This is a genomic window from Ideonella sp. BN130291, from assembly GCF_036231905.1.
Lineage (GTDB): Bacteria > Pseudomonadota > Gammaproteobacteria > Burkholderiales > Burkholderiaceae_C > CAMLIZ01.
The window spans coordinates 115,344-173,014 of record NZ_JAZARE010000010.1; the positions used below are offsets into that span (position 1 = coordinate 115,344).

Genomic DNA, 57,671 nt, shown 5'->3' on the forward strand with positions numbered 1-57,671 from the left:
GTCCATCGCCACCACCAGGCTCCACAGATAGCCGTAGTAGCCAGCCGCATAACCGCCCGCCACGTGGCCAAAACCCGCGGGGAACTTGGTGCCGGTGACATGGCCCAGCGGCGTGGCGCCTTCCATGCGGGCCCACAACGCCATCGGCTCCGGTGCGTCGGCCGCGTGCAAGGCGATGTCGTAGCTGCCGTAGAGGTGCTGGCGCGCGAACTGGACACCCTTGCCGTAGTCCTTGGCGGCGCGGGCTTTCACCAGCAACGCCTCGGGCACCGGCTTGCAGGTCTTGCAGACCTCGGCAAAGGTTTTCATCACCTGGGGGTCGTAGACCCAGTCCTCCAGCATCTGCGAGGGCGCTTCCACGAAGTCACGTTTGACCGTGGTGCCTGCCTGCGACGAATAGCGGGTGGCCGACAGGTTGTTGTGCACCGCATGGCCCAGCTCATGCAGCAGCGTCTCCAGCTCCTGCAGGGTCAGGCCCTTGCGATCGAAGTTGACCACCAGCGCCGCCTGGGGCACGCGCTGCAGCAAGGTGGAGCCATTGCGATAGCTCCAGACCGCCGCGTGGTTGAACTTGCCTTCGCGCGGGTACAGGTCCACCAGCAGGGTGGCCATCGGCTTGCCGGTGGCCACGTCGCTCACCGCATACGCCTGCACATCTTCCTGCCACAGCTTGGCCGGCACGCGGGTGTAGCGCACGCCGGTCATCTTCTCGATCACGCGCAGCGCGAACTGCAGGCTCTGCTGGGGCGGAAAGTAGGCGCGGAACGCCTCCTGGTCCACGGTGTAGCGCTCCTTGCGCACACGTTCGGTGTAGAAGGCCACGTCCCAGCGGTTGATCTGCGTGCTCTCCACCGGCTGGCCCAGGTGTTTGGCCTTGGCTTCGCGCAGCTCCTGCAGCTCGCGCACCTCCGCCTGCGATACCGCCGCTTTCACGTCGCCCAGGAAGGCCTGCACCTTGGCGGTGTTCTGCGCCATGCGGCGGCGCAGCTGGAAGTCGTCATAGCTGGCTTGGCCAAAGAGTTGGGCGTATTCGCGCCGCAGCTGGGTGATCTCGGCCAGCAGCTTGAGGTTGTTGTCCCCGCCCTCGCTGCTCTTGGCGCGCCACATGCGCTCGCGCGCGGCCGGGTTCTCACCCGTCTGCATGACCGGGAAATAGTTCGGGTAGGCCAGGCTCAGCAGCACACGGCCTTCGGCGTCGCGCTTGGCACCCTTCCACACCGCCTCGGGCACGCCGCGCAGCTCACTTTCAGTGAAGGCCACCTGCGTATTGTCGTCGCGCACGTTCTTGGAGAACTGCTGCGCCAGGTCGGTGATGCGGTCGCTGATCGCCTTGGCGCGCGCCCGCTTGTCGGCCGGCAGGCTGACGCCCGAATCCTCGAAGCCTTCGAGCGTGACACGCAGGAACTCGCGGTCGATGTCGTCGGCCGGTTTCACCTGGGTGGCCGCCTGGTACAGCCGCTCGTTCTGCCCCAGGGTGGACTGGAACTCCGACCAGCGCAGGGCGCAGGCCTGGGCGGCATCGCGCACCGCCTTGTCGGGGTGCACGTTGCTCAGGAAGTCGATCGGGTTGGCCGCGTCTTCCATGTACGCGTTCAGCTCGTCGCTGGCGCGCAGCCAGCCGCCGTCGGGTGCATGCTGCTCCAGGGTGACCACGCGCTGCTGGGCACCGGCCAGGCCCTTGTCGCAATCGGCCTGCACCTGTTGCGCCGAGGTGTAGATGGGGAACGCCGGGCCGGGCAAGGTGGGCAGTGGCGGGGCCGCCTTGGCCGCTTTCGCCGCCTTGGGGTGCGGGTGCTTGGGCGGCTTGGCCGGGGCAGCGGCCGCGGCCACCGACAGGGCGGCAGCCAGCAGGATGGTCTTCATCGGAATGTGTCTCCTCTGCGGTCACCGCCTCGTGGGCGGCGCGGGCGGCCATTGTGCCGGGCGGCAGGCCCGGATGAGCCGCGCCCGGACGAAGCGCGGTTCCGTGAGGACAGACGACAGGAATCGAGGTGCGGACCGCGCAGGCGGTGTCCTCAGCCCTCGACGAGGGTGCGGATCTGCTGCAGCGCGGACGGGTCCTCGATGGTGGTGAGGTCGCCCGGATCACGGCGCTCGCACACCGCCTGGATGGCGCGGCGCAGCAACTTGCCCGACCGTGTCTTGGGCAGCACGCTGACAAAGCGCACCCGCGCCGGCCTGGCCACAGCGCCCAGTTGCTCGTCCACCCGCTTCATGACCTCGCCCTCCAGGGCGAGCTGCGCTTGCGGATCGTCCAGCACCGAAGCGTCCTTGGGCACCGCAAAGGCCACCGCCACCTGGCCCTTGAGCGCATCGGCCACACCCACCACCGCCACTTCCGCCACGCCGGGGTGGCTGGACACGCTTTCCTCGATCTCGCGGGTGCCCAGGCGATGGCCCGCCACGTTGATCACGTCGTCCGTGCGCCCGAGGATGAAGTAGTAGCCGTCCTCATCCCGCAGCGCGTAGTCGAAGGTGTTGTAGACCTGCCGGCCCGGGATGCTGCTCCAGTAGGTCTTCACGAAGCGCTCGTCGTCGCGCCACACCGTCTGCATGCAGCCCGGTGGCAGCGGCCCCTCGATGGCCAGCACCCCGCGCTGGTGGGCACCGGCCAGGGGCTCGCCGGTGTTTTCGTCGAGGATTTGCACGTTGAAGCCGTACATCGGCACGCCGGGGCTGCCCAGCCGCGGCGCTTGCGGCTCCACCCCGTGCGCCAGTGTGAGGATGGGCCAGCCGGTTTCGGTCTGCCAGTAGTTGTCGATGATGGGTTTGTTCAGGGCCTCGCCAATCCAGCGCGCGGTGGGTTCGTCCAGCGGCTCGCCGGCCAGGAACAAGGCTTTCAGCGATGACACGTCGTGCTGCGCCATGTACGCCGGATCGTGTTTCTTCAGCACCCGCACCGCCGTGGGCGCGGTGAACATCACGTTCACCCGGTACTGGGCCACCAGCTTCCACCAGATGCCAGCGTCCGGGCGGATCGGCAGGCCTTCGTACATCAGCGTGGCCATGCCGGCGATCAGCGGCCCGTAGATGATGTAGCTGTGGCCCACCACCCAGCCGATGTCGCTGGTGGAAAAGAAGGTCTCGCCCGGCTGGCCGCAGAAGATGTGCTTCATGCTGGCGGCCAGCGCCACCGCATAACCGCCGGTGTCGCGCTGCACGCCCTTGGGTTTGCCGGTGGTGCCGCTGGTGTAGAGCGTGTAGCTCGGCTGGGTGGATTCCACCCAGGTGCAGGGCACCTGCGCATCGATGTGGGCCTGGCGCTCCTGCGCATAGTCGACGTCGCGCCCGGGCGTGCGCTCCACCGGCGCCAGCCCACGGTCCACCAGCAGCACCCGGGCCGGCTTGTGGCTGGACAGCCGGATGGCTTCGTCCAGCAGCGGCTTGTAGGCCGTGATTTTGCCCACCCGGCTGCCCGCATCCGCGCTCACCACGCACACCGGTTGCGCATCCTCGATGCGGCTGGCCAGGCTGACGCTCGCGAAGCCACCGAACACCACTGAATGGATCGCCCCGATGCGCGCACAGGCCAGCATCGCAAACGCCGCCTCGGGAATCATCGGCATGTACACCAGCACCCGGTCGCCCGGCCCCACGCCCTGGGCCAGCAGGATGGCCGCCATGCGCTGCACCTCGGCGTGCAACTCGCGGAAGGTGTAGGTGCGCTCCTGTCCGGTTTCGGTGGAGACGTAGATCAGGGCCGGCTGGTCGGCACGCGCGGCCAGATGCCGGTCCACCGCGTTGTGGCAGAGGTTGGTGGTGCCGCCGACGAACCACTTGGCGAAAGGCGGGCGGCTGTGGTCGCAGACCTGGGCGAACGGCTGCTGCCAGTCGATCAGCGCGGCCTGCTCAGCCCAGAAGGCGTCGCGGTCCTCAATGGACCGGCGATAGAACTCGGCGTAGTGCCCCATGGTTGTCTCCTCTTTTCTTCAGTGTGCGGCCCATTTCATGGATGCGCACTGACGGCAACCTGACGAGATGCGTCACTTCGGCCGCGGCGTCTCGGCGATTGACCTGGCACAAGTGACGCTCCCCGCCAGCCCGCTGTAACTCGTTGCAAGCCATTGAATTACATGCGCTTTTGCGCATCTCATGGCGCACCCCCTTTGTTATCCTGCGCCCGTGCCCCGTTTTGCCCCCTCCTCCACCCTGCGCCGCATCGGCGTTGCTGCGGCCTTGTCGGCCTCGCTGGTGGCTTTTGCATCGCCCGACGCCGCGCCGGCCGACCCGGTGAGCCGCTTCCTCACCGAACGCGGCCTGCTGGACACCAACGCGCTGAAGAATTCGGCGCTGGTGCAGCAGGTGCGCGACCGGGCGTCGGATCTGGTGATGTCGGCAATGAACTTCCTCGGCGTGCCCTACCGCCGGGGCGGCAACTCGGCCGAGGACGGTTTCGACTGCAGCGGCTTCACCCGCCATGTGTTCGACCGCAGCCTGGGCCTGCTGCTGCCGCGCCGCGCCGACGAACAAGCCCGCGCGCCCGGGCTGTTCACGGTCAAGCGGGAGGAGCTCAAGCCCGGCGACCTGGTGTTCTTCAACACCCTGAAGCGCACCTTCTCCCACGTGGGCATCTATGTCGGCGAGGGCAAGTTCATCCATGCACCGCGCTCCGGCAGCGAGGTGCGCATCGAGGACATGCGCGATTCCTACTGGGCCAAGCGCTTCACCGGCGCCCGCCGTGCGCCCGGCGCCAGCGACGCGGCGGCCAACCTGGCGGCGCCACCGCCGATGAGCACCGGTGCCGGCGCCGACGCGGTGCGCCCCGCCACCACCCTGCTGAGCCCTCGGCCGGAGTAAGGGCGGCACAATGCCGCCATGGCCGACACCGTCATTCCGCTGACTGACCTGCGCGCTCGCACGCGGGTGCCTGCCATCCCGGGTGAGCTGCAAGCCCCCACCGGCGAAGTGATCGACCGGCGTGGCCGTGCGCTGCGCGACCTGCGCATCTCGGTCACCGACCGCTGCAACTTCCGTTGCAGCTACTGCATGCCCAAAGAGGTGTTCGACAGCCACTACAAGTTCCTGCCGCAGGCAGAGCTGTTGAGCTTCGAGGAGATCACCCGCCTAGCCCGCCTGTTCGTGGCGCATGGCGTACAGAAGCTGCGCCTGACCGGTGGCGAACCGCTGCTGCGGCGGCACCTGGAAACCCTGATCGAGATGCTGGCGGCCCTGCGCACGCCCCAGGGCGAGGCGCTCGACCTCACGCTCACCACCAATGCCTCATTGCTTGCGCGCAAGGCGCAGGCGCTCAAGGACGCCGGCCTGCAACGCGTGACCGTGAGCCTGGACGCGCTGGACGATGCGGTGTTCCGGCGCATGAACGACGTCGATTTCCCTGTGGCCGACGTGCTGGCCGGCATCGAGACCGCGCTGAAGGTCGGCCTGGGGCCGATCAAGGTCAACATGGTCGTCAAGCGCGGCGTGAACGAGCAGGAAATCGTGCCCATGGTGCGCCACTTCCGCGAGCACTACGGCGGCCAGGTGACGCTGCGCTTCATCGAGTACATGGACGTGGGCGCCACCAACGGCTGGCGCATGGACGAGGTGCTGCCGTCGGCACAGGTGCTGCAGCGGCTGCAGGCGCTGTCCCCGCTGGACGCGCTGGAACATTCCCAAACCGGCGAGACCGCCGAGCGCTGGGCTTGGCGCGACGGCCGCGGCCAGATCGGGCTCATCTCCAGCGTGACCCGCGCGTTCTGCAGCGATTGCAACCGCGCCCGGCTGTCGACCGAAGGGCAGCTCTACCACTGCCTGTTCGCCCACAGCGGCCACGATCTGCGCAGCCTGCTGCGCGGAGGGGCCAGCGACGAGCAACTCTCCACCGTGATCGGCGCGCTCTGGCGCGGGCGCGACGACCGCTACTCCGAGCTGCGCGCCGCCGCCCCGCCGGACGATGCACCGCAGCAGCGGCGCGTCGAGATGCACTACATCGGGGGCTGATGCTGGCCATCCCGCGCGAGGCGATCACCGGGCTGGTGCTGGCCGGTGGGCGGGGCCAGCGTATGCAGGGGCAGGACAAGGGGCTGCTGCTGCATCGGGGCCGCCCCCTGGTGCAGCACGCGCTGGACCGCCTGGCGCCGCAGGTCGGGCCGATGCTGATCTCGGCCAATCGGCACCTGCCCGCGTACCGGTCCTTCGGCACGCCGGTGTGCAGCGACACCATGCCCGGTTTTCCAGGCCCGCTGGCCGGCTGGCTCAGCGCCTTGCAGGCTTGCCGCACGCCCTACCTGGCCAGCGTGCCTTGCGACGTTCCCGGCCTTCCGCTCGATCTGGTCGCCCGGCTGGCGCGCGCCTTGCATCAGGCCGATGCAGACATCGCGATGGCCCGCACACCGGAGCGCGAACAGCCGGTGTTCGCGCTGCTGCGCCATGAGCTCGCGCCTTCGCTCGAACAAGCGCTGGCGCGCGGCGAGCGCCGGGTCCTGGGCTGGGCCCTGGAGCAGCGGATGGCGGTGGTGGCGTTCGCAGACGCGGCCGCATTCCGCAACTTGAACACGCCTGCCGATCTGGATCCTTCGCCGGCAGACACAAACGGTTAACACACCCTCTTACAATGGACATTTAGCTTCTCTAACTGTCCACCGATGCCGACTGCCCGGGGTGCCCCCTCGCTGGACTGTGCGCGCCAGGTGCTGGCCGTGGTACCACCGCTGATGCAGGAGATCCGTACCGAAATGCGCGGTGCGGCGCCGGCCGGCATGAGCGTGCCGCAGTTCCGCATGCTGATCTTTGCGCGCAACCGGCCTGGGGCCAGCGTCACCGAAGTGGCCTCGCACCTCGGTGTCACCGTGCCCACGGCCTCGGTGGCGGTGGACCGGCTGGTGCGCCAGGGCCTGCTGGACGCACCGCAGACCCCGGACAACCGGCGCCGCCGCTCGATCGCACTCACACCGGTGGGCGCACGCGCGGTGGACCGCGCGCTGGCCAGCACCACCGACGCATTCGCACAGCGCCTGGCCACCCTGACCACCACCGAACTGCAACTGGTGCAGCAGGCCCTGTCGCTGCTGCACCGTGAGCTGGCGCCCCAGTTGCCGGGCCCTGACGCCTGAGAGACCTCGATGACCAAGAAGACCCTGTCATTCACCCTCCTGGCGCTGGCCTTGCTGGCAGGCAGCGCCTGGTGGTGGCGCTCGAGCGGCGGACTCGAACCCGCAGCAGCCGCCACGCCGCCCAAGCCGGCACCCCAGGCGGTGAGCCTGGCCGCGGCGCAGCGGCGTGACATGCCGGTGGTGCTGGAGGCCACCGGCACGGTGGTGTCGCTGAACTCGGTGGAAATCCGGCCGCAGGTGTCGTCCACCGTGCGCAGCGTGGCCATCAAGGAAGGCCAGTTCGTCAAGAAGGGCGACCTGCTGTTCAGCTTCGACGATCGCACCGACCGCGCCAACCTGGACAAGGCGCGCGCGCAGCTGCTGCGAGACCGCGCCACTCTGAACGACCTGGAGCGGCAGTGGCAGCGGGCGCAGGAGCTGCGGGCGCAGAACTTCATCGCCCAGAACGCGGCCGACACGGTGCTGTCGCAGCTGGAAGCGCAGCGGGCGCTGCTGCGCGCCGATGAAGCCGCCGTCAATGCGAGCCAGGTGGCACTGGGCTTCAACGCCATCCGCTCGCCGCTGGCCGGCCGTGCTGGTGCGGTGGCGATGTATCCCGGCAGCCTGGTCCAGCCCAGCGGTGCGCCGCTGGTCACCATCAGCCAGATCGACCCGATCGGCGTGAGCTTCACCGTGCCCGAGGCCCAGCTCGGCTCGCTGCTGCGCAGCGACCGCGCGGCCAGCGTGCAGGTGCGGCTGCCAGGCGCGCTCGCGCAGGAGCCGCTGCTGCAAGGCCAGCTGAGCTTCGTGGACAACAGCGTCGATCCCGCCACGGGCACCATCCGCGTGAAGGGCGCCCTGCCCAACGAGCGCCACCAGCTCTGGCCGGGGCAATTCGTCACCGTGCGCATGGTGCTGCGCATGATCAAGGACGCCACCGTGGTGCCCCAGGCCGCGCTCATCCTGCGCGGCAACGAGCGCTCGGTGTACGTGGTGGACAGCGCCGGCAATGCACAGCTGCGGCCGGTGCAGCTGCGCTACGCAGCCGGTGAAGCCGCCGTCATCGAGGGCGTTCAGCCCGGCGAACGCGTGGTGCTGGAAGGCAAGCAGAACCTGCGGCCCGGCACGCCGGTGCGTGATGCCGCCGCCACCAGGCCGGGCGCCGGCAGCGCGCCCTCGCCCGCTTCGGGAGCATCACGCCCATGACCACCAACCTGGCCGAGCTGTTCATCCGCCGTCCGGTGATGACGGTGCTGCTCAACCTGGCTATCGTGCTGGCCGGCGTGGTGGCGCTGGGCAAGATCCCGGTGGCCGCGCTGCCCAGCTACAACACGCCGGTGATCCAGGTGAGCGCCACCTTGCCCGGCGCTTCGCCGGACACCATGGCCAGCTCGGTGGCGCTGCCGCTGGAAAAGCAGTTCTCCACCATCGCGGGGCTGTCCACCATCAGCTCGGTCAACACGCTGGGCACCACCTCGCTCACGCTGGAGTTCGATGCCGCCCGCGACATCGACGCCGCCGCATTGGACGTGCAGGCGGCGCTGTTCCGCGCCCAGCGTGCGCTGCCCTCGGAGATGACCGCGCCGCCGTCGTACCGCAAGCTCAACCCGGCCGATGCACCGGTGCTGATCGTCGCGCTCACCTCGCCCTCGATCAACCTCTACGAGCTGAACGACTTTGCCGAGAACCTGATGGCGCCCACGCTGTCCACCATCGACGGCGTGGCGCAGGTGTTCATCTTCGGCCAGAAGCGTTACGCGGTGCGCATCCAGGTGCGGCCAGACGCGCTGGCCGAACGCAACATGACACTGGACGAACTGCGCCAGGCGATCAGCGGTGCCAATGCCAACACGCCGGTCGGCGTGCTCGACGGCCCGCGCCAGACGCTCACCGTGCAGGCCAACAAGCAGATGCTCACCGCACGCGAGTTCGGCGACCTGATCGTCACCTCGCGCAATGGCGCGCCGGTGCGGCTGCGCGACGTGGCGGATGTGCTGGACAGCGTGGAAACCGCCAAGAACTCCGCCAGCTTCAATGGCGAAAGCTCGATCCAGCTGGCCATCCAGCGCCAGCCCAATGCCAACACGGTGGAGGTGGTGGACCGGGTGAAGGCCACCCTGCCGCGGCTGCAGGCGCAGCTGCCCGCCTCGGTGCAGATCCACCAGCTCAACGACCGCTCGGTGTCGGTGCGCGATTCGCTGCACGACGTGAACCTGACGCTCGCGCTCACCGTGGTGCTGGTGGTACTGGTGATCTTCCTGTTCCTGCGCCGGCTGTCGGCCACCATCATCCCGACCCTGTCGCTGCCGGTGTCGCTGATCGGCGCGCTGTCGCTGCTGTACGCCGGCGGCTACAGCCTGGACAACATCTCGCTCTTGGGCATCACGCTGGCCGTGGGCCTGGTGGTGGACGACGCGATCGTGATGCTGGAGAACATCGTGCGCCATGTGGAGGACGGCATGCCGCCCTTCGAAGCCGCCATCCGCGGCGCGCGCGAGATGACCTTCACCATCCTGTCCATCTCGGTCTCGCTGGTGGCGGTGCTGATTCCGATCTTCTTCATGCCGGGTGTCATCGGCCTGCTGTTCCATGAGTTCGCGGTGGTGGTGGGCCTGGCGATCCTGGTGTCGGCGCTGGTGTCGCTGACCCTGGTGCCCATGCTGTGCAGCCGCTTCCTCAAGCACCATGAGCCGCAGGACGAAGGCCGGCTGGGCCGCGCGTTCGAACGCGGCTTCAGCGCGCTGCAGCGTGGATATGGCCGGTCGCTGGACTGGGCGCTGGCGCACCGCTGGGTGGTGCTGGCGGTGGCTGCGGCCAGCCTGGCGCTGACGGTGCTGCTCTTCATCGTGATCCCCAAGGGCTTCTTCCCGGAAGAAGACATCGGCCAGATCCAGGTGACCACCGAAGCGGCGGAGGACATCTCCTTTCCCGCGATGCAGGCCCTGCAGGCCCAGGTGGCCGAGGTGTTCCGCAAGAACCCGTCGGTGCTGAGCGTGGCCTCCTTCCTGGGCGCCGGTGGCCAGGCGTCCACGGCCAACACCGGGCGCATGTTCATCAACCTCAAGCCGCGCAAGGAGCGCCCGCCGATGCCCCAGGTGCTGGAGAGCCTGCGCAAGGAGCTGCGCGGCGTGCCCGGCATCGCCGTGTTCATGCGCCCGGTGCAGAACCTGCAGCTCGGTGGCCGTGCCAGCAAGAGCCGCTACCAGTTCATCCTGCAGAGCGTGAGCGCGGGCGCGCTCAACGAGTGGGCCGGCAAGCTGCAGGACAGGATGCGGGGCGACCCGATGTTCCGCGACGTCACCACCGACTCGCAGCTGCGCGGCCTGCAGGCCACCCTGAACATCGACCGCGACAAGGCCAACCTGCTGGGCGTGCAGATGAGTGACCTGCGCAATGCGCTGTACAGCGCATTCGGCGAGCGCCAGGTGTCCACCATCTACGCACCGAGCAACAGCTACCAGGTGATCATGGAGGCCTCCGACGCCAACCGCCAGTCGGAGGACGCCTTCAACAAGATCTACCTGCGCGGCAAGGACGGCGCGCTGGTGCCCCTGACCGCGTTTGCCACCGTGGAGCGCACGCTGGGGCCCACGGCCGTGAACCACCAAGGGCAGCTGCAGGCGATCACCATCTCCTTCAACCTGGCACCCGAGGTGGCGCTGGGTGCGGCCACCAGCCGCCTGGAGGGCTATGCACGCGAACTCAAGCTGCCGTCCACCGTGATCACCAGCTACGGCGGCGACGCCGCAGTGTTCCAGGATTCACAAGGCGGGCAGGCGGTGCTGCTGATCGTGGCGGTGCTGGTGATCTACCTGCTGCTGGGTGTGCTCTACGAGAGCTACATCCATCCGCTGACCATCCTGGCCGGGCTGCCCTCGGCCGCCGTGGGCGCGCTGCTCACGCTGTGGCTGTTCAAGATGGACCTCACGCTCATCGCCACCATCGGCATCCTGATGCTGATCGGCATCGTGAAGAAGAACGCGATCATGATGATCGACTTTGCGCTCGATGCACAACGCAACCAGGGCCTGCCACCGGAAGAGGCGATCCGCCAGGCCTGCCTGCTGCGTTTGCGGCCGATCATGATGACCACGCTGGCGGCGCTGATGGGCGCGCTGCCGATCGCGCTGGGCCTGGGTGCCGGTGCCGAGCTGCGCCAGCCGCTCGGTCTGGCCGTGGTGGGCGGGCTGCTGATGTCGCAGGCGGTGACGCTGTACATCACGCCGGTGATCTATCTGGCGCTGGACAAGTACAGCGGCAAGGGGCCGATAGTGACGGCGGTTTCGGCGGTTCGGGCTACGCCGGCTGAGTAACTCTGGGTCTGTTGTTGGGCCTTCGGCCTGGATGGGATTCTGGCCACTTGCGTGCAGCCCGCCGGGCGCGACCGGCGGGCTCTCGCGAGCAGCGCAAACCCCAGCCAGCGCCGCAGGCGCAAGAACCCAATCCCGCGCGATCAGCGCAAAACCGAATCCACCCCCCGGTTGGCCAACATGTCAGCACGCTCGTTGCCAGGGTCCCCCGCATGCCCCTTCACCCAACGCCAGTCCACGTCGTGCTTCAAGGACTGCGCCTCCAGCTCCTGCCACAGCTCCGCGTTTTTCACCGGCTTGTTGTCCGCCGTCTTCCAGCCGCGCTTCTTCCAGCCGTGGATCCAGCTGGTGATGCCGTTGCGCACATATTCGCTGTCGGTATAGATCACCACCTTGCAGCGGCGCTTGAGCGCCAGCAGCGCCTGTATCACGGCGGTGAGCTCCATGCGGTTGTTGGTGGTGAGCTTTTCGCCGCCCCACAGCTCCTTTTCGTGCCCGCCCCATTGCATCCAGGCGCCCCAGCCGCCGGGGCCGGGGTTGCCCTTGCAGGCGCCATCGGTGTAGATCGTGATCGTGCTGTCGTCTTGGCTCATGAATCGCTTTTTGAAGAGTGGCGGTTGGCTACCACCGCAGGCGCGGCCTTGGTTTTCACCGCCTCCTTGCGCTTGAGGCCCACCAGCCGCATGCCGCGCACGCGCTTGACCGCCACCAGGAAATACACGGAACCGAACACCGGCCACCAGCGCTCGCCGGTGCCCTCCAGCCAGCTGAAGCGGTCCAGCCAATGCTGTGTGCGCACGCCGGGGCGATAGCAGCCGAAGCGCCCGCGCTCGACCTCGAAGCTCAGCAGGCGCAGCCAGTCGCGCAGCCGCCAGTAGCCGATGAAGTCACCGGTGCGCGGCAGGAACAGCGCGCCTTTGCCACCGAGGCGGCGGCGCAGCCGGCCCAGGCGCTGGCGCAGCCCCCACAGGCTCGCCGGGTTGAAGCCCAGGATCACCACGCGGCCTTCGGGCACCAGCACCCGCTCCACTTCGCGCAGGGTCTGGTGCGGGTCGCCGGCCAGCTCCAGCGCATGCGGCAACACCACCAGGTCCAGGCTGTGGCTGGGAAAGGGCAAGGCGTCGAAGTCGCAATGCACGGCGATCGCGCGTGGCCCCTGCACCGGCAACTGCGCTGCGCCGTCCAGGCCCTCGCCATCGCCGGCCAGCCAGCGATGCGGCATGCGATTGGTGCGCAGCGCGTCCAGTTGGGGCAGGCCCAGCTGCAACGCGTGAAAGCCGAACAGGTCCACCACCGCATGGTCGAGCTGCTGCTGCTCCCAATCGAGCATGTAGCGGCCGGGTGGTGTGTCCAGCCAGGCGGCCAGCTCGGTGAAAAACGACGACTCGGACACTCGGGAGGGGCTTTCTATAATCACGCGTTCATTCGCACATGATGCAACTCATTGCCCTGCCCGCATTCGCCGACAACTACATCTGGATGCTGCACGATGGAGAACACGCCATCGTGGTCGACCCGGGTGACGATCAACCGGTGAAGGCTGCGCTCTCGGCGCGAGGCCTGCAGTTGAGCGGCATTCTAGTGACGCACCATCACGCCGATCACGTCGGCGGCCTGGCAGCGCTGCAAGGCGCGCTCCAGGGCCCGATCTATGGCCCCGCGAACGAAGCCATGCCGCTGGACGTGATCCGCCTGCGCGACGGCGACACCGCCGAGCTGCTGGGGCTGCGTTTCGACGTGATCGATGTGCCGGGCCACACTGCCGGCCACATCGCCTACTTCCACACGCCCGAAGCGGACGACCCCATCCTCTTCTGCGGCGACACGCTGTTTTCCGCCGGCTGCGGCCGCCTGTTCGAAGGCACGCCACGGCAGATGCATGCGTCGCTGGCCCGCCTGGCGGCGTTACCCGATGCAACGCGGGTCTGTTGTGCGCATGAATACACGCTGTCGAACCTGCGCTTCGCCCATGCGGTGGAACCGATGAACGACGATGTCGTCCGTCATACCGCGTGGTGCGAAACCGAACGTGCGGCAGGCCGACCCACCCTGCCCTCGCGCATGGCGCGCGAGCGGCGCATCAATCCGTTCCTGCGTTGCGACGCGCCCGCCGTGGTGGCCGCCGCCCAGGCCCAAGGGGCGGCCGACCGCAGCGGCCCCGAGGTGTTCACGGCGTTGCGCCGATGGAAGGACCATTTCAGATGACACCACCCCACCGACGTTTCCCGCGCCTGGCGCTCGCGCCTGCGCTGGCCGCCCTGCTGTGGCTGGCGGCTTGCGCCACGCCGGCCGATGCGCCTGGCGGCGAGGACGCCGCGCTGCCGGCCCAGGCCGCCGCCTCCGCGCCCGCCGATGCCGCATCCGCACCGGCCACCGACCCGGTGGCCGTGCTGCCTGCTGAAAGGACCCCAGCCGACCAGCACGATGGCCCGGCGGTGGCCGCACCGATCGACCCCCTGCGCCCGGAAGTGCGGGTGGACCTGGACGACCGCAGCGCGCAGCTGGACCTGTGGGGCCGTGTGCGCCGCGGTTTCGGCATGTCCGACCTGGACACCGACCTGGTGCGCAAGAACGAGCAGTGGTACGCCACCCGACCGGACTACGTGCAGCGCATGACCGAGCGCGGCGGGCGCTACCTCTATCACATCGTTGAAGAGGTGGAAAAGCGCGGCCTGCCCAGCGAACTGGCGCTGCTCCCTTTCATCGAGAGCGCGTTCAACCCGCAGGCCAACTCGGTGGCCAACGCGTCCGGCATGTGGCAGTTCGTGCCGGCCACCGGCCGCGACTTCTCGCTCAAGCAGAACATCTTCCGCGACGACCGGCGCGATGTGCTGGCCTCCACGCGGGCCGCGCTGGACTACCTGACCCGCCTGAACGCGGAGTTCAACGACTGGCACCTCACGCTGGCCGCCTACAACTGGGGCGTGGGCAATGTGCGCAAGGCGATTGCCCGCAACCAGCGCGCCGGCCTGCCCACCGACTACCTCAGCCTGCGCATGCCGGACGAAACCCGCAACTACGTGCCCAAGCTGCAGGCGGTGAAGAACATCGTGCTGCGGCCGGAAACGTTCAGCCTCAGCCTGCCGGTGCTGGCCAACCACCCGTACTTCCTGAGCGTGCCGATCGAGCGCGACATGGACGTGGACCTGGCCGCCCGCCTGGCCGGTTTGTCGACCGACGAGTTCAAGCTGCTCAACCCGCAGATGAACAAGCCGGTGATCCTGGCCGCCGGCACGCCGCAGGTGCTGCTGCCCTACGACAACGCCAACAGCTTCGTGCGCAACATCGACCAGCACCGCGGGCCGCTGGCCACCTGGACCGCCTGGGTCGCCAACAAGACGCTGCGCCCGGCGGAGGCCGCCAAGCAGCTCGGCGTGAGCGAGGATCTGTTGCGCGAGGTGAACCGCATTCCCCCGCGCATGCTGGTGAAAGCAGGTTCCACCCTGCTGGTGCCGCGCAACGAACGCCGCAAGGACGACGTGCCCGAGCATCTGGCCGACAACGCCACCCTCGCCTTCGCGCCCGACGCACCGCCGCCGCGCCGTGTGAGCATCAAGGCCGGCAAGAAGGGCGACTCGGTGGCCGCCGTCGCCAAGCGCTACGGCGTGAGCGCCACGCAGGTGGCGCAATGGAACAAGGTGGCCCCGCACGCGAGCTTCAAGCCCGGCCAGGTGATCGCACTGTTCCTGCCGGCGGGCCGTGCAGCGGCCGTGGACGGCAGCCATGCGGCCACCCGGCGCACCGCCAAGCCGGCCGCCACCGCACGCAAGGCTGCGAGCAAACCGGCCCGCGTGCGCGTCGCCAAGGACTGAGCTGCGGTGCGGCCCCGGCGGCGCGGCTTCAGCGCCGGTCGACCAGCGCGTGCGCGATGGTGCTCAGGTCCACATACTCCAGCTCGCTGCCGGCCGGCACACCGCGCGCGAGGCGCGTGACCTTCAGGCCGCGGGAGCGCAGCGCCTCGGCCAGCACGTGGGAAGTGGCCTCGCCTTCGGCGGTGAAGCTGGTCGCCAGGATCACCTCTTCCAACGCTTCATCGGCGGCGCGCTGCATCAGCGCCTCCGCGCCAATCTCGCGCGCGCCCACGCCGTCCAGCGGGCTCAGGCGCCCCATCAGCACGAAATACAGCCCGCGATAGCTGCCGGTGCGCTCCAGTGCCGCCTGGTCCGCGGGCGTCTCCACCACGCACAGTTGGCGCGCATCACGCTGCGGGTCGGCGCAGATGCGGCACAGCGGCGCTTCCGCGAAGGTATGGCAGCGCTCGCAATGGCGCACCTGCGCCACCGCAGCCTGCAGCGCCGAAGCGAGCTGCAGCGCGCCGTCACGGTCATGCTGCAGCAGGTGGAAGGCCATGCGCTGGGCCGACTTCACCCCCACGCCAGGCAGGCGGCGCAGCCCCTCGATCAGCGCCTCGAGCGCGCCGTGCGTGGCCACCGGACTAGAACGGGAACTTCATCCCCGGCGGCAGCGGCATGCCGGCGGTGAGCTTGCCCATCTTTTCGGTGCTCACTTCTTCAGCGCGCCGGATGGCGTCGTTGAAGGCGGCGGCCACCAGGTCCTCCAGCATGTCCTTGTCGTCGGCCAGCAGGCTGGGGTCGATCGCCACGCGCTTCACGTCGTGCTTGCAGGTCATGGTCACCTTCACCAGGCCGGCGCCCGACTGGCCCTCGACCTCGATGTGGGCCAGTTCCTCCTGCGCCTTCTTCAGGTTGTCCTGCATGGCTTGGGCCTGCTTCATCAGGCCGGCCAGTTGGCCTTTCATCATGGGGTGTGTCCTTTCAAACGGGTTTGATCGATCCGGGCACCAGGCGCGCGGTCTTGAATTGGGCCATCAGCTCGCGCACCAGCGGGTCGTTGCGGATGGTGTCTTCGGCCGCACGCTGGCGGCGCTCGCGCTCCACGGCGTCGCGGCGCGCGGGGCTGTCCTGCGCCACCCCGGCCACGAGCTCCAGCCGCGGCGCCGGCTGCTGCACGCCAGCCAGTGCGGCCTGCAGCTTGTCGCGCAAGCTGGCAGCACGCAGTGATTCGCGCTCCACGCGCAGTTGCCAGAGCTCTCCGTCGGCCAGCGGCGTCACGGCCACCAGCTCGGCCTGCATCGCCAGCTCGCGCACCAGGGCCGTGATGGCGCCACGCTCGGCCAGCGCGGTGGTGACGCCGGCCCAGCGATCGCCCAAGGCGGTGCGCTGAACGTCCGCCACGGCGGGAGGGGCGGCCGGCGCCGGCAAGGCGGCGGCCACCGGCTCGCGGGCCACGACCGCGCTGGTTTGCACCGGCGCTGGCGCGGGGCTTGCCGCCGCCGGCCGCGCCAGCGTGGCCACGGGGCCGTCCTCGTCCATCGGCGGCATGTCGTCCACCCAGGGCGGCGGCTGCTGGCGGTCGCTTGCCATGGCGGGCCGGCCTGCCGCGGCAGCCGGGCGCGCCGGCACCGCGGGTGCGGGCGTTGCCGCGGGGGCCGACACCGGCGCTGCGGGCCGGGCGGCTGCAGGCTCGCGCACTGCAAGTGGCACCGGCCGCGGCACCATGCTGGACCGCGCTTCACGCGTCGCCTGCAGTGCAGAAGCAGGCATGGGGGCAGGCACCGGGGCCGCCACGGCGGCTGCCGGCACGCTGGCCGCGGGCCGGTCACCGGCGGCCGGAAACGCCAGCAGGCGCAGCAAGGCCATGGTGAGCGCGCCGTATTCGTCCGACGCGAGGCTCAGTTCGTTGCGAGCGTGCAGCACAATGCTGTAGAGCAGCTGGGTCTCGTCGCGCGGCAGCAACCCGGCCAGCTCACGTGCCTGGGCCGTGTCGGGGTCGCGCTCATCGAGCGCGCCGGGCACGGCCTGCTCGATCGCCATCTGCTGCAGCAGGGACGCCATTTCCTCCAGCGTGCCGGCTGCCGACAAGCCGCGCGCACGCAGCGCGTCCACACCCGCCAGCACGGCCCGGCCATCGCGCTGGGCCAGGGCACGCACCAGGCCGCTGGCATGGCTGCGGTCCACCGTGCCCAGCATGGTGCGCACCACGCTCTCGGTGAGCTCGCCGCCACCGTAGGCGATGGCCTGGTCGGTGAGCGAGAGCGCGTCGCGCATGGAGCCGCGTGCCGCGCGCGACAGCAGGCGCAGCGAGCCGGCATCGGCCGGCACGTTTTCGGCCTGCAGCACGGTCTGCAGGTAGTCGTGCACCACTTCCGGCGGCATCGGCCGCAGGTTGAACTGCAGGCAGCGGCTCAGCACCGTGGGCAGCATCTTGTCCGGGTCGGTGGTGGCCAGCACGAACTTCAGGTACTCGGGCGGCTCCTCCAGCGTCTTCAGCAGCGCGTTGAAGCTTTCCTTGGTGAGCTGGTGCGCCTCGTCGATCATGAAGACCTTGAAGCGGCCGATGCTGGGCTTGTAGGCCGCCCGCTCCAGCAGGTCGCGCACCTCGTCGATGCCGCGGTTGGAGGCGGCATCGAGCTCGATGTAGTCGATGTAGCGGTCGGCATCGATCTCGGTGCAGGCGCTGCACTGGCCGCAGGGCTGGTGCGTGATGCCGCCGCTGCCATCCGCGCCGGTGCAGTTGAGGCTCTTGGCCAGGATGCGCGAGACCGTGGTCTTGCCGATGCCGCGCGTGCCGGTGAACAGGTAGGCGTGGTGCAGGCGCTGCTGCTGCAGCGCATTCGTCAGCGCCTGCACCACATGCTCCTGCCCCACCATCTGCGCGAAGCTGCGGGGCCGGTACTTGCGGGCAAGGACGACGTAACTCATCCGCGGATTCTACGGGCGCGGGTCGTGCCGGATAATTCGCGGATGAACGCGAACGACACCCGCCATCCCGCCACGCTCAGCTATGAACAGGCGGGCGTCAACTACGACCTGATCGACCCGCTGAAGGTCGCCGCCCAGCGCGCCGCGGCAGCCACCGGCGCGCATCTTGCGGCCCATGGCTTCAGCGAGGTGGCGGCCTCGCGCGGCGAGTCGGCCTACGTGGTGGACGTGGGGCCGTTCTACATCGCCTCCATCGTCGAATGCCTGGGCTCCAAGGCCCTGGTGGCCGACGAGATGAGCCAGCTCACCGGCAAGAGCTACTACGACGGCATTGCGCAGGACACGATCGCGATGGCGATCAACGACCTGATCACCGTGGGCGCCACGCCGCTGGTGGTACAGGCCTACTGGGCCGCGGGCGGCTCCGACTGGTTTGGCGACGCGCAGCGCGCGCAGGCGCTGGTGGCCGGCTGGAAGCGCGCCTGCGACGTCTGCAATGTAGCCTGGGGCGGCGGCGAGACGCCCGCATTGGCGGGCATCGTGGAAGCCGGCCGCATCGACCTCGCTGCTTCTTGCACCGGCCTGATCAACCCGAAGGAGCGCCTGTCGGTGGGCGACCAACTGGCCCCCGGCGACGCCATCGTGCTGCTGGCTTCCAGCGGCATCCACGCCAACGGCCTGAGCCTGGCGCGCAAGCTGGTGGAGCGCCTGCCGCAGGGTTACCTCACCGAAGTGCAGCCCGGCCTGACGTATGGCGACGCCCTGCTGGCGCCCACGGTGCTCTATTCACCGGTGACCGAAGCCCTCTACCAGGCGGGCATCACGCCGCGCTACTGCGCCAACATCACCGGCCACGGCTGGCGCAAGCTGCTGCGCCACCCGGGCGCGTTCACCTACCGCATCCACAGCGTGCCGGAAGTGACACCGGTGCTGCGCTTCATCCAGCAGCACGCCCGCCAGGACGACCGCGAGGCCTACAGCACGCTCAACATGGGCGCCGGCTTCGCCCTCTTCGTGAAGGCCGAGGATGCCGCACGCACCGTGCAGGTGGCGCAGGCCCAGGGCGTGGCCGCGCTGGTGGCCGGCACGGTGGAAGCCGGCGCCAAGCAGCTGGTGATCGAGCCGCTGGGCATCACCTTCGGCACCGACGACCTGCAACTGCGCTGACCGACGCGCAATGCGCCTGATCACGCGCCTGTTCTTGCTGGCGCTGCTGCTCGCCACGATGGTGGGCTGTGCGTCGCTGCCCGACGATGTGCAGCGCACGCCTTCGCACACGCTGGTGGCGCCAGCCACTGCACCGCTGTCGCAGGTGGCCGCGGATGCCCGCATCCCGGACGACAAGTCGGGCTTCTGGCCGATGCCGGCGTCCAACTTTGCGCTGGACGCGCGCCTGACGCTGATCCGCCAGGCGCGCAGCTCGCTGGACCTGCAGACCTACCTGATCGGCAACGACACCATCGGCCGCCTGATCCTGCGCGAGCTGCGCGACGCGGCCGCACGCGGCGTGCGCGTGCGTGTGCTGGTGGACGACCTCTACACCCAGGGGCTGGACCCGTTGTTGCTGGGCCTGGCCGCGCACGACAACGTGGAAGTGCGGCTGTTCAACCCCTTCGCGAGCGGCCGCGACTGGTCGCTCGGCCGCTTCTGGGGGTTTGCGACCGATTTCCGTCGCCTGAACCACCGCATGCACAACAAGCTGTTCATCGCGGACGGCGCCATGGCGATCGTGGGCGGGCGCAACCTGGCGGACGAGTACTTCTTCCGCAGCCGCGATGCCAACTTCCTGGACATGGAGCTGCTGATCGCCGGCGCCCTGGTGCCCAAGCTCGGTGTCTTCTTCGACAGCTACTGGAACAGCGAGCAGGTGTTCCCGCTGCACAGCATCGTGCGCAGCCTGCAGCCACGCCTGGCGCTGCAGGACGACTTCGAGGACAGGACCTCCGGGCCCACCGACCCGGCCACCCTGCCGCCCGCAGGCAAGGATTCCTACGGTGCGCCCGCGTTCAGCACGGCACTGCACACGCACCAACACCACTTCGTGATCGCCGAGGCCGGCGCCCATGCCGACGCGCCGGACAAGGGGCGCGCCGTTGCGGATGCCGGGCAGAAGCCCGACACGGTGACCGTGCGTTTCATGGGCTTCATGGGCGAGGCCAAGGAGGAGACGCTGCTGTTCTCGCCCTACTTCATCCCGGGCAGGGAAGGCCTGAAGCGCATGAAGGCCGTGCGCGATCGCGGCGTGAAGGTGCGTGTGGTCACCAATGCCATGGGCACCAGCGACGAGCCGCTGGTGAACCTGGGCTATGAGCGCTACCGGCGCGAGATGCTGGGCATGGGCGTTCAGCTGTACGAGATCAGCTCCTCGCGGCTGACACGCGACGCGACGCTCAAAAGCGTGCTGGGCAGCTCGCGCGGGCGCCTGCACGCGAAGATGGCCTTCATCGACCGGCGGCTGGTGCTGGTGGGCTCGATGAACCTGGACCCGCGCTCCACCTACACCAACACCGAGATCGGCATCGGCATCCGCAGCCCCGAGCTGGCGAAGATGATCCTGGACGTCTACCGGGCCGACGACTTCAACGGGGTCTACCAGGTGCAGCTCAAGCCGGACGGCTCCGGCGTTCAGTGGGTGGGCCGCGACAAGGACGGCGAGGAAGTGCTGCTCGACGAGCCGGACATCGGCCCATGGCAGCGCTTCAAGCTCTGGCTCCTGTACAAGTTTGTCCCGGAAGACCTGCTCTGAACCGCGGCGCCTGCGGGCCGTTCAGCGCACGGCCGCCTCGGCCGGCGGCCCGGGCTCGCGTGAGCGGGCCTTGGCCGCACCGCCCAGCGCCATGCGGTGGTAGTCGTCCAGCGCCTGCTGCAGCTCCTGCGCATAGCCCGGCCGCGTGAAGTAGGCACCGATCTCCTGCACCCGGGACGCGAGGGGCGACTTCTGGGAGACCGACAGCCACAGGTCGCCCACCAGCGCCGGCCGCTCCAGCGGCACCACCTGGTCCGACAGCCCGGCGCGGGCGATCTCGATCAGCCCGGCCTCCCAACCGAAGGGCAGGATGTCCACCCGGTTCAGCGACAGCATGCCCAGCGCCTGCCGCACCGTGCCCACGCGCTCGATGTGGGTGTGCTGGGCCAGGAAGTCGTCGAACTCCGGGCCCATGCTCACGCCCAGCACCAGTCCCGTGCGGGCACCTTCGAGGTCCGCCCACCGATTGAAACGCTGGTTGCCGGCACGTTGCTTCTGCATGAAGACCGCAATGCGGTTCTGGGCCATGCGCGGCTCCGCGAACACGGAATACGCCTCGCGCTCCGGGTTGCGGAACGCGCAGATGTTCACGTCCACCTCGCCGCTGGCCACCATGGCCTGGCAGCGCTTCCACGGGCCGACGAACCCCAGGTCCACCCGGTAGCCCAGGCGCTCGATCGCCCGCTGCGCGATGACGGCGCAGGCGCCAACGATCTCGTTGCCACGTTGCCAGTTCCAGGGCGGGTAGTCGTGGTGGCCGCAGGCCTTGATCACCGGCCGCTCCGCCGCGCTGGCCAGGCCGGTTGCAGCGGCCAGCAACCATGCGGCCGCATGCGCCAGCCCGCCGAGACGGCGAGGCGACTTCGGTTCACGGATGGGGGTGACCACGCAAGTCCCTCCTGGCGAGGACTGGGGACAAAAGTTTAGTCCCCGGATGCCGTTGCGGCATGCCTATTTGTTCGGCAGGAAGGGTGACGAGCCTTACCCTCGGCACTGGTCGCAACGGTTAGGGCTGCTTGGTTCCCCACCTGACCCGGTTGGCCGCGCTTCCATGCGAGGAGGCCCGTCACCGGCGATTGTAGGCGAGCTCTTTCAGCTCGCCTGGCGGAACGCCATCACCGCCTGGTTGCGCAGGGTGCGCAGCAGCGACAGCTCCTTCTCGCCCAGCTCGATGCCGCCTGCTCGCGCCTTGTCGGCGTAGATGAGCGCAAAAGGCGCGTTTTTCATCAGCAGCGGCAGCAGCAGGAAAGCTGGTGCATTCACCTTCTCGCGGTACCACGCTGGCAGGCGCGCCGCGATGTTGCTTGCGCTGGTGTCGGCGATGAGCGTGTCGGCGCCCTTCAGGCACACCGCGGTGAACAGGTCCGCGCCGGTGCCGGCCTGCAGTTTCAGCGCCACCTTGAACACCGGGCTCACCGCTTCAACGCCCTGCCCCAGCCCGAAGCGGCCGGTCAGCATCTCGGTCCTGGGGTCGCGCAGGCAGAACACCACGCGATGAAAGTCCAGCGCGCGGAACATGGTCTCCAGGATCATGCGCAGCACTTCGTTGAGCTTGAAGTTGTCCGCCACCATGTGGTTGGTGATGTCCTGGATGCCCGCGGCCAGCAGCTCCGCCACCTTCTCCGGCCGGGGCGCGAGCACGATGGTCTTGTCCTCGCCCGGGCCCGGCACGTAGACATTCGCCGTCTTGTCGGCACCCATCGGCAAGGTGGCCTGCAGCGCCATCGGCGACAGGGTGTCGTGGTCCGGCGCCAGCTCGGGCTGCACCATGGACATGAGGCGCCGCGCGGGCGATGCGGGCGCCACCTGGATGTTCATGGCCTGGGCCAGCTGGGTGAGCTTGTCACGGGCCTGGTCGGCCGCGTCGCGCATCTCCTTCTCGCTCACGCCCAGCGACTTGGCATACCGTGCGGCAATCTGCCCCAGCTTGTCGGCCAGCTGGTCCGGCGGCGTCTGCAGCATGGCATCGGCCACCGCGTTGGCGGCATGCCCGATCCAGCGCAGGCGCTCGGTGCCGCGCTCCACCGGCTTCGGCGGCGGCTCGCCCACCGGCCGGCGCATGGTCTTCTGCAGGCTGTCCGGCAGGCCCCAGGACTTGGCGACGCCGATGCCCAGCTCCTCGAAGCTGATGCCCAGCACCTTGGTGGACACCCGGTCCTCCGAGGGCGCTTCGGTGCGGCCGGGCGCGGGCTTGAGCTGCTGGCGGATCTGCTGCGCTTCTTCGGCAAAGTAGTACTCGGTGAGCAGCCGCCCCAGGTTCTGGAACATGGAGCCGATGAACGCCTCTTCGCCGTCGCGCGCGGTGGGGCAGAGTTCGTTGGCCAGGGAACCGGCCATCAGCGCGCGCAGGAACTCCTCTTTCAGCTGGCTGGCGTGGCCCTTGTCCTGCATGTGCTCCAGCAGCACCAGCGACAGCGCCATGTTGCGGATGCCCGCAAAGCCCACCAGCGCCACTGCCCGCGACACCGTGCTGATGGTGCCGCCCCCCGCGCTGCTGAAGTGCGCGGTGTTCACCATGCGCAGCAGCTTGTTGGTGAGCGCCACGTCCTTGAGGATCTCGTTGGACAGGTTGCTCAGCGATTCCTTCTCCGAATTGGCCACGCGCTGGATGCGCGAGACCGAATCGGACATGGCCGGAAAGTCCGACTTGTGCCGCATGCGCCGCAGCAGGAACTCCAGCGTGCCGGCACCGCCGCCGTTGCCCGCAGCCCCGGGATCGGCCAGCGTGATCGTGTCCGGGTCCATCCACTTGCACAGCGCCTGGTGCAAAGCATCGACGCTGGGGTAGCGCTGCTGCGGGTCGCGGGCCACGGCGCGCATCACGATCGCCCGCAGGCCGTCGTCCACCCGCGATCCCATGTCGGGCAGCACCACGTCCTCGTCCTGCACGCGCTGGATGGTGCGGTAGGGGTCGCTGTCGCGCAGCAGCGGTTTGCCGGCCAGCATCTCGCCCAGCATCATGCCGGCGGCAAACACGTCCATCGACGGCGACGGTGCCCCGCCGCGCGCGGCCTCGGGCGACATGTAGCCGGGCGTGCCGACGATGCCGCCGTCGCCCACGTCGGTGATGCGCGCGGCGATGCCGAAGTCCATCACGCGGGCGCGGCCGTCGGCATCCACCAGGATGTTCGACGGCTTGAGGTCCCGGTGCACGATGCCCATGCCATGCGCGGCGCGCAGCGCCTCCAGCACGCCCAGCAGCATCTGGACCGCGTCGCGCGCGGGCAGGCTGCCCTTGCTGCGCAGGTGCTCCGACAGCGTAGCGCCCTTCACGTACTCGAAAACCAGGTAGGCGCGGCCCTGCTGCTCGTCCGCCTCGAACAGCGGCACGATGTGCGGATGCGCCATGCGGCTGACCGCGCGCGCCTCGTGCAGCCATTGGCTGAGTGCCGCCGAATCGGCGTCCATGCGCAGCAGCTTGACGGCCACCTCGCGCTCCAGCCGCGGGTCGAAGGCCAGCCACACGGTGGCCTGCGCGCCCTTGCCGAGCACGCGGCGGAGTTCAAAACGGCCAAGGCGGCCTGGAGCCGCCTTGGAAGATGCCGTCGTGGCCGTGTTCATCGCTCGTCTCCCGTGAGCGTTTCCACATCCGGTGCGGGTGCCTCCATGGGCATGGGCAGCGTGTCAGGCACGGCCGCCTCTTCCTCTGTCACCAGCTCGTCGCCGCTGCCCATGTGGGCCGCCACCTGCACCGCTTCCTGCAGATCCTTCAGGGTCAGGTTGAGCGCACGCCCGTAACGCTGCGCGATGCGCGTGAGCGCCGGTGTGACCTGCGCCGCCGGCAGGCCGATCGCGTCGGTCACCTCGTTGCCCAGGCTGCCCACCGCGCGCAGCACCTCGCCATCACCTTCCAGCGTGCGCACCGGCTTGTCGGTGGGCAGGCGGCGGATCATGTGCATCACCTCGTCGTCCATGCCCCACTGGCGCGCCACGGCCGCACCCAGGGTCTCGATGTCGGCACCCAGCACCGCAAAGGCCGCGGTCTCTTCCGTCATGCCCGGCTCATCGGGCTCCCCCGGCTTGGCCGAGGGCGCCGGCTGCATCAGGCGCCGGATCTGCGCCGCTTCGTCCGGGAAGTGGTACTGCACCACCAGCCGGCCCAGGCTCTGCATCAGCGTGACGAGGTAGACCACCTCGGCGTCATAGCCCGCCGGCCGCAGAGACTGCGCCACCCGGCCGGCGCGCTTGACGCGCTCGATCAATGCATGCAGGTCGCGCGCGCCTTGTTCGTCCAGCGGCCCCGGCCAGGGGCGCAGGGTCTGCGCGGCACGCTGCACGCCCTGCAGGCCGATCATCGCGATCGCGCGCCGCACGGTCAGCACCGGGCCGTTGCCGGCCACCTGGGTGCCGCGCACCTTGGCGGTGTTCACCACGCGCAGCAGCTCGAACGCCAGCGCGAGGTCGCGCAGCACCAGGTCGGCCAGTTCGTTGGTGCGCTCGCGCTCCATGCGCATCAGGCGCGCCGCCCGCAAGGTGCCGCCAGGCAGCGCGGGCAATGCACCCACGGTGCGCACGCGGTCCAGCAGCAGCGCGAGCGGGCCGCCGCCCTGGTTGCTTTCCGCGTCCAGCCAGCCGGCGAGGGCATGCGCGAAGGTGCGCGCTGTGCGATAGCGTTGGCGCTCCTGGCGGTCGGTGCTGCGGTTGACGATCGCACGCAAGGGTTCTGGCACCGGCCGCGCCATGCTCCAGGGCAGGCGCACGAATTCAGGGCCCAGTGGCGGCAGGCGTTCCATCACCCGGCCGACGTCGGCCTCCTCCAGCGCCGGCGTACCGACCAGCAGGTGATGCATCACCAGGCCGATGGCCAGCACGTCGCGCTGGGCGGCGTCGCGCTGCGCGCGCAGCTGGTTCGGGTCCACCGACAGGCTGCGTGCGATGGTGGGCGTGTCGCCGCCGTCCACCTGGTCGAGCGCCACCTCCAGGCCCATGACGCGCAGGTTGCCCTGGTCGCTGAGCAGCAGCATGTGCGGCTGCACGTCGCGGTGGACGATGCCGCCTTCGTGGACAAAGGCCAGCCCGTCGAGCGCCTGCGCCATCCAGCGCGCCACGTCGGTGGCGGCCAGGCCCTGGGGTGACAGCTTTTCGGCCAAGGTGAGGCCGTTGGCGCGGTCGTAGGCCACGAAAGGCCAACGATCCTGCTCGCCCACTTCCACCACGTGGGCCAGATGCGGGTGGTTGAGCCGCGCCGCCTTGCGCACGGCCTGCATCCAGCGCTCCAGCGCGGGGGCATCGGCGGGCTGGTTGCGGGGGATCGCGAGGATCAGCTCCTGCTGGGCGCGCGGGTCATGGACCAGCCACACCATGCTGCGCACGCTCTTGCCGAGCAGCTTGAGCAGCTCGAAGCGTCCGAGCCGGCGTACTGCTGCGGCAGGCGTTTTGGATGAAGGTGGGACCGGAGAGGCGGCCATGGTGCGATCGTGGCAATACTGATCCGATTGGACCGCGCCCGCCACGCTCGCGAAGGGCCGAAGTGGCCGCCAAAGGCGGAGTAATTAACGCTACCCCGCGCGGCCACCCCGAAGCAGGCGGGCTACGGCTCGATCACCTCGCCAGCCGCGGTGATGAAGGCCGCGCGCACCCTGTCGGCCGGCTGCAGCGCCTGCACCAGCGTGCGGTAGTGCCGCAACTGCTCCAGGTACGCCGGCACGGTGTGGGGCGCGGATTGCAGCTTGTAGTCCAGCACCCACCAGGTCCGAATGTCACCATCGGCGAGCGCCACCAGCCGGTCCAGCCGCACCACCGCGTCGCCATCGGCCAGGCTGACCTCGTTGCCGGCCCAGGCGAGCCCGGCCGGGTCGAAAAACTGCCTGGCCGCCGGGCTGTCCAGCACCGCGCGCGCATGGCGCAGCAACTGGGCTTGCGCCGGCTCCACCAACCCGTAGGCCGACGCCGCAGCGGCCGCCAGCGGGGCCAGCGGTGCGCCCGGTGTGGCCGTGGCCCATTCAAGCACCCGGTGCAAGGCCTCGCCCAGCCGCGCCTCCTCGCTGCGGGCCTCGGGGGCGGCCACAGCCGGTGCCCGCGATGGTGCATCGGGCTGCCATGCCGGCAGCCCGCGGTAGACGACGGCACCCGGCTGGAGGTGCACCGGGGCCGCAGTCGGGGGCCAGGGCCACGGCGGCAGCCAGGGCGACAGCAGGGCCCACCACGACACCTCGTTGGCGCGCTGGTGCGGCGCCACGGACGACAGCAGCAGCTGCTCGCGCGCCCGCGTGAGCGCGACGTACAGGCCATTGAGCTCCTCGCGCTCGCGCGCCGCCTGCTCGCGCGCCAGCAGGGCCTGAAGCGTCGGGGCGCAGCGGGCCTCGCTGGCGACGAAGGCACAACGCACCGGCGCTTCCCGGTCCACCGGCCAGTCGACCAGCAAGGTCACCGTGTCGGCCCGGGTGCCGGGCGCGTCGCAGTCCATCAGCAGCACCGCCCGCGCCTCCAGCCCCTTGGCGCCGTGCACGGTGAGCAGCTGTACCGCATCGGGCACCGCGCCGGCGGACACCGTGAGCGCACGCCGCTTCAGCGCCCGCACAAAACCGTAGACGCTGGCATAACGCGCGCCGTCGAGTTGCAGCGCCAGGTTCAACAAGGCCTGCACCGACTGGCGTGCCGCCTGACGCCGCGCCGCGGGCACGCTGGCCAGCAGGCGGGGCATCAGCTCGCCCTCGTGCACGATGCGGTCCAGCAGGTCGTGCGGCGGCAGGCGCTGCATCTGCGCGGCCCAACGTGCCAGCAGCGTTGCGGCGCGCTGCAGCGCGGGTGGTGCCTCGTGCACCGCGCGCCGCAGCGCGGGCAGCCAGCGGCCGCCCTCGGCGCGCTGCGCCAGCCACAGCAGGTGCTCGTCGGTGGCGCCGAAGAGCGGGCTCTTCAAGGCATGGGCCAGCGACAGGTCATGCGCCGGCGAGGCCAGCACGTCCAGCACCGCCACCAGGTCGCGCACTTCGGCCGAGGCCATCAAGGCGTTGTCCTCCGGCGCCACATGGGCGATGCCATGGGCCTGCAGCGCCAGCGCCGCCTGGCGCAGCACCGCGCGCTTGCGCGCCAGCACAAAGATGTCGCCCGCCGCCACGCCTTGCGCCAACAGGCCCTTCACCGCCAGGGCCACCTGCTCGGCCTCCCGCTGGCGCATGCCCTCCTCCGGCTCATGGCGCGGCATGGTCAGGCTGTCGCGCCATTCGCTGATCGCCAGCGGCGCGGCCACTTCCCGCCCCGGCCGCTCCACCCGGGGCAGCAACGCCGCGCCCGGCGCACCGGGCGGCGCGCCGGTGGTGTGCGGGCGAAAGCCCTCGAAGTGGCCGGCCGCCTGCAGGCGCATGAACACCGTGTTGATGACCTGCAGCACCTCGGTTGCATTGCGCCGGGTGTGGTCGCACTCCAGCACCGCGCCGCCCAGCGCCTCCGCCACGAAGGCGCGCGCCGCCAGGAACACACGGGGCTCGGCACCCCGGAAGCGGTAGATGCTCTGCTTGGGATCACCCACGATGAACACCGACGGCGGACGCTGGCCGCTGGCGCCGCCGCCTGCGCCGGCATAGGCCGACAGCCAGCCGTGCAGCGCCCGCCACTGCAGCGGGCTCGTGTCCTGGAACTCGTCGATCAGCACATGGCGCACACGCTGGTCCAGCCGCTCCTGCACCCAGCCGGACAGCGCCGAGTCGCGCAGCAGGTGCAGCGCGCAATGTTCCAGGTCGGCCATGTCCGCCAGGCCGCGCTGGCGCTTGAGCGTCGCGTATTGCGCCAGCAGCACACGCGCCAGGCGCACCATGCGGCCGTGCTCCACGTGGGCGTGCTGCTGCTCCACCGCCCTGCGGATGTCCTCCAGCCAGGCCACGGCCTCCGCCAAGCCCGGCGCATCGAGCTTCTTGCGCAGCTCGCCGTCCTTGGTGAGCAGGGCCGCCCGCGCGGCCTGCAGGGCTTGCAGAGGGTCGCCCGATGCCAGCGCCTGCTCCAGTGCCGCACCCTGCTTGCGCGCAATGGCGCCGGGTTGCGAACCCAGCGCTGCGGCCACACAGAGCATGAGCTCGCGCACCACAGGCGCCTGCAGGCGCTCGGCCGGATGCGACAGGCCGGCGAACTCGGGCCAGCGCGCGGCCGCGGGCTCCACGCTGTCGTCCAGCGTGCCGGCCGCATCGGCTGCTTCAAATTCCACCCGGCGGGCCCAGGCCGCTTCCAGCCACTTGCGCAGCTGCGAGCGCCCGCGCTCGCGCACCAGCGTGAAGAAGTCGTCCTTCAGCGCAGCGTCGGCCCGCACCGCGGCATGGAAGCGGCGAAACAGGTCGGGGGCCAGGTCGGCGGCGTCCTCGACCAGCTCCACACCGGGCGCCAGGCCCAGCTGGGACAGCAGCTCCAGCGGTGCGGCGCGCAGCAGCTGGGAGAACCAGCCGTGGAAGGTGCGGATCTCCACCGTGCGGCCGCCCAGCAGCAGCTGCTCATGCAGCCCGGCCAGCCGATCGCTCAGGGCGGCCGCGCCGGCAGCGTCCAGCCCACGCTGGCGCAGCGCTTCGCGCCGGGCCGCGTCGTCGGCATGGGCGAACTCACGCAGCCAGTCGGCCAGGCGCTCGCGCATTTCGCCAGCGGCCTTGCGGGTGAAGGTGATCGCCAGGATCTGCTGCGGCTGGGCACCGTCCAGCAGCGCGCGCAGGATCCGGGACACCAGCATCCAGGTCTTGCCCGCGCCGGCGCAGGCTTCCACCACCACGCTGCGCGCGGGATCGCAGGCGGTGGCGTAGAAGCGGGCAGCCCCCACCGGTTGGCCGTCCACGCGGTAGGCCGGTTGCTCGTGCAGGTGGTTCATTCCGTCTCGTTCGGTGAGGCGTCGGCGTCCCAGTGGTCGCGCCGGCACAGGCCGCGCGCTTCGCAGTGTTCACACACCGGCCCGTCCCCCAGCGCGGGCAGCGGCTCTCCGGCCCGCACGCGACGCAACTCGGCGGCCAGGCTGTCCACCAGCACGCGGGCGGTGACCGGCACCTCGGGGTGCGGCACTTCCTGGATGCCGCCGCTGTCATCCAGCGCCAGGTACATGGCTTCGAGCGCCTGCGGATCGGCCTGCTCGCTGCCCAGCATCTCCAGCGCGGCGTAGAAGGCCAGCTGGGTGTCCTCCAGCGGCTCGCGCACCTTCTTGCGCAGGGCGTCGTGCGGGCCGGTCTTGTAGTCGATCAACTGGCGAGTGCCGCCTGGACCGGGCAGCCGGTCGATGCGGTCGATGCGGCCGCGCAGCAGCGTGCCTGCCAGTTCCGGCGGCGCGGCCTCGCGGTCGCTTTCACCTTCGAGCCATTGGGCCCCGGTGGCATCGCGCCGCTGCAGCCAGTCGGCATAGTGGGCGGCAAACCGTTCGAAGGTCGCTTCGAAGGGCAGGAAGCTGTCGGCATCCAGGCCGGCGGCGGCTCGGCGCTCCTGCGCGATGCGGCGCAGCTGCGCCATGTCCTCGGCCACGCTGCGTGGCTGTGGTCGGGCCTGGTGGAAATGCAGCAGCACATCGTGCAGCCAGGTGCCGTAGTCGCGCTTTTGCGCCTCGTCGTCCAGCTCGTCGCGCTCCTGCAGGCGCAGCACCGCGCGCGAGAAGAACCGGTACGGGCAGTCGCGCAAGGCCTCCACCGCGCTGGCGCTCAGCGCGGCCGGCAGCTGGCCGCCGGCCGCGGGTGCCGGCCTGGGCTGCGGCGTGGGCACCAGCGATGTGACCCGCCGCGGGTCATCGGGCTGCAGCACGGGCCGGCCGGCGCGCTCGCGCAGCAGCGCCAGGCGCTCCAGCAGCACGCTGCCGCCCAAGGTTTCGCCCTCGTCGTGATGGCGGTGCAGGAACAGCACCTGCGGCGTGCGCAGCAGATGCGCCAGCGCCAGTGCCTCCTCGTGTTGCCGCTGCTCGGTGGAGGGCAGCCCGAGCGCGACGGACAGGGCTTCGCCGAGCAGTGCGTCCGGCGCCGCCGGCACACCGAGGCGCCGGTCGTCAGCGCCAGGCAGCACGGCCGCCGCAAACGGCCGCAGCACCGCACGCCGCAAGGGCGTGATCACGACGGCGGGCGCCTGCGCCGGCGCGGGCGGTTCGAACACCGCCTGCTCCAGCGCCTCGTCCACGGCCTGCACAAAGTCCTGCAGCCGCAGCGGCAGGGTTTCGGCCAGCGCGCGCCAGGCGCGGTCGGGTGCATCCAGGCGCAAGGTGCGCAAGACCTGCTGGCCCGCTACGTCGGCCTGCAAGGCGGCCCACTGGCCGGTGGCGCTCAGCGTCTCGCGCAGCAGCTCGGTCCAGCGCGCCAGCGCCAGGCGCCCCGCATCCGCCAGCGGCGCAAGGCACTCATGTGCCCAGGTGCGCAGGGTGTCGGCCGCGCCTTGCAGCTCCAACGCCGCCATGGCGTCGCGCCGTGCGCAGCCGGATCGGCGCAGCGCCTGCTCGAGCGCATCCACCGCCCCGGCGCTGGGAGCGCCCTCCACGCCGGACGGCAGCGCCTTCAGCCAGTCCAGCAGTTCGTCGGTGGAAGCGACCGGCGATGCCGCACGCAGCAGCGCCATCACGCCGGCGGCCGCCCGCGTGGTGGACAGCTTCCATCCGGTCTCGTCCAGCACCGGCACATCGTGGCGCGCCAGCAAGGCGCCCACCCGCCGCACCAGCAGCCGGTCCTGTGCAATCAGCGCCAGCGGCCGACAGCCTTGCTGCAACAGCGCGATCAGGTGCGCCGCCGTGCGCTCGGATTCGTCCTCGAAATCCTCGCAAGCGGCCCGTTGCAGGTCAGACCGCAAGGGGGCGGCCGCGAGTGGATCGGCCTGCAGGGGATCCGCTTGCAGCACCAGCCGCGGCACCGGGGGGTCGGCCGCTTGCAGCACCGCGTCCGCCAAGGCGTCGGCACCACCGGCCCGCACCTGCAGCCACGCCGCCGGGCGCAAGGCAAACAGGGTGTCCGACGGCCAGGGTGAACTCGCGTTCACCCACTCGAAAGCCAGCCGCGCCAGCAGGCGCTCGGTGTTGCCCGGTGCATCACCAACGGCCAACAACGCACGTGCCTGCGCCTCCCATGCCGGGCGCAGCACGGGGGCGACGGCGATCGACCGGCGCGCCAGGCGATGCGCGCAGTCCACCAGCCGGGCAACGGTCTGCTCGAAGGCCTTGGCATCGCGCTGCGCCCACTGGCGTGCCCACGCCTGGGCGAGCAGCATCTGGCGGGCACGCAGCCGGTCCTGCGCGATGTCGAAGCTCACCGCGCCTTCCGGCGATGCAGCGCCCGGCGGCAAGGCCGCTGCCAGGGTGCGGGTGGTCTCCACACGCGGCAGCCAGCCGCCCTGGCGGCCGAAGGCGCGGCGCGCGAGCGCCAGGTGCTGGGCCAGCGGCACCAGCACGATCGCGTCGCGCGGCGCCACCGCCGAGTCGCCCAGCCAGACCGTGGCGCGGGCGGCGATGCGGTCCCATGCCGTGGCGGCGTCCGTGTCGAATTCAAGCGCGGTGATTGCTATCTCGGCCATAGCGTCGGCGGGGGCCCTGCGACCGGCAGGGAGTGGGGGGTTATGTCAGAATCATTGCGCCCCCTCCAGCAACGAAGAGTGCACTCCGTAGATGGGGGCAGCACAAAGGACGCCAACGATGAGCAGTGACCTGATCAAACACATTTCCGACGCATCGTTCGAAAGCGATGTGCTGAAGGCCGAGAAGCCGGTGCTCGTCGACTACTGGGCCGAATGGTGCGGCCCGTGCAAGATGATCGCACCGATCCTGGACGAAGTGTCCAAGGACTACGGCGACAAGCTGCAGGTGGCCAAGATGAACGTCGACGAGAACCGCGACGTGCCCGCCAAGTTCGGCATTCGCGGCATTCCGACGCTCATGCTGTTCAAGGATGGCCAGCTGGCAGCCACCAAGGTAGGGGCCCTGTCGAAAGCGCAGTTGACGGCCTTCCTCGACGGTCATCTATAATCCTTTCAAACGTCGCGGGCACCTTCCAGCCCGTCAAGGCCACAAGCAAGAGGCCGGAGCCCGCGACCAGCATTGCCACCACGCCCTTCCGGCGCGTGGGTTCGGCTCCCAAAACTCCAGCGTCTTTTCAGTTTCTTCGCGCTCGCGAGTTGGCGCGCTGCACATCGGGCAAAGGCCCGGCGGCGCTCAAAGCCGATCTGTCCGGTGAATCCGCCTTTGGCGAAGGCATTCACCTCCCCACCAGGGTGTATACCCATGCATTTATCCGAACTGAAAGCGCTCCACGTCTCCGAGCTCATCAAGATGGGCGAGCAGCTGGAGATCGACAACGTCAGCCGCCTGCGCAAGCAGGAGCTGATGTTCGCGATCATGAAAAAGCGCGCGAAGGCGGGCGAACAGGTCTTCGGCGACGGCGTGCTGGAAGTGCTGCCGGACGGCTTCGGCTTCCTGCGCTCGCCGGACACCAGCTACATGGCGTCCACCGACGACATCTACCTGAGCCCGAGCCAGATCCGCCGCTTCAACCTGCACACCGGCGACATGATCGAAGGCGAAGTGCGGGTGCCCAAGGACGGCGAGCGCTACTTCGCGCTGGTGAAGGTCGATCGCGTGAACGACCTGACGCCCGAGGAGAACAAGCACAAGATCATGTTCGAGAACTTGACGCCGCTGTTCCCCAAGGAACAGTTCAAGCTCGAGCGTGAGATGAAGGGCGACGAAAACATCGTCGGCCGCATCATCGACCTGATCGCCCCCATCGGCAAAGGCCAGCGCGCGCTGCTCGTAGCCCAGCCCAAGACCGGCAAGACGGTGATGATGCAGCACCTGGCGCATGCGCTGGTGGCGAATCATCCCGAGGTTCACCTTATCGTGCTGCTCGTGGACGAGCGGCCGGAAGAAGTGACCGAGATGGTGCGCACCGTGCGCGGCGAAGTCATCAGCTCGACCTTCGACGAGCCGGCCGCACGCCACGTGCAGGTGGCCGAGATGGTGATCGAGCGCGCCAAGCGCCTGGTCGAGCTGAAGAAGGACGTGGTGATCCTGCTGGACTCCATCACCCGCCTGGCGCGCGCCTACAACAACGTGCTGCCCTCCTCCGGCAAGGTGCTCACCGGCGGCGTGGACGCCAACGCGCTGCAGCGCCCTAAGCGCTTCTTCGGCGCCGCGCGCAACGTGGAAGAAGGCGGCTCGCTCACCATCATCGGCACCGCGCTCATCGACACCGGTAGCCGCATGGACGAGGTGATCTACGAGGAGTTCAAGGGCACCGGCAACTGCGAGATCCACCTGGACCGCCGCATGGCCGAAAAGCGCGTGTACCCCTCGATCCTCATCAACAAGAGCGGCACGCGGCGCGAAGAGCTGCTGCTGAAGCCGGAGATCCTGCAGAAGAGCTGGATCCTGCGCAAGCTGCTCTATCCGATGGACGAGATCGAGGCGATGGAGTTCATCCTCGACAAGATGAAGGCCACCAAGACCAACCTCGACTTCTTCGACATGATGCGTCGCGGAGGGTGATGTCGGCCTCCGGCCGCGGGGTACCGCGGCCACCTCCCGAGGAGGTGCGCCCTTGCTTGGGGCGGCCCGGCGCGGCGGGCGCATGCACCTCGGTTCCGTTGGTCTATAATTCGCGGTTTCTCGGAAAGTGCCCCGCATTGGGCGGGTGTGGCTGCCGGCACTGCTCAAGAGGTTTCCCATGAAAGAAGGCATTCACCCGAACTACCGCGACGTCTGCTTCGTCGACCTGTCCAACGGTTTCAAGTTCGTCACGCGCTCCTGCGCGCAGACCCGTGAAACGGTGAAGATGGAAGACGGCCGCGAACTGCCGCTGTTCAAGCTGGAAACCACCAGCGAAACGCACCCGTTCTACACCGGCACGCAGAAGAGCATCGACAGTCTGGGCGGCCGCGTGGAGAAGTTCCGCAACAAGTTCGCCAAGGTCGGCATCAAGAAGTAAGCCCTCCCCCGGCATCGAAGAAAGGCAGCCTCGGCTGCCTTTTTTGTTGGGTGCACGCTTTTCTTAGGCATCATCTCGCCCCGTGACCTCCCCCAATCCCGCCCTCGTCAGCCAGCAGGCCGTGCAACGCCTGCCGCGTGTGGCGCTGCTGCTGTTCTGCGCCGCCTATGTGCTGCCCGGCCTCTTCGGGCGCGACCCTTGGAAGAACGCCGACGTCAGCGCCTTCGGCTACATGGTGGGCATGGCGCAGGGCAAGACCAGCTGGCTGAATCCACTGGTCGGCGGCGTGCCGCTGGACACCGCCCTGCTGCCCCATTGGCTGGGCGCGGCCTTCATCGCACTGCTGTCCCCTGCCGTCGACCCTGCGTTGGCCGCGCGCCTGCCGTTTGCGCTGCTGCTCACGCTCACGCTGGTGCTCACCTGGTACAGCTGCTTCCACCTGGCCCGCTCGGATGCGGCGCAACCGCTGGCCTTTGCGTTTGGCGGCGAGGCCCAGCCGGTGGACTATGCACGCGCCATCGCCGACGGCGCCCTGCTTGCCCTGGTGGCCAGCCTTGGGCTGCTGCAGCTCGGCCACGAGACCACACCCGAGTTGGCGCAGCTGTGTGCTGCGGCGCTGTACCTCTGGAGCCTGGCGGCAGCACCCTATCGGTCCGGCCGCGCTGCCGTGGCAGCGCTGGTCGCCCTGCCCCTGCTCGCCGCCAGCGGCGCGCCGGCCATGGCACTCGGCATGGGGCTGTGGGGCGTGTGGGTCTACGCCCGCGCGTCCGTGCGTGGCACCGCGTCGCCCGGCTTCTGGCACTGGGTGGCCGCCGGCACCTTGCTGTCGGTGCTGGCTGGGGCGGCCTGCGGCGCCTGGGGCTTTCGCCTCGGCTTCACCGCCAGCTTCGTGCAGCTGAAGCAGCTGCTGCGCCTGTTCCTGTGGTTCATGTGGCCGGCCTGGGCGCTGGCGCTGTGGACGTTGTGGCGCTGGCGCCGCCAGCTGGGTGAACGGCACCTCGGCGTGCCGCTGGGCATGGTGCTGGTGGCGCTGGTGGCCTGCGTGTTCATGGGCGGCAGCGACCGGGCCCTGATGCTGGGCCTGCCCGCACTGGCGGTGCTGGCGGCATTTGCACTGCCCACCTTCAAGCGCAGCACCGCCGCGGCGGTGGACTGGTTTTCGGTGTTCTTCTTCACCGGCTGCGCCGTCTTTGCGTGGGTGATGTACATGGCCATGCAGACCGGCGTGCCGGCGCAACCGGCCGCCAACGTGGCCAAGCTCGCCCCAGGCTTCAAGCCGGTGTTCTCCCTGCTGGAGCTGTTGGCCGCGCTCGCCGGCACCGTGGCCTGGTTGTGGCTGGTGCGCTGGCGCACCGGACGGCACCGCCATGCGCTGTGGAAGAGCCTGGTGCTGCCTGCCAGCGGCGTGGCCTTGTGCTGGCTGCTGCTGATGACGCTGTGGTTGCCGCTGATCAACTATGACCGCAGCTACCAGCCCTGGGTGGGCCGTGTCGCGCGCCACGTGCGGCCGGACGAATGCATCGTCGCGCCCGGCATGCCGCGGCCGGCGGTGGCGGCGCTGGAGTACTTTGGCGCCTACCGGGTGGATGCGAGGCGAGAGGCCGCGCTGGACCGCTGCCCGGTGCTGATGCTGTTTGGCAGCCCACCTGCGCCGCCAGGGTGGCAGTTGGTGGCGCGCGAACGCCGGCCGACCGACCGCAACGAGCTGACCTCGCTGTACCGCAAGGCGGGCAGCAGCCGCTGAACCGGTCAGCCCGTGGCCAGTGCAGCCACCTGCGGCTCGCGGCGCACGCGGGCCGGGGGAAGGACGAGCCGGAAGCTGGAGCCCTTGCCGAGCTCGCTGCGCACGTCGAGCTCACCGCCGTGGCGCTGGGCCACGTGCTTGACGATCGACAGGCCCAGGCCCGTGCCGCCGGTGTCGCGCGAACGGCTGCCGTCCACCCGATAGAAACGCTCGGTCAAACGCGGCAAGTGCTCCTTGGCGATGCCGATGCCGTTGTCGCGCACCTCCAGTTCGCCGCCACCGCCCGCGCGTGCGCGCCACACCGTCTCCACCCGGCCACCGGCCGGCGTGTAGCGGACCGCGTTGTTCACCAGGTTGGCGATCGCACTGAAAAGCTCGCTCTCGTTGCCTGCCAGTTCGACCAGTGCCTCTTCTTCCTGGTGGAACTCCAGCTGATGCCGCCCGGCGGAGAGCGACAGCGCATCGGCCTGCACACGCTGCAGCAGCGAGGCCAGCGGCACCCAGTGGTCCGGCGGTGGCCGCGGGCTGCCCTCCAGCTGGGCCAGTGTGAGCAGGTCCGCCACCAGGGACTGCATGCGGTCGGTCTGCTGCTGCATCAGCACCAGCACGCGCTGGCGCTCGGCCTCGGTCAGGGGCAGGCTCGCCATCGTTTCAACAAAACCGGCCAGCACCGTGAGTGGTGTGCGGATTTCATGCGAGACGTTGGCCACGAAGTCGCGCCGCATGGCGTCGTTGCGCTCACGCTCGGTGATGTCCTGGGTCAGCACCAGCTTCAGGCCGTCGCCATAGGGCCGCACCCCGATCGACAGGCTGGCGTCGCCACGCGGGCTGGGAATGACCAACGGCTCGCCGAACTGGCCACCCTGCAGGTGCGCCACGAACGCCGGGGCGCGCACGAGGTTGGTGACGCGTTGCCGCAGGTCACGCACCGGGTCCAGCCCGAGGTGGTCCGCCGCCACGGAGTTGCACCATTCGATCTGGTCCCGGCTGTCCAGCAGCATGACGCCGTTGGGCGACGCCTCGATGGCCGAGAGAAACTGCGCCAGGCGTTCACGTTCTTGCTCCAGCGCACGCTCGCGCAGGCGCAAGGCACGCTCCACGCGGTAGCCCACCTCGCCCCAGAAGCGCCGGCCCCGGGGCGCAGGGCCCTCCTGCGTGCCGCGCAGCCACTGCATCAGGCGGTGCGCCCGCCATGCGTCGCGCACCACCAGCGCCAGCGACACCAGCGCGGCCCCCGCGAGTGCTGCACGCCAAGGCGTTCCGCTGGCCACATAACCCACCAGCCCACCCAGCAGCGACGCACCCAGCAGCGCCAGCAGCGCAGTCAGCAAGCGGGGCCACAACCAGCTCATTCAACCAGCTCCGCCGGTGCCGGCGATCACGCAGCGGTGGAGCTGCTGACCTGCTGCGTCATGCGGTAGCCCGCGCCGCGCACCGTCTCGATCAGCTGGGCGCACTGCACCGGCGTCAGCGCCTCGCGCAGCCGTTTCACATGCACGTCCACCGTGCGCTCCTCGATGAACACATGGTCGCCCCACACCCGGTCCAGCAGCTGGGCGCGGCTGTGCACCCGCTCCGGATGCGTCATGAAGAAGTGCAGCAGCTTGAACTCGGTGGGCCCCACCTTGACATCGCGTTCGCCACGGCTCACACGCCGGGTGGAGGGGTCCAGGCGCAGGCCGGCGATCTCCACCGCGGTGTCCAGGGCCTGCGGGGCCTTGCGGCGCAGCACCGCGCGGATGCGGGCCAGCAACTCATGGGTGGAGAACGGCTTGACGAGGTAGTCGTCGGCACCCGCATCCAGGCCGGCGACCTTGTCTCCCTCTTGCGAACGCGCGGTGAGCATGATGATCGGCAGCTCACGCGTGCGCGCTTCTGCGCGCCAGCGGCGCGCCAGCGACAGGCCGGATTCACCGGGCAGCATCCAGTCCAGGATCACCAGGTCGGGCAGCCTGCGGTCGATGGCGCGCTGCGCCTCGTCGGCCGCCGCGGCCAGCGTCACCTCGTAGCCCGCATGGCGCAGGTTCAGGGAAATCAGTTCGGCGATCGCCGCTTCGTCTTCCACCACCAGCACGGAACTCATGACAGCGATTCCCGGTTGTGTTGTCTCGGCTCAGCGCACCATCGATTCCACCGTCGCCATCGAGCTGTGGCGCACGTCCGCGCCCTTGACGATGTAGATGATGGCTTCAGCCAGGTTCTTGGCGTGGTCGCCCACGCGCTCGATCGCCTTGGCGACGAACACCAGGTCGATGCTGGCGGAGATGGTGCGCGGATCTTCCATCATGTAGGTGATCAGCTTGCGCAGCAGGCCATCGAACTCCTGGTCGATCTGGTCGTCCTGCTTCAGCACCTCCAGCGCCTGTTCGGTGTCCAGGCGGGCAAAGGCGTCCAGCGCCTTGCGCAGCTGCTTGGTAGCCAGCTCCGACTCGAAGGCGAGGTCGGCCACCGGCAGGCGCAGTCGGCTCGATACGCCGGTGTTGATCAGGCGCTGCACCGTGCGCGCGATGCGTGCGGCCTCGTCGCCCACGCGCTCGAGGTTCGCGATCGTCTTCGACACCGCGATCAGCAGGCGCAGGTCCCGAGCCGTGGGCTGGCGGCGCGCGATGATGCTGGAGAGATCGCGATCAATCTCCACCTCCATCGCATTCACCCGCTCTTCCACCTGCAACACCTGGGTGGCAATCTCGCCGCTGAAATTGGACAGCGCATACACGGCCTGCGCGACCTGGCTCTCCACCAGCCCGCCCATTTCCAGCACGCGCGTGGAGATGCCGCTCAGCTCGGCGTCGAATTGCGTGGACAGATGTCGTTCGCTCATGGTGCTTCTCCGTGGCTCAACCGAAGCGGCCGGTGATGTAGTCCTCGGTCTCGCGCTTCTTCGGCTTCATGAAGAGCTCCGACGTGGGGCCGAACTCGATCAGGTCGCCGAGGTACATGTAGGCGGTGTAGTCCGAGCAGCGTGCCGCCTGCTGCATGTTGTGCGTGACGATGACCACGGTGTAGTCGTTCTTCAGCTCGTGGATCAGCTCTTCGATGCGGCCGGTGGAGATGGGGTCCAGCGCGGAGCAGGGCTCGTCCAGCAGCAGCACTTCCGGCTTGATTGCGATGCCGCGCGCGATGCACAGCCGTTGCTGCTGGCCGCCAGACAGGCCGGCGCCGCTCTGGTCGAGCTTGTCTTTCACTTCATTCCACAGGGCGGCCTTCTTCAGCGCCCACTCCACGCGCTCGTCCATCTCCACCCGGGGCAGGCTCTCGAACAGGCGCACGCCGAAGGCGATGTTGTCGTAGATCGACATCGGGAACGGCGTCGGCTTCTGGAACACCATGCCGACCTTGGCACGGATGAGCGACACGTCGAGCTTGGAGCGCAGGATGTTCTCGCCATCGAGCAGGATCTCGCCTTCGGCGCGTTGCTCCGGGTACAGCTCGAACATGCGGTTGAAGGTGCGCAGCAGTGTGGACTTGCCGCAGCCCGAGGGGCCGATGAAGGCGGTGACCTTGCGCTCGGGGATCTCCAGGTTGATGTGCTTCAGCGCCTGGAAGCTGCCGTAGTAGAAGTTGAGATTGCGCACCGACAGCTTGGGCTTTTCGGTGACTTGCGTTTTCACGCCGACGTCCATGGGGTTTCAGCCTTTGTTGCGGAAGAACACCCGCGCCAGGATGTTCAGGGCCAGCACGCCCAGTGTGATGAGGAACACGCCCGCCCAGGCCAGCTTCTGCCAGTTTTCATACGGGCTCATGGCGAACTTGAAGATGGTGACCGGCAGGCTGGCCATCGGCTCGAACACATTGCTGGTCCAGAACTGGTTGGACAGCGCGGTGAACAGCAGCGGCGCGGTTTCACCGGCCACGCGGGCCAGCGCGAGCAACACGCCGGTGAGCACGCCGGAGCGGGCAGCCTTGAGCGTGATGGTGAGGATGACCTTCCACTTGGGCGTGCCCAGCGCATAGGCCGCCTCGCGCAGCGCATTGGGCACCAGGGCCAGCATGTTCTCGGTGGTGCGGATCACCACCGGAATCACGATGATGGCCAGTGCCAGCACGCCGGCAAAGCCGGAGAAGGTTTTCATGCGGGCCACCACCACCGTGTAGACGAACAGCCCGATCACGATGGAGGGCGCCGACAGCAGGATGTCGTTGATGAAGCGCGTGGTGTGGCCCAGCCAGCCACGCTGCCCGTATTCAGCCAGGTACACCCCCGCCATCACGCCCACTGGCGTGCCGATCGCGGTGGCCAGCGACACCATCAGCAGCGAGCCGAAGATGGCATTGGCGAGGCCTCCCTCGTCTGCCTGCGGCGCCGGCGTCATCTGCGTGAGCGTGGCCCAGGTGAGGCCGGAGAAGCCCAGCCGCACCGTCTCGAACAGGATCCACACCAGCCAGAACACGCCGAAGGCCATGGCGGCCAAGGCCAGCGCCAGCGCCAGGCGGTTCACCCGCTTGCGGCGCCGGTGCATCGCCAGCCGGGCGTCGCCGAACGAAGACGACAAACCGCTCATGTCTTGCTCCCCTCGCCGCGCTTCAGCCGGGACAGCAGCAGCTTGGAGAACGACAGCACCACGAAGGTGATGAAGAACAGCACCAGCCCCAGGTAGATCAGGGACGCCTGGTGCAGCCCCTCGCCGGCTTCGGCGAACTCGTTGGCCAGCGCGGAGGTGATGCTGTTGGCTGCCTCGAACAGCGACACCGAGTTGAGCTGGTTCATGTTGCCGATGACGAAGGTGACCGCCATGGTTTCGCCCAGCGCCCGGCCCAGGCCCAGCATCACGCCGCCCACCACCCCGGTCTTGGTGTACGGGAGAACCACGTTCCACACCACCTCCCAGGTGGTGGAGCCCAGGCCATAGGCCGACTCCTTCAGCATCGGCGGCGTCACCTCGAACACGTCCCGCATCACCGAGGCGATGAAGGGGATGATCATGATCGCGAGGATGATGCCGGCGGCCAGCAGTCCGATGCCCACCGGCGGGCCGGACACCAGCGTGCCCAGCACCGGCACGCCGGCAAACGCAGCCTGCAGCGGCTGCTGCACATAGGTGGCCAGCAAAGGCCCGAACACCAGCAGCCCCCACATGCCGTACACGATGGACGGCACGGCCGCCAGCAGCTCGACCGCGATGCCCAGCGGCCGCTTGAGCCAGGCGGGCGACAACTCTGTGAGGAACAACGCGATGCCAAAGCTCACCGGCACCGCGATCGCCAGCGCGATCAGGGAGGTGACCAGCGTGCCGTAGATCATCACCAGGCCGCCGTAGCGGTTCTGGACCGGATCCCATTCGCTGCGCCAGAGAAAGCTCAGGCCGTATTCACGGATCGCCGGCGCGGCACCAATGACCAGCGACACCAGGATGGCAAGCAACAGCGCCAGTGTGGCCAGCGCCGCCGCATGGGCCAGCAGCGCAAATAGCCGGTCCGGCCACGCCGACACACGGCGCGCAGGCGGCACGCCGCCTGCCATTCCCGCACGATCCATCTCTGCTTTCCTGGCGAATTCAGGCGCAGGCAGTGTAGCGGTCACCTTGGGTTGCCTTTACCGGGGCCGTGGTTGTGGGGCTTACTTGAAGGCGATGGCTTTGCCGGCGCCGTCCCGGACGTCGGCCCACTGCTTGCGCACCAGGGCCTTCACCGCGTCGGGCAGCGGCACGTACTCCAGGTCGGCCGCGTACTTGTCGCCAGCGGTGTACGCCCAGTCGAAGAACTTGAGCGTCTGCGCGGCCTGGGCCGGCTTGTCCTGCTGCTTGTGCACCAGGATGAAGGTGGCGCCGGTGATGGGCCAGGCGTCCTTGCCGGGTTGCTCGGTGAGGATCTGGTAGAAGCTCTTGCTCCAGTCGGCGCCGGCCGCTGCGGCCTTGAAGTTGACGTCGTCCGGCGACACGAAGTTGCCGGCCTGGTTCTTCAGCAGCGCGTAGGCCATCTTGTTCTGCTTGGCATACGCGTACTCCACGTAGCCGATGGAGTTGGGCAGGCGCTGCACGTAGGAGGACACGCCTTCGTTGCCCTTGCCGCCCGCGCCGGTGGGCCAGTTGACCGCGGTGCCTTCGCCAACCTTGGCCTTCCACTCGGCATTCACCTTCGACAGGTAGTTGGTGAAGACGAAGGTGGTGCCCGAGCCGTCGGCACGGCGCACCGGCGCAATGGCCGCGTCCGGCAGCGGCACGCCAGGGTTCAGCGCCGTGATCGCGGCGTCGTTCCACTTGGTGATCTTGCCGAGGTAGATGTCACCCAGGACCTGGCCGGTGAGCTTCACCTGGCCGGGCTGGATGCCTTTGATGTTGACCACCGGGACCACGCCACCGATGACGGTGGGGAACTGCACCAGACCGTTTTTGGCCAGCTCCTCGTCCTTCAACGGCATGTCCGACGCACCGAAGTCGACCGTCTTGGCGGTGATCTGCTTGATGCCGGCGCCGGAGCCCACCGACTGGTAGTTGATCTTGGCGCCCGTTTCCTTGTGGAACACCTCGGCCCACTTGGCATAGACGGGTGCGGGGAAGGTCGCGCCCGCCCCGGTCACGTCCTCGGCCAGGGCCCAGCCGCTGGCGAGGGCAAAAGCGGAGGCGATGGCAACGGAGCGAAGGGAAACGAAGGTCATGTCAGCCTTTCCAGAGCAAGATTCGTCGATGACGGCACTCTAGGCAGGCTGTATGACATCCATGTGACAGAAAAGCGCCTGTCACATGACAGTGTCACGATGAGTCATGGGCATGTCATGCCCGACGAGCAGGCCGATGCCCTGGGGTGCCCCGGGGCCTCTTGTCCGCAGGGGCGGTCGATCAGGCGTTGACCGCGTCGGCCAGGCGCTGGGCACAGCGTTTGGCCACGTCGGCCTCGCGCGCCTCGACCATCACCCGCAGCACCGGCTCGGTGCCGGACGCACGGATCAGCACCCGGCCGCTGTCGCCGAGCTCACGCACGACGGCCTGCTGCTCACGCGCCAGCGCGGCACTGGTCTTCCAGTCCACACCGTCGGCCAGGCGCACGTTGATCAAGGTCTGGGGAAACAGCGTCACGCCCTCCAGCAGCTGCGCCAGGCTGCGCCCGCTGCGGCTCACGGCCTGCAGCACCTGCAGCGCGCTGACGATGCCGTCGCCGGTGGTGTGCTTGTCCAGCGCCAGCAGGTGACCGGAGCCTTCACCGCCCAGCAGCCAGCCGCGCGCGCTCAGCTCTTCCAGCACATAACGGTCGCCCACCTTCGCGCGCACCAGCCCGACGTCGCGACTGCGCAACGCCAGCTCCACCGCCATGTTGGTCATCAGCGTTCCGACCGCGCCCTCGATGCGCTGCCCTTGGGCCAGGCGGTCGGCCACCATCACGTACAGCAGCTCGTCGCCATTGAACAGGCGGCCTTGGGCGTCCACCATCTGCAGGCGGTCGGCATCGCCGTCCAGCGCGATGCCGTAGTCCGCGCCGGTTTCCTTGACCTTCTCCACCAGCGCAGCCGGGGCGGTGGCGCCCACGCCAGCATTGATATTCAGGCCGTTCGGATGGCAACCGATGCAGGTGATGTCGGCGCCCAACTCATGAAACACATCCGGCGCCACGTGATAGGCGGCGCCATGGGCGCCGTCGACCACCAGCTTCAGGCCCTTGAGGGTGAGCTCGCCGGCGATCGTGCTCTTGCAGAACTCGATGTAGCGACCACGGGCATCGTCCACGCGGCGCACCTTGCCCAGCGCGGCGGAGTCCACCCATTGCGGCGCCTCCTCCAGCGCGGCCTCGACGGCCGCCTCCCACTCGTCGGGCAGCTTCTCGCCCCGCGAGGAGAAGAACTTCACTCCGTTGTCGCCGAAGGGATTGTGGGAGGCGCTGATCACAACGCCCAGGTCCACCCGCAGCGCACGGGTGAGGTAAGCGACACCCGGTGTGGGCAGCGGGCCGGTCATCATCACGTCCACGCCCGCGGAAGCAAAACCCGCTTCGAGCGCCGACTCGATCATGTAGCCCGAGATGCGGGTGTCCTTGCCGATCAGCACCGTGGCCTTCTTGGCGGTGCGCTTGAGCACCCGGCCCACGGCGTGGCCAAGGCGCAGCATGAAGTCGGGGGTGATGGGGGCCTGGCCGACCGTGCCACGGATGCCATCGGTACCGAAGTAGGTTCTGCTCATGGTGTTGGAATCTCGTTGTTCTGGGAGGGCAAGCCTGCGGCTTGCCAGATCTTCAGGGCGTCCACCGTGGCGGCCACATCGTGCACGCGCACGATGCGTGCGCCCCGCTGCACGGCCGCCAAGGCCGCTGCCACGCTGCCGGCCAGCCGCTCGGCCACCGGGCGGCCCGTGAGCGCGCCCAGCGTGGATTTGCGCGACCAGCCGACCAGCAGGGGGTAGCCCAGGGCGAGCAGCTCGTGCTGACGCTGCAGCAGTTCAAGATTGTGCTGTACCGTCTTGCCGAACCCGACCCCCGGATCGAGCGTGATGCGCTCGGCGGCAATGCCCTGACGGCGCAACTCGGCCGCCCGCTCGGCGAGGAAGCGGCCGACCTCCCCCACCACGTCCGCATACGCAGGATCGCCCTGCATGGTGCCCGGCTCGCCGCGCATGTGCATCAGGCACACGCCGGCCGACGCATGCGCCGCCACCAGCGCCACGGCGCCTGGCCGCATCAAGGCCCGCACGTCGTTCACGATGTCCACACCGAGCTCGAGCGCCGCCTCCATCACCAGCGGCGTGCTGGTGTCCACCGACACGGGCAGACCGAGGGTGGTGGCATGGGCCAGCACCGGCCGCACGCGCGCAAGCTCTTCCTCGGGTGAGGGACTGCGGGCGCCGGGCCGGGTGGATTCACCGCCAATGTCCAGGATGTCGGCGCCCTCCGCCTTCAGCTGGTCGCAATGCGCCAGGGCCGCATCCGTGCTCGCAAACCGGCCGCCGTCCGAAAACGAATCCGGCGTGACGTTGACGATGCCCATGACCTGCGGCCGCCTCAGGTCGATGCGAAAGCGGGTGGTTTGCCAATGCGCCATGGAAAGAAGTAGAAACGGGGCGCCTTAGCGCCCCGTGTGCAGTCGTGCAGTGTGATGCTCAGGCCGTTGCCGGGGCGCCGTCCGGATTGACCGGCGTCGCCGTGCCACCCGGCCGCGAACTGGGGGTCCAGTCCTTCGGCGGGCGCGGTGGGCGGCCGTTCATGATGTCGTCAATCTGGTCGGCGTCGATGGTTTCCCATTCGAGCAGCGCCTTGGCCATCGCTTCCATCTTGTCCTTGTTGTCCTCGATGAGCTTGCGAGCGATGGTGTACTGCTCGTCGATGATGCGGCGCACTTCCGCATCCACCTTGCGCATCGTTTCTTCCGACATGGTGGTCGTCTTGGTGACCGAGCGGCCGAGGAACACTTCGCCCTCGTTCTCCGCGTACACCATGGGGCCGAGCGCGTCGGTCATGCCGTAGCGGGTGACCATGTCGCGTGCCGTCTGCGTGGCCCGCTCGAAGTCGTTGCTGGCGCCGGTGGTCATCTGGCCCATGAACACTTCTTCCGCGATGCGGCCGCCGAAGAGCATGGAGATCATGCTCAGCATGCGCACCTTGTCGGTGCTGTAGCGGTCCTTCTCGGGCAAGGACACGGTCACGCCGAGGGCACCACCACGCGGGATGATGGTCACCTTGTGCACCGGGTCCAGCTTGGGCAGCAGGCGACCGATCAACGCGTGGCCGGCTTCGTGGTAGGCCGTGTTCCTGCGCTCGTCCTCGTCCATCACCATGGACTTGCGCTCGGTGCCCATGATGATCTTGTCCTTGGCCTTCTCGAAGTCGACCATCTCCACCACCCGGCCGTTGCGGCGCGCCGCGAAGAGCGCTGCTTCGTTCACCAGGTTGGCCAGGTCGGCGCCGGAGAAGCCCGGGGTGCCGCGCGCAATGATGTCGGCCTTGATGTCGCTGCCGATCGGCACCTTGCGCATGTGCACTTGGAGGATCTGCTCACGGCCTCGGATGTCGGGCAGCGTGACATACACCTGACGGTCGAAGCGGCCCGGACGCAGCAGCGCAGGGTCCAGGATGTCGGGCCGGTTGGTGGCCGCCATCACGATCACACCCAGGTTGGTCTCGAAACCGTCCATCTCGACCAGCATCTGGTTCAGGGTCTGCTCGCGCTCGTCGTTGCCGCCGCCCAGGCCGGCGCCACGGTGGCGGCCGACGGCGTCGATCTCGTCGACGAAGATGATGCAAGGCGCGCTCTTCTTGGCCTGCTCGAACATGTCGCGCACGCGGGCCGCGCCCACGCCGACGAACATTTCGACGAAATCAGAGCCCGAGATGCTGAAGAACGGCACCTTGGCTTCACCGGCGATCGCCTTGGCTAGCAAGGTCTTGCCGGTGCCCGGAGGGCCGACCATCAGCACGCCACGCGGGATGCGGCCACCGAGTTTCTGGAACTTCTGCGGATCCTTCAGGAAGTCCACCAGTTCCTTCACCTCTTCCTTGGCCTCGTCGCAGCCGGCGACATCGGCAAAGGTCACCGTGTTGTTGCTCTCGTCGAGCATGCGCGCGCGCGACTTGCCGAAGCTGAACGCTCCGCCCTTGCCGCCGCCTTGCATCTGGCGCATGAAGTAGATCCACACGCCGATCAGCAGCAGCATCGGGCCCCAGCTGACCAGCAGGCTGAGCAGCACCGACGGCTCTTCGCGCGGCTTGACGTCGAACTTGACGCCGTTGTTGATCAGGTCGCCCACCAGGCCGCGGTCCAGGTAGGTGGCCGTCGACCGCAGCTTCTTGTCATCGGTGGTGAGGGCGATGATCTCGGTGCCGCCATTGCCCTCTTGCAGGGTGACCTGCTTGATGTGCTTGTTGCGCACCTCATCGAGGAATTCGGAGTAACCGATCTGGTTACCCTGCGTCGCCCCACGGTCGAACTGCTTGAACACGGTGAACAGCACGAGTGCGATCACCAGCCACACAGCGACTTTGGAGAACCATTGATTGTTCACCGCGGCTCCTTTTCTAACCAAAACATCACAGCACCCGCGTCAGGCACTGCCACGGTAATTGGGGACGATTCTAGTGCACGCAAGCAGCTTGCCTGCCCGAATTTGACCTTCCGAACCCGGTGGGTTCCCTTGGATATTCCTGCACTGACTGGCCTTTTTTCGGCGGGTTTTCAACGGTTCTTGAGACCCAGGCCCACCAAAAACGTTTCCGCCGACCGGTCCCGCGAGGCTTTGGGCTTGATCGGCTTGACCACGCGGAAATTGCGCTTGAACATTTCCACGAGCTGGCTGTAACCACTGCCGTGAAACACCTTGCACACCAGCGCGCCTTCCGGCCGAAGGTGTTTGTTCGCAAATTCCATCGCCAGTTCCACCAGGTGTGCGATCCGCGCGGCGTCCGAGCTCTCGATGCCGGAGAGGTTGGGCGCCATGTCCGACACCACCACGTCCACCGGCTGGCCCCCCAGTGCGTCCACCAGCTGCTGCATCACCGCGTCCTCGCGAAAGTCGCCCTCGATGAAGCGCACGCCCTCGATCGGCTCCATGGGCAGGACGTCCAGCGCGATGATGGTGCCGTTCAGCTCACCCACCGCCGCGCCGCCCACGCCCGCCTCCTTGGGCGCAAACTTGCGGCGCAGGTACTGGCTCCAGGCACCCGGCGTGGCGCCCAGGTCCACCACCACCTGGCCAGGTCGCAGCAGCTTCAGGCTCTCGTCGATCTCCTTGAGCTTGTAGGCCGCGCGCGCCCGATACCCCTCCCTCTGCGCGAGCCGCACATACGGGTCGTTCATGTGGTCCGCCAGCCAGGCCTTGTTGACCTTTTTGCTCTTCGTCTTGATCTTCATGGGAAGTTGCTCTTGCGAGCCGATAATAGGTGCATGCCTGCAATTGAACTCAGTCCGGCCGAGCGCAAGGGTTTCCGCGCCGATGCCCACCACCTTGACCCCGTCGTGCAAATCGGCGGCGAGGGCCTGACACCCGCTGTCACCAAGGAAATCGACAGTGCGCTCAAGGCCCACGGCCTGATCAAGGTGCGTGTGTTCTCCGACGACCGGGAGCAACGCGCCGAGCTGCTGGCCCGCCTGGCCGACGACCTGAACGCCGCCCCCATCCAGCACATCGGCAAGCTGCTGGTGCTGTGGCGGCCCATCCCGCCCAAGGAGAAGGCGGAGGACGAGGATCGCCGGCCGGGCCCGAAGATCGTCAAACTCGTCAAGTTCTCCAAGAGCGGCAACCACCGGCCGCAGGTGAAGAAGGTGAAGGTCATGGGGAATGAACGGGTGACCGCCGGCGGCACCATCAAGCGCGCCAAGAAGCGCCTGGCCACCAGCGTCAAGAAAACCGCCGCCTGAAGGGGCTCGCGTTCGCGCGCCTCATGCCGGCTTGGCCACACGCCAGGCCAGCGCGCACACCAGCGCCGCCTTCAGGATGAAGAGCCCGGCCGAGACGCCGTGCAGCACGGCGAACGACATCCCCGCCTGGCCCGCCCGGGCCGCTGCGAGCATGGGCTGCAGCGCGAAGTAACCCGCCACGGTGCAGAACAGGGTCGCAAGCAGCAGCACCAGGTTGGCGCTGAAAATGGAACCCTTTCCTGCCTCGGCATCCACCCGGGCCACACCGCGCTCCATCAGGAACAGCGCGATGGCCATCACCAGGCTGAGATACGCCTCCTGCGCAAAAAGCCGGGCCACCACCCGCCCGGCCTCCGGCGGCGCGAGGGTGGCAAACGCAGCGGGCGCGGCGATGGCGCCTATGCAGACCAGCAGCCCGGCCCACAGGGCCGGCAGCAGCATGCGCAGCCGCGCCTTCACGTTCACAGGTAGCGAACGTCGACGATCTCGTAGCGCTTCACACCACCCGGGGCCATCACCTCGGCCACGTCGCCGGCCTCCTTGCCGATCATGGCGCGTGCGATCGGCGAGCTGATGGAGATCAGGCCCAGCTTCAGGTCCGCTTCGTCGTCGCCCACGATCTGGTAGGTGACTTCTGCACCGGAGGCTTCCTCCTCCAGGTCGACCGTGGCACCAAAAACCACGCGGCCGCCGGCGTCCAGCGCCGCCGGGTCGATCACCTGGGCGGCGGCCAGCTTGCCTTCGAGCTCCAGGATGCGGCCTTCGATGAAGCCCTGCTTGTCCTTGGCGGCCTCGTATTCGGCGTTTTCGGACAGGTCACCCTGGGCGCGCGCCTCGGAGATCGCCTGGATCACCGCGTGGCGCTCGACGGTCTTCAGGCGGTGCAGCTCTTCCTTGAGCTTTTCGGCGCCGCGTTTGGTCAATGGAATGGTGGCCATGGTGGGATTCAACGGGATAAAGCAAAACCGCCGCCAGGGTCCGTCAAGGACAGCCGGCGGCGGGGGAGTGGCTGAAGTTTAGTTCAGTTCGGCGTGCAGTTCCTGCAGGGAAACCACGGTCAGGTCGTCCTGGTGCTTCAGCGCCTCGGTGGCCGCCTCGCAGCCGGCCATGGTGGTGTAGTAGGTGACGCGGTTGGCCAGTGCTGCCGTGCGGATGTAGCGGGAATCCGCAATGGCGGTGCGGGTTTCATCCACTGTGGTGAACACCAGCTGCACCTCGCCGCCCTTCACCATGTCGGCGATGTGCGGCCGGCCGTCTTTCACCTTGTTGACCACCTTGACGGGCAGCTCCGCCTCCGCGATGGCCGCCGCGGTGCCCTTGGTCGCCGCCAGGCTGAAGCCCAGGTTGTACAGGTCACCGGCCACCTTGACCGCCCGCGCCTTGTCGTTGTTCTTCACCGTGATCACCACCGTGCCCTTGCTCGGCAGCTTGGAGCCGGCACCGAGCTGGCTTTTCAGCATCGCTTCGCCGAAGCTGCGGCCCACGCCCATCACCTCGCCGGTGGAGCGCATCTCGGGGCCGAGGATGGGGTCCACGCCAGGGAACTTGTTGAAGGGGAACACCGCTTCCTTGACGGTGAAGTATGGCGGCACCACTTCTTCGGGGGCCCGGCCATTGCGGCCCTTCTGGTCCTTCAGGCGCTGGCCCGCCATGCAGCGCGCCGCGATCTTGGCCAGCGGCTGCCCGGTGGCCTTGCTCACGTAAGGCACGGTGCGCGACGCACGGGGGTTCACTTCCAGCACGTAGACCACGGCCTCGTCGCCTTCGCCCTGGATGGCGAACTGCACGTTCATCAAGCCGATGACCTTCAGCGCCTTGGCCATCACGGCGGTCTGCCGGCGCAATTCGTCCTGCAGCGACTTGGACAGCGAATACGGCGGCAGCGAGCACGCCGAGTCGCCGGAGTGCACGCCCGCCTGCTCGATGTGCTCCATGATGCCGCCGATCATCACGTCGGTGCCGTCGCTGATGCAGTCCACGTCGACTTCGATCGCGTCGTCGAGGAAGCGGTCCAGCAGCACCGGCGACTTCTCGCTCACCTTCACGGCTTCACGCATGTAGCGCTCGAGATCCTTGTCGCCGTGGACGATCTCCATCGCCCGGCCACCCAGCACGTAGCTCGGGCGCACCACCAGCGGGTAGCCGATCTCCTGCGCCAGCTGCAGCGCCGCTTCCTCGGTGCGCGCCGTGCGGTTGGGCGGCTGCTTGAGGCCCAGCTCGTGCAACAGCTTCTGGAAACGCTCCCGGTCTTCGGCCACATCGATGCTGTCCGGCGAGGTGCCGATGATCGGCACGCCGTTGGCCTCCAGGTCCAGCGCAAGCTTCAGCGGCGTCTGGCCGCCGTACTGCACGATCACGCCGAGCGGCTTTTCCTTGGCCACGATCTCCAGCACGTCTTCCAGCGTCACCGGCTCGAAGTACAGGCGGTCCGAGGTGTCGTAGTCGGTGGACACGGTCTCCGGGTTGCAGTTGACCATGATGGTCTCGTAGCCGTCTTCCCGCATCGCCAGCGCGGCATGCACGCAGCAGTAGTCGAACTCGATGCCCTGGCCGATGCGGTTGGGGCCACCGCCCAGCACCATGATCTTCTTGTTGTTGGTCGGTTCGGCCTCGCACTCCTCGTCATAGGTGGAGTACATGTAGGCCGTTTGCGTGGCGAACTCGGCCGCGCAGGTGTCCACCCGTTTGTAGACCGGGCGGATGCCCATCGCATGGCGTGCCTTGCGCACCTCGTGCTGGTTGGTGCCCAGCAGCTTGGCCAGGCGCTTGTCGGAGAAGCCCTTCTGCTTGAGGTAGCGCAGCTCTTCGGCCGACAGGCTGGCCACCGTGCGGCCGGCCAGTGCGCGTTCGTCCTGGATGATCTGCTCGATCTGCGACAGGAACCAGGGGTCGATCGAGGTCTCCTCGAAGATCTCGTCGATGCTCATGCCGATGCGGAAGGCATCCCCCACGTACAGGATTCGCTCAGGGCCGGCATTGCCGATCTGTTCGACGATCTCGTCATGGTCGGTGGAGCGCTCGCTCAGGCCGTCGATGCCGGTCTCCAAGCCACGCAGCGCCTTCTGGAAGCTTTCCTGGAAGGTGCGGCCCATCGCCATCACCTCGCCCACCGACTTCATCTGGGTGGTGAGGTGCGGGTCGGCCGCGGGGAATTTCTCGAACGCGAAACGCGGGATCTTGGTGACGACGTAGTCGATGCTGGGCTCGAAGCTCGCCGGCGTGGCGCCGCCGGTGATGTCGTTGCGCAGCTCGTCCAGCGTGTAGCCCACGGCCAGCTTGGCCGCCACCTTGGCGATCGGGAAGCCGGTGGCCTTGGAGGCCAGCGCCGACGACCGCGACACACGCGGGTTCATCTCGATCACGATCATGCGCCCGTTGTTCGGGTTGATCGAGAACTGCACGTTGGAGCCGCCGGTGTCCACGCCGATCTCGCGCAGGATGGCGATCGACGCATTGCGCAGCAGTTGGTATTCCTTGTCGCTCAGCGTCTGCGACGGCGCCACGGTGATCGAGTCACCGGTGTGGATGCCCATCGGGTCCAGGTTCTCGATCGCGCACACGATGATGCAGTTGTCCGCCTTGTCGCGGACGACCTCCATCTCGTACTCCTTCCAGCCGATCAGCGATTCCTCGATCAGCAATTCCTTGGTGGGCGACAGGTCGAGGCCGCGCTTGCAGATCTCCTCGAACTCTTCCGGGTTGTAGGCGATGCCGCCGCCGGTGCCGCCCAAGGTGAAGCTGGGGCGGATGACCATCGGGAAGCCGGAGCCGCCGATCTCCGCCTGGATGCGCTTCTGCACGGCCCAGGCGTCTTCCATCGAGTGGGCGATGCCGCTCTTGGCGGAATCGAGCCCGATGGAGGTCATCGCGTCCTTGAACTTCAGGCGGTCTTCCGCCTTCTCGATCGCGTGTTCGTTGGCGCCGATCATCTCCACGCCGTACTTCTCAAGCACGCCGTTGCGGTGCAGGTCGAGCGCGCAGTTCAGCGCGGTCTGGCCGCCCATGGTGGGCAGCACCGCATCCGGCCGCTCCTTGGCGATGATCTTCTCGACCACTTGCCAGGTGATGGGCTCGATGTAAGTCACATCGGCCATCTCCGGGTCGGTCATGATGGTGGCCGGGTTGCTGTTGACGAGGATGACCTTGTAGCCCTCCTCGCGCAGCGCCTTGCAGGCCTGGGCGCCGGAATAGTCGAACTCGCAGGCCTGCCCGATGATGATCGGGCCGGCGCCGATGATGAGGATGCTCTTGATGTCTGTGCGCTTAGGCATTCGTCTTCTCCGCCATCAGCGACACGAAACGGTCGAACAGGTAGCCGATGTCATGGGGTCCGGGGGATGCTTCGGGGTGGCCCTGGAAGCAGAAGGCGGGTTTGTCGGTGCGGGCCAGGCCCTGCAGCGTGCCGTCGAACAGGCTCACGTGGGTGGCTCGCAGGTTGGCCGGCAGCGTCTTCTCGTCCACCGCGAACCCGTGGTTCTGGCTGGTGATGCTGACGCGGCCGTTGTCCAGGTCCTTCACCGGATGGTTGGCGCCGTGGTGGCCGAACTTCATCTTGAAGGTCTTGGCGCCGGAGGCCAGCGCCATGATCTGGTGCCCCAGGCAGATGCCGAAGGTCGGGATGCCGGTGTCGATCAGTTCGCGCGTGGCCTGCACCGCATAGTCGCAGGCGGCCGGATCGCCGGGGCCATTGGCGAGGAAGATGCCGTCGGGCCGGTGCTTGAGCACGTCGGCGGCCGGCGCCTGGGCCGGCAGCACCGTGATGCGGCAGCCGCGGCTGGCCAGCATGCGAAGGATGTTGCGCTTGACGCCATAGTCATACGCCACCACGTGGAATCGCGGTGACGCCTGTTGTCCGTAGCCTTTGCCCAGGGACCATTCGGTCTCGGTCCATTCGTAGGGCGTGCGGGTGGAGACCACCTTGGCGAGGTCCAGGCCCGACATGTCCGGCGCCGACCTCGCCGCCGCAATCGCTTGATCGATGTCGGCTTGGGTGAGCGTGGTGCCCGCGGCAAAGGTGGTGATGCAGCCGTTCTGCGCGCCCTTGCTGCGCAGCACCCGCGTGAGGCGGCGGGTGTCGATGTTGGCGATGGCCACCGTGCCCTCGCGCTCCAGGTACTGCGGCAAGGTCATCGTCTGGCGGAAGTTCGACGACAGGACCGGCAGGTCCTTGATGATCAGACCGGCGGCATGGACTTTCGAGGCTTCGACATCCTCCTCGTTGACGCCGTAGTTGCCGATGTGCGGATACGTCAGGGTGACGATCTGCTGGGCATAGCTGGGGTCGGTGAGGATTTCCTGGTAGCCGGTGAGTGCGGTGTTGAACACCACTTCGCCGACCGTGCGACCGGCAGCGCCGATCGAGGTGCCTTGAAAGACCGTGCCGTCTGCGAGTGCGAGGAGTGCGGGGGGCAGTACGGGCAGCACGGAAAACTCCAGTTTGTGCGCGCCCAGCTCCGCTGCGTTCGAGCGTGAGTCCGGTGGGAAACTGAAACGAGTTTCGCTAGGCAGCGGTGTGGGCAGGTAAACCGCGGAATTATAGCCTGAGCGCGGGTTTTCACCGACGCCCTTGCGCGCGTCACACGCAGCGTCTGACGCGCCCGCACGGCGCCTACGTTGCAAGCGCACGGTTGCTAGACTGACTTGATGCCCGCACCCTCTTCCACCGCGCTCGCGGCGCCCGCACCTGCTGCAGTGACATCCCGGCGCGGCGTGGCGCTGCTCGCAGGCGCGGCGGCCGCCGCCAGCTTCATCAGCATGGATTCGGTGATCAAGCTGATCTCGCCGCGCTATGACGCGTTCCAGCTCAGCTTCTTCCGCTTCGCCAGCGGCGCGGTGTTCGCGGTGCTGCTGTGGCTGTGGCACCGGTCGCCACTGCCGCAGCGCAGCGCGTGGCGGCTGCATGCCCTGCGCAGCGCCTTGCTGCTGGTGTCGCTGGTCACGTACTTCCACGCCCTCACCGTGCTGCCGCTGGCCATGACGGTGGCCATCTCCTACCTCGCGCCCATCCTCGTCTCGGTGCTGGCCGTGCTGGTGCTGCACGAACGGCCCTCGCCGTGGATATGGCTAGCCCTGCTCTTCGGCTTTGGCGGCGTGTTCGTCACCTTGTGGCCGGAGCTGAACGCCAGCCTCCATGGCGCGGGCAGCGGACGGCTGCTGGGCATTGCCTCGGTGGGCCTGTCGGCACTGGCGTTTTCCGGCGTCATGGTGCTCGCCCGCCAGCAGGCCCAGAACGACTCCATGTGGACCATCCTGCTGATCCAGAACGTGTTGCCGATGCTGCTGCTCGCCGTGCCCGCAGGCCTCACGTGGAAGCCGGTGCAGGTAGCCGACCTGCTGCAGATCGCGCTGGCGGGCGGGTTCGCCACCGTGGGGCTGCTGTCCTTGACCTATGCCTTCACCCGCCTGGAGGCGAGCCGGGTGGCGCCGCTGGAGTACACCAGCTTCATCTGGGCCACCGCGCTGGGTTACGTGCTGTTCGGCGAAGTGCCCAGCGCCACCACCGGCGTGTCCGCCGCCCTGATCGTGACCGGCTGCCTGCTGCTGATGCGGCGATAGGGCTGAAGAGAGGCGCTTGATTTTCCACAGATCGCCTTCACATGGCGGGTGAAGCCGCCCAGGTGGCCGGTGGCGTGGAACTAGAATGGCTGCGCCTGGGTCTTCGCCCTTGTCCTGCTTCTCATTCGTCCACTGGAGGTCCTTTCATGAACGAACGCCTGCAACCCGTTTATTCCGGCCCTGCCGGCTCCGGCGCGCTGGCCGAGCAGCGCAACCGGGTGCTCCGCAACACCTACTGGCTGCTGGCCCTGTCGCTGGTGCCCACGGTGCTCGGTGCCTGGATCGGGGTGAGCACCGGCATCATGCGCACCATGGGCCCCGGCATCACACTGGCGGTGTTCCTGATCGGCGCCTTCGGGCTGATGTTCGCGATCGAGAAGACCAAGAACTCCGCGGCCGGCGTGCCGGTGCTGCTGGGCTTCACCTTCTTCATGGGCCTGATGCTGTCCAACCTGCTGTCGCTGGTGCTCGGGTTCCGCAACGGCTCTTCTCTGGTCATGATGGCTTTCGGCGGCACCGCCGGCGTGTTCTTCGCCATGGCGTCGCTGGCCACTGTGATCAAGCGCGACCTGAGCGGCATGGGCAAGTTCCTGTTCGTCGGCGCGGTGGTCGTGCTGATCGCCGGCATCATCAACGTGTTCGTGCAGTCCACCGCCATGATGCTGGCGCTGAACGTCATCGTGATGGGCCTGTTCTCGGCCTTCATGCTGTATGACATCAAGCGCGTGATCGATGGCGGCGAAACCAACTACATCACTGCCACGCTGGCGATCTACCTGGACATCTACAACGTCTTCCAGGCGCTGCTGAGCCTGCTGGGCATCTTTGGCGGCGAGCGCGACTGAGCCTCGCCTGGCTGCCGGTCAAAGGCCCCGCATGCGGGGCCTTTTTCATTCCAGCTCGAACACCGCCATGCTCTCCACATGGGCCGTGTGCGGGAACATGTTCACCGCACCGGCCGCCGTGCAGCGGTAGCCCGCCTGGTGCACCAGCAGGCCGGCATCGCGTGCCAGGGTCGCCGGGTTGCAGCTGACGTAGACGATGCGTTGCGGCGGCGTCCAGCCCGCGGGCCGGCGCTGAGGCTCCTGGTGCAGATCGGCCAGCGCCTTGGCCAGCGCCATCGCACCTTCGCGCGGCGGGTCCACCAGCCACTTGTCCGCCGGCCCGTAGGCACACAGGTCCTCCGGCGTCAGCTCGAACAGGTTGCGCGCGGCGAACGTGGCCGACAGCCCGTTGCGCTGGGCGTTCTCGCGGGAGCGTGCCACCAGGGTGTCACTGCCCTCGATGCCGAGCACTTCGCGCGCCAGCGTGGCGATCGGCAGGGTGAAGTTGCCCAGCCCGCAGAACCAGTCGATCACGCGCTCGTCTGGCCGCGGGTCGAGCAGGCGCAATGCCCGGCCCACGAGCACCGTGTTGATGTGGTGGTTGACCTGGGTGAAATCGGTGGGCTTGAAGGGCATCCGCACGCCGAACTCGGGCAGCGTGTAGGCGAGCTCGGGGCCGCCCTCGTCCAGCAGGTGCACGGTGTCCGGGCCCTTGGGCTGCAGCCACCATTGCACCCGGTGGGCCGCGCCAAACGCGCGCAGCTTGGCCAGGTCACCGGGGCTCAAGGGTTCGAGGTGCCGCAGCACCAGCGCAGTGACGTCCGAGCCGATCGCCAGCTCGATCTGCGGCAGGCGGTCGCGCTGCTCCATGCTGCCGATCAACTCGCGCAGCGGCAGCAGAAGGTCACTCACATGCCGGGGCACGACGTGGCATTCACGAATGTCGGCCACATAGCGCGACTTGCGCTCGTGAAAACCGACCAGCACGGTGCCCTTCTTGGCCACGTGGCGCACCGAGAAGCGCGCGCGGTAGCGGTAGCCCCAGGTCGGGCCCTCGATCGCGCGCAGCAGCCGCTCGGGCTTGACCTTGCCCAGGTGCCAGAGGTTGTCCTCCAGCACGCGCTGCTTGATCGCCACTTGCGCCGCCGGCGCCAGGTGCTGCATCTTGCAGCCGCCGCAGGCGCCCGGGTGCAGGCCGAAGTGCGGGCAGCGGCCCACCACGCGCTGGCTGCTCTCGCGGCCGATCGCCGTGAGCGTGGCCTGCTCCCATTGGTTCTTGCGGCGGTTGACATGCGCCTGCACCGTCTCGCCCGGCAGTGCGCCTTCGATGAACACCACCTTGCCTTCGGCGTTGCGCGCCACGCCCTGGGCTTCCAGGTCGAGGGACTCGACCTTCAGCCATTCACTTTGTTCCGTCATGGGGACGGATTATCGGGGGCGCTACTTCCAGGCCTGCAGGTACTCGGCCCAATGCGGCTCGGTGATGCCTTCGAGCGTCTTCTTCACGAACTCGATCTCGCGCTCGTATTCGGCGTCGGTGAAACCGCCGCGCATCTTCTGGAAGCGGCAATACAGCAAGTAGGTGTTCATCACGTCGGTTTCGCAATACCGGCGGATGTCATCGACC

46 protein-coding genes and 1 other RNA gene (2 of these 47 cut by a window edge) are annotated in these 57,671 nt (G+C 68.4%); 17 read left to right on the forward strand and 30 right to left on the reverse strand.

Going from position 1 to position 57,671, the window contains the following annotated elements; translation table 11 throughout:
- Both VPH43_RS20815 and VPH43_RS20820 read right to left on the reverse strand, forming a co-directional pair.
- On the reverse strand, positions 1–1,863 hold the 5' portion of the coding sequence (locus VPH43_RS20815) for a M3 family metallopeptidase (protein ID WP_328579674.1). It extends 165 nt beyond the left edge of the window; 1,863 of the gene's 2,028 nt are visible here — the first part of the coding sequence; the start codon lies at positions 1,861–1,863; its stop codon lies beyond the left edge, outside the window.
- A 152-nt stretch (positions 1,864–2,015) separates the two neighbouring features.
- A complete protein-coding gene (locus VPH43_RS20820) occupies positions 2,016–3,911 on the reverse strand; it encodes a propionate--CoA ligase (protein WP_328579675.1) in 1,896 nt (631 codons plus the stop codon).
- Between the two features lie 211 nt (positions 3,912–4,122).
- Between VPH43_RS20820 and VPH43_RS20825 the strand changes: the two genes are divergently transcribed.
- From VPH43_RS20825 to VPH43_RS20850, 6 genes are read left to right on the forward strand one after another with little or no spacing between them, the layout of a single operon-like run.
- Positions 4,123–4,797 (forward strand): C40 family peptidase, encoded by a 675-nt coding sequence (locus VPH43_RS20825; RefSeq protein WP_442909320.1) that lies wholly within the window; start codon positions 4,123–4,125, stop codon positions 4,795–4,797.
- Between the two features lie 18 nt (positions 4,798–4,815).
- On the forward strand, positions 4,816–5,940 hold the full coding sequence (gene moaA / locus VPH43_RS20830) for a GTP 3',8-cyclase MoaA (protein WP_328579676.1): 1,125 nt from the start codon (positions 4,816–4,818) through the stop codon (positions 5,938–5,940).
- Positions 5,940–6,539 carry a molybdenum cofactor guanylyltransferase MobA gene (mobA, locus tag VPH43_RS20835; RefSeq protein WP_328579677.1) on the forward strand — a complete coding sequence of 200 codons (600 nt, stop codon included), beginning with the start codon at positions 5,940–5,942 and terminating at the stop codon, positions 6,537–6,539. Before moaA ends, mobA begins: the two co-directional genes overlap by 1 nt.
- Positions 6,540–6,584: 45 nt before the next feature.
- Entirely contained in the window at positions 6,585–7,052 is a 468-nt protein-coding gene (locus VPH43_RS20840; RefSeq protein ID WP_328579678.1) for a MarR family winged helix-turn-helix transcriptional regulator, read from the forward strand.
- A gap of 9 nt (positions 7,053–7,061) precedes the next feature.
- The gene (locus VPH43_RS20845) at positions 7,062–8,237 is read left to right on the forward strand and encodes an efflux RND transporter periplasmic adaptor subunit (RefSeq protein ID WP_328579679.1); all 1,176 of its coding nucleotides are present in this window, start codon (positions 7,062–7,064) and stop codon (positions 8,235–8,237) included.
- On the forward strand, positions 8,234–11,344 hold the full coding sequence (locus VPH43_RS20850) for an efflux RND transporter permease subunit (RefSeq protein WP_328579680.1): 3,111 nt from the start codon (positions 8,234–8,236) through the stop codon (positions 11,342–11,344). Before VPH43_RS20845 ends, VPH43_RS20850 begins: the two co-directional genes overlap by 4 nt.
- A 140-nt stretch (positions 11,345–11,484) precedes the next feature.
- On the opposite strand, the gene rnhA is transcribed toward VPH43_RS20850, so the two are convergent.
- Both rnhA and VPH43_RS20860 read right to left on the reverse strand, forming a co-directional pair.
- A complete protein-coding gene (gene rnhA, locus VPH43_RS20855; RefSeq protein ID WP_328579681.1) occupies positions 11,485–11,934 on the reverse strand; it encodes a ribonuclease HI in 450 nt (149 codons plus the stop codon).
- Entirely contained in the window at positions 11,931–12,707 is a 777-nt protein-coding gene (locus VPH43_RS20860; RefSeq protein WP_442909325.1) for a class I SAM-dependent methyltransferase, read from the reverse strand. The genes rnhA and VPH43_RS20860 overlap by 4 nt, the downstream gene beginning before the upstream one ends.
- Before the next feature lie 68 nt (positions 12,708–12,775).
- On the opposite strand from VPH43_RS20860, the gene gloB reads away from it, so the two are divergent.
- Both gloB and VPH43_RS20870 read left to right on the forward strand, forming a co-directional pair.
- Positions 12,776–13,546, forward strand: a complete 771-nt coding sequence (gloB, locus tag VPH43_RS20865) for a hydroxyacylglutathione hydrolase (protein ID WP_328579809.1) — start codon at positions 12,776–12,778, stop codon at positions 13,544–13,546.
- A complete protein-coding gene (locus VPH43_RS20870) occupies positions 13,543–15,153 on the forward strand; it encodes a transglycosylase SLT domain-containing protein (protein ID WP_328579682.1) in 1,611 nt (536 codons plus the stop codon). The genes gloB and VPH43_RS20870 overlap by 4 nt, the downstream gene beginning before the upstream one ends.
- A 28-nt stretch (positions 15,154–15,181) precedes the next feature.
- On the opposite strand, the gene recR is transcribed toward VPH43_RS20870, so the two are convergent.
- Genes recR through dnaX form a run of 3 tightly spaced genes read right to left on the reverse strand, consistent with a single transcriptional unit; the run spans position 15,182 to position 18,063 of the window.
- The gene (gene recR / locus VPH43_RS20875) at positions 15,182–15,772 is read right to left on the reverse strand and encodes a recombination mediator RecR (protein ID WP_328579683.1); all 591 of its coding nucleotides are present in this window, start codon (positions 15,770–15,772) and stop codon (positions 15,182–15,184) included.
- Between the two features lie 4 nt (positions 15,773–15,776).
- Complete coding sequence (locus VPH43_RS20880) at positions 15,777–16,103, reverse strand: YbaB/EbfC family nucleoid-associated protein (RefSeq protein ID WP_328579684.1); 327 nt, start codon at positions 16,101–16,103, stop codon at positions 15,777–15,779.
- Positions 16,104–16,116: 13 nt separating this feature from the next.
- On the reverse strand, positions 16,117–18,063 hold the full coding sequence (dnaX, locus tag VPH43_RS20885; protein WP_328579685.1) for a DNA polymerase III subunit gamma/tau: 1,947 nt from the start codon (positions 18,061–18,063) through the stop codon (positions 16,117–16,119).
- 42 nt (positions 18,064–18,105) lie between these two features.
- Between dnaX and VPH43_RS20890 the strand changes: the two genes are divergently transcribed.
- Positions 18,106–19,230, forward strand: a complete 1,125-nt coding sequence (locus tag VPH43_RS20890; RefSeq protein WP_328579686.1) for an AIR synthase related protein — start codon at positions 18,106–18,108, stop codon at positions 19,228–19,230.
- 10 nt (positions 19,231–19,240) lie between these two features.
- On the forward strand, positions 19,241–20,809 hold the full coding sequence (locus VPH43_RS20895; RefSeq protein ID WP_328579687.1) for a phospholipase D family protein: 1,569 nt from the start codon (positions 19,241–19,243) through the stop codon (positions 20,807–20,809).
- A 21-nt stretch (positions 20,810–20,830) separates the two neighbouring features.
- Here the strand turns inward: VPH43_RS20895 and VPH43_RS20900 are convergent, their stop codons facing one another.
- From VPH43_RS20900 to VPH43_RS20925, 6 genes are all read right to left on the reverse strand, one after another.
- Positions 20,831–21,697 carry a substrate-binding periplasmic protein gene (locus VPH43_RS20900; RefSeq protein ID WP_328579688.1) on the reverse strand — a complete coding sequence of 289 codons (867 nt, stop codon included), beginning with the start codon at positions 21,695–21,697 and terminating at the stop codon, positions 20,831–20,833.
- A gap of 82 nt (positions 21,698–21,779) precedes the next feature.
- An RNA gene (ffs, locus tag VPH43_RS20905) (signal recognition particle sRNA small type) lies at positions 21,780–21,877 on the reverse strand.
- A 24-nt stretch (positions 21,878–21,901) separates the two neighbouring features.
- Positions 21,902–24,370 (reverse strand): protein kinase domain-containing protein, encoded by a 2,469-nt coding sequence (locus VPH43_RS20910; RefSeq protein ID WP_328579689.1) that lies wholly within the window; start codon positions 24,368–24,370, stop codon positions 21,902–21,904.
- Positions 24,367–26,217 (reverse strand): serine/threonine protein kinase, encoded by a 1,851-nt coding sequence (locus VPH43_RS20915; protein WP_328579690.1) that lies wholly within the window; start codon positions 26,215–26,217, stop codon positions 24,367–24,369. The genes VPH43_RS20910 and VPH43_RS20915 overlap by 4 nt, the downstream gene beginning before the upstream one ends.
- A gap of 122 nt (positions 26,218–26,339) precedes the next feature.
- Positions 26,340–29,591 (reverse strand): UvrD-helicase domain-containing protein, encoded by a 3,252-nt coding sequence (locus VPH43_RS20920; RefSeq protein ID WP_328579691.1) that lies wholly within the window; start codon positions 29,589–29,591, stop codon positions 26,340–26,342.
- Positions 29,588–32,245, reverse strand: coding sequence for a PD-(D/E)XK nuclease family protein (locus VPH43_RS20925; RefSeq protein ID WP_328579692.1), 2,658 nt, complete (start codon positions 32,243–32,245; stop codon positions 29,588–29,590). The genes VPH43_RS20920 and VPH43_RS20925 overlap by 4 nt, the downstream gene beginning before the upstream one ends.
- A 118-nt stretch (positions 32,246–32,363) precedes the next feature.
- On the opposite strand from VPH43_RS20925, the gene trxA reads away from it, so the two are divergent.
- The 4 genes from trxA to VPH43_RS20945 all read left to right on the forward strand — a co-directional run bounded on the left by trxA (position 32,364) and on the right by VPH43_RS20945 (position 36,394).
- Positions 32,364–32,693 carry a thioredoxin TrxA gene (trxA, locus tag VPH43_RS20930; protein ID WP_328579693.1) on the forward strand — a complete coding sequence of 110 codons (330 nt, stop codon included), beginning with the start codon at positions 32,364–32,366 and terminating at the stop codon, positions 32,691–32,693.
- A 255-nt stretch (positions 32,694–32,948) separates the two neighbouring features.
- Positions 32,949–34,211, forward strand: coding sequence for a transcription termination factor Rho (gene rho / locus VPH43_RS20935; RefSeq protein ID WP_328579694.1), 1,263 nt, complete (start codon positions 32,949–32,951; stop codon positions 34,209–34,211).
- Positions 34,212–34,389: 178 nt separating this feature from the next.
- Entirely contained in the window at positions 34,390–34,650 is a 261-nt protein-coding gene (locus tag VPH43_RS20940) for a type B 50S ribosomal protein L31 (RefSeq protein WP_328579695.1), read from the forward strand.
- Positions 34,651–34,732: 82 nt separating this feature from the next.
- Positions 34,733–36,394 (forward strand): hypothetical protein, encoded by a 1,662-nt coding sequence (locus VPH43_RS20945; RefSeq protein ID WP_328579696.1) that lies wholly within the window; start codon positions 34,733–34,735, stop codon positions 36,392–36,394.
- A 5-nt stretch (positions 36,395–36,399) separates the two neighbouring features.
- Here the strand turns inward: VPH43_RS20945 and phoR are convergent, their stop codons facing one another.
- The 11 genes from phoR to VPH43_RS21000 form a co-directional block, all read right to left on the reverse strand.
- Entirely contained in the window at positions 36,400–37,746 is a 1,347-nt protein-coding gene (phoR, locus tag VPH43_RS20950) for a phosphate regulon sensor histidine kinase PhoR (RefSeq protein ID WP_328579697.1), read from the reverse strand.
- Positions 37,747–37,772: 26 nt separating this feature from the next.
- On the reverse strand, positions 37,773–38,477 hold the full coding sequence (gene phoB / locus VPH43_RS20955; protein ID WP_328579698.1) for a phosphate regulon transcriptional regulator PhoB: 705 nt from the start codon (positions 38,475–38,477) through the stop codon (positions 37,773–37,775).
- Positions 38,478–38,507: 30 nt separating this feature from the next.
- Positions 38,508–39,215 carry a phosphate signaling complex protein PhoU gene (gene phoU / locus VPH43_RS20960; RefSeq protein WP_328579699.1) on the reverse strand — a complete coding sequence of 236 codons (708 nt, stop codon included), beginning with the start codon at positions 39,213–39,215 and terminating at the stop codon, positions 38,508–38,510.
- 16 nt (positions 39,216–39,231) lie between these two features.
- On the reverse strand, positions 39,232–40,017 hold the full coding sequence (gene pstB, locus VPH43_RS20965) for a phosphate ABC transporter ATP-binding protein PstB (protein ID WP_328579700.1): 786 nt from the start codon (positions 40,015–40,017) through the stop codon (positions 39,232–39,234).
- A gap of 6 nt (positions 40,018–40,023) precedes the next feature.
- Positions 40,024–40,896, reverse strand: coding sequence for a phosphate ABC transporter permease PstA (gene pstA, locus VPH43_RS20970; RefSeq protein WP_328579701.1), 873 nt, complete (start codon positions 40,894–40,896; stop codon positions 40,024–40,026).
- Entirely contained in the window at positions 40,893–41,870 is a 978-nt protein-coding gene (pstC, locus tag VPH43_RS20975; protein ID WP_328579702.1) for a phosphate ABC transporter permease PstC, read from the reverse strand. The genes pstA and pstC overlap by 4 nt, the downstream gene beginning before the upstream one ends.
- A gap of 81 nt (positions 41,871–41,951) precedes the next feature.
- A complete protein-coding gene (gene pstS, locus VPH43_RS20980) occupies positions 41,952–42,989 on the reverse strand; it encodes a phosphate ABC transporter substrate-binding protein PstS (protein ID WP_328579703.1) in 1,038 nt (345 codons plus the stop codon).
- 181 nt (positions 42,990–43,170) lie between these two features.
- A complete protein-coding gene (gene glmM / locus VPH43_RS20985) occupies positions 43,171–44,502 on the reverse strand; it encodes a phosphoglucosamine mutase (RefSeq protein ID WP_328579704.1) in 1,332 nt (443 codons plus the stop codon).
- The gene (folP, locus tag VPH43_RS20990; RefSeq protein ID WP_328579705.1) at positions 44,499–45,356 is read right to left on the reverse strand and encodes a dihydropteroate synthase; all 858 of its coding nucleotides are present in this window, start codon (positions 45,354–45,356) and stop codon (positions 44,499–44,501) included. Before folP ends, glmM begins: the two co-directional genes overlap by 4 nt.
- Positions 45,357–45,414: 58 nt before the next feature.
- Complete coding sequence (gene ftsH, locus VPH43_RS20995; RefSeq protein ID WP_328579706.1) at positions 45,415–47,313, reverse strand: ATP-dependent zinc metalloprotease FtsH; 1,899 nt, start codon at positions 47,311–47,313, stop codon at positions 45,415–45,417.
- Between the two features lie 170 nt (positions 47,314–47,483).
- Positions 47,484–48,158, reverse strand: coding sequence for an RlmE family RNA methyltransferase (locus VPH43_RS21000; protein WP_328579707.1), 675 nt, complete (start codon positions 48,156–48,158; stop codon positions 47,484–47,486).
- Between the two features lie 33 nt (positions 48,159–48,191).
- Between VPH43_RS21000 and VPH43_RS21005 the strand changes: the two genes are divergently transcribed.
- Positions 48,192–48,665, forward strand: a complete 474-nt coding sequence (locus VPH43_RS21005; protein ID WP_328579708.1) for a YhbY family RNA-binding protein — start codon at positions 48,192–48,194, stop codon at positions 48,663–48,665.
- Between the two features lie 21 nt (positions 48,666–48,686).
- On the opposite strand, the gene VPH43_RS21010 is transcribed toward VPH43_RS21005, so the two are convergent.
- The 4 genes from VPH43_RS21010 to carA form a co-directional block, all read right to left on the reverse strand.
- The gene (locus VPH43_RS21010) at positions 48,687–49,106 is read right to left on the reverse strand and encodes a DUF4149 domain-containing protein (RefSeq protein ID WP_328579709.1); all 420 of its coding nucleotides are present in this window, start codon (positions 49,104–49,106) and stop codon (positions 48,687–48,689) included.
- 20 nt (positions 49,107–49,126) lie between these two features.
- Positions 49,127–49,603 (reverse strand): transcription elongation factor GreA, encoded by a 477-nt coding sequence (gene greA, locus VPH43_RS21015; RefSeq protein ID WP_328579710.1) that lies wholly within the window; start codon positions 49,601–49,603, stop codon positions 49,127–49,129.
- A gap of 78 nt (positions 49,604–49,681) precedes the next feature.
- The gene (carB, locus tag VPH43_RS21020; RefSeq protein WP_328579711.1) at positions 49,682–52,936 is read right to left on the reverse strand and encodes a carbamoyl-phosphate synthase large subunit; all 3,255 of its coding nucleotides are present in this window, start codon (positions 52,934–52,936) and stop codon (positions 49,682–49,684) included.
- Positions 52,929–54,089 carry a glutamine-hydrolyzing carbamoyl-phosphate synthase small subunit gene (carA, locus tag VPH43_RS21025; protein WP_328579712.1) on the reverse strand — a complete coding sequence of 387 codons (1,161 nt, stop codon included), beginning with the start codon at positions 54,087–54,089 and terminating at the stop codon, positions 52,929–52,931. Before carA ends, carB begins: the two co-directional genes overlap by 8 nt.
- Before the next feature lie 219 nt (positions 54,090–54,308).
- On the opposite strand from carA, the gene VPH43_RS21030 reads away from it, so the two are divergent.
- Both VPH43_RS21030 and VPH43_RS21035 read left to right on the forward strand, forming a co-directional pair.
- Positions 54,309–55,220: a DMT family transporter gene (locus VPH43_RS21030; RefSeq protein WP_328579713.1), complete on the forward strand. Its 912-nt coding sequence runs from the start codon at positions 54,309–54,311 to the stop codon at positions 55,218–55,220.
- 146 nt (positions 55,221–55,366) lie between these two features.
- Positions 55,367–56,065, forward strand: coding sequence for a Bax inhibitor-1/YccA family protein (locus tag VPH43_RS21035; protein WP_328579714.1), 699 nt, complete (start codon positions 55,367–55,369; stop codon positions 56,063–56,065).
- Between the two features lie 45 nt (positions 56,066–56,110).
- Here the strand turns inward: VPH43_RS21035 and rlmD are convergent, their stop codons facing one another.
- On the reverse strand, positions 56,111–57,463 hold the full coding sequence (rlmD, locus tag VPH43_RS21040) for a 23S rRNA (uracil(1939)-C(5))-methyltransferase RlmD (protein ID WP_328579715.1): 1,353 nt from the start codon (positions 57,461–57,463) through the stop codon (positions 56,111–56,113).
- 21 nt (positions 57,464–57,484) lie between these two features.
- A protein-coding gene (locus tag VPH43_RS21045) for a 3'-5' exonuclease (protein WP_328579716.1) crosses the window boundary here: on the reverse strand, positions 57,485–57,671 show its 3' end. The gene runs 605 nt beyond the window's last position; the window shows 187 of its 792 coding nt (coding positions 606–792); its start codon lies off the right edge, out of view; its stop codon occupies positions 57,485–57,487.

Excerpts from the sequence above, each read along its gene's own strand:
- VPH43_RS20820 (WP_328579675.1), bottom strand. The coding sequence starts at position 3,911 with ATGGGGCACTACGCCGAGTTCTATCGCCGGTCCATTGAGGACCGCGAC.
- moaA (WP_328579676.1), top strand. The coding sequence starts at position 4,816 with ATGGCCGACACCGTCATTCCGCTGACTGACCTGCGCGCTCGCACGCGG.
- mobA (WP_328579677.1), top strand. The coding sequence starts at position 5,940 with ATGCTGGCCATCCCGCGCGAGGCGATCACCGGGCTGGTGCTGGCCGGT.
- VPH43_RS20840 (WP_328579678.1), top strand. The coding sequence starts at position 6,585 with ATGCCGACTGCCCGGGGTGCCCCCTCGCTGGACTGTGCGCGCCAGGTG.
- VPH43_RS20845 (WP_328579679.1), top strand. The coding sequence starts at position 7,062 with ATGACCAAGAAGACCCTGTCATTCACCCTCCTGGCGCTGGCCTTGCTG.
- VPH43_RS20850 (WP_328579680.1), top strand. The coding sequence starts at position 8,234 with ATGACCACCAACCTGGCCGAGCTGTTCATCCGCCGTCCGGTGATGACG.
- rnhA (WP_328579681.1), bottom strand. The coding sequence starts at position 11,934 with ATGAGCCAAGACGACAGCACGATCACGATCTACACCGATGGCGCCTGC.
- gloB (WP_328579809.1), top strand. The coding sequence starts at position 12,776 with ATGCAACTCATTGCCCTGCCCGCATTCGCCGACAACTACATCTGGATG.
- VPH43_RS20870 (WP_328579682.1), top strand. The coding sequence starts at position 13,543 with ATGACACCACCCCACCGACGTTTCCCGCGCCTGGCGCTCGCGCCTGCG.
- VPH43_RS20880 (WP_328579684.1), bottom strand. The coding sequence starts at position 16,103 with ATGATGAAAGGCCAACTGGCCGGCCTGATGAAGCAGGCCCAAGCCATG.
- dnaX (WP_328579685.1), bottom strand. The coding sequence starts at position 18,063 with ATGAGTTACGTCGTCCTTGCCCGCAAGTACCGGCCCCGCAGCTTCGCG.
- VPH43_RS20890 (WP_328579686.1), top strand. The coding sequence starts at position 18,106 with ATGAACGCGAACGACACCCGCCATCCCGCCACGCTCAGCTATGAACAG.
- VPH43_RS20895 (WP_328579687.1), top strand. The coding sequence starts at position 19,241 with ATGCGCCTGATCACGCGCCTGTTCTTGCTGGCGCTGCTGCTCGCCACG.
- VPH43_RS20910 (WP_328579689.1), bottom strand. The coding sequence starts at position 24,370 with ATGAACACGGCCACGACGGCATCTTCCAAGGCGGCTCCAGGCCGCCTT.
- VPH43_RS20915 (WP_328579690.1), bottom strand. The coding sequence starts at position 26,217 with ATGGCCGCCTCTCCGGTCCCACCTTCATCCAAAACGCCTGCCGCAGCA.
- VPH43_RS20920 (WP_328579691.1), bottom strand. The coding sequence starts at position 29,591 with ATGAACCACCTGCACGAGCAACCGGCCTACCGCGTGGACGGCCAACCG.
- VPH43_RS20925 (WP_328579692.1), bottom strand. The coding sequence starts at position 32,245 with ATGGCCGAGATAGCAATCACCGCGCTTGAATTCGACACGGACGCCGCC.
- trxA (WP_328579693.1), top strand. The coding sequence starts at position 32,364 with ATGAGCAGTGACCTGATCAAACACATTTCCGACGCATCGTTCGAAAGC.
- rho (WP_328579694.1), top strand. The coding sequence starts at position 32,949 with ATGCATTTATCCGAACTGAAAGCGCTCCACGTCTCCGAGCTCATCAAG.
- VPH43_RS20940 (WP_328579695.1), top strand. The coding sequence starts at position 34,390 with ATGAAAGAAGGCATTCACCCGAACTACCGCGACGTCTGCTTCGTCGAC.
- phoR (WP_328579697.1), bottom strand. The coding sequence starts at position 37,746 with ATGAGCTGGTTGTGGCCCCGCTTGCTGACTGCGCTGCTGGCGCTGCTG.
- phoB (WP_328579698.1), bottom strand. The coding sequence starts at position 38,477 with ATGAGTTCCGTGCTGGTGGTGGAAGACGAAGCGGCGATCGCCGAACTG.
- phoU (WP_328579699.1), bottom strand. The coding sequence starts at position 39,215 with ATGAGCGAACGACATCTGTCCACGCAATTCGACGCCGAGCTGAGCGGC.
- pstB (WP_328579700.1), bottom strand. The coding sequence starts at position 40,017 with ATGGACGTCGGCGTGAAAACGCAAGTCACCGAAAAGCCCAAGCTGTCG.
- pstA (WP_328579701.1), bottom strand. The coding sequence starts at position 40,896 with ATGAGCGGTTTGTCGTCTTCGTTCGGCGACGCCCGGCTGGCGATGCAC.
- pstC (WP_328579702.1), bottom strand. The coding sequence starts at position 41,870 with ATGGATCGTGCGGGAATGGCAGGCGGCGTGCCGCCTGCGCGCCGTGTG.
- pstS (WP_328579703.1), bottom strand. The coding sequence starts at position 42,989 with ATGACCTTCGTTTCCCTTCGCTCCGTTGCCATCGCCTCCGCTTTTGCC.
- glmM (WP_328579704.1), bottom strand. The coding sequence starts at position 44,502 with ATGAGCAGAACCTACTTCGGTACCGATGGCATCCGTGGCACGGTCGGC.
- folP (WP_328579705.1), bottom strand. The coding sequence starts at position 45,356 with ATGGCGCATTGGCAAACCACCCGCTTTCGCATCGACCTGAGGCGGCCG.
- VPH43_RS21000 (WP_328579707.1), bottom strand. The coding sequence starts at position 48,158 with ATGAAGATCAAGACGAAGAGCAAAAAGGTCAACAAGGCCTGGCTGGCG.
- VPH43_RS21005 (WP_328579708.1), top strand. The coding sequence starts at position 48,192 with ATGCCTGCAATTGAACTCAGTCCGGCCGAGCGCAAGGGTTTCCGCGCC.
- VPH43_RS21010 (WP_328579709.1), bottom strand. The coding sequence starts at position 49,106 with ATGCTGCTGCCGGCCCTGTGGGCCGGGCTGCTGGTCTGCATAGGCGCC.
- greA (WP_328579710.1), bottom strand. The coding sequence starts at position 49,603 with ATGGCCACCATTCCATTGACCAAACGCGGCGCCGAAAAGCTCAAGGAA.
- carB (WP_328579711.1), bottom strand. The coding sequence starts at position 52,936 with ATGCCTAAGCGCACAGACATCAAGAGCATCCTCATCATCGGCGCCGGC.
- VPH43_RS21030 (WP_328579713.1), top strand. The coding sequence starts at position 54,309 with ATGCCCGCACCCTCTTCCACCGCGCTCGCGGCGCCCGCACCTGCTGCA.
- VPH43_RS21035 (WP_328579714.1), top strand. The coding sequence starts at position 55,367 with ATGAACGAACGCCTGCAACCCGTTTATTCCGGCCCTGCCGGCTCCGGC.
- rlmD (WP_328579715.1), bottom strand. The coding sequence starts at position 57,463 with ATGACGGAACAAAGTGAATGGCTGAAGGTCGAGTCCCTCGACCTGGAA.